Genomic DNA, 57671 nt, shown 5'->3' on the forward strand with positions numbered 1-57671 from the left:
TTTTGCGTCGACGAGGTTCATCATTTGGTCTCCGAATCAACCGCGGAGAACAAGCATTCGAAGTCCGCGATTCCCGATCTTGAGGCTCGTGGCTACCGCTTCGGGCGCGATGGCCCACCCACTCGACCTCTCTGGTGTAATTTATGTCTGCATCCTCGCCAGTCGCGATACGCGATATTCAATGTCCTATATTGGTATTTGGCTTTGAGCCACTTTTCAGGGCCGCTCACTACATCAACTAACTGAGAACAGGAGTGAAAATGCCTATCGCCAGACATATGATGGTCCTTCTCGCCGCAGCCTCGCTCGGGGTTGGCGCGGTTACGCCAACCCTCGCGCAGAACGACGCTTCGGGCGCAGGAAATGCCGCAGCGTTGCAGGGCGCGTCGTCTGCAAAGCCGACCAAGGCGGAGCGCAAGCAGGCCAGAAAGGAAGCGCGGGCAAAAAAGAACGCGGAATTGAAGAAGCTTGAGGATGCGGGCTATCAGCCCGGCCGCGCCAATGATCAGAACTATCCGCAGGATTTGCAGAACGCGCAAAAGAAGGCGGGTATTGGACAAGGTGCGAGTCAATAGTGATCGAACCTGGTTTTGCGCGTCGCAGCGACGTATCTGTGTGCGGTGTCGGCGTACTTGGCCGGGCTGGGGTGCCTGATATCGAGCGCCCGGTTTAACCCGCAACTAAGCAACGACCCTTGCGGGGCGCGACGCTCCGCAAGGGTGAAGGACTCCGCGTTCACACTTGCTGCGCCGCGTCGATCGGCAGGAATTATCGTGTTCCCATCATCCGGTCAGTTTCCTCGCGCACAGGCGCTGTCGCTGGACCGAAACGGGTCACTGCAAGCGCTGCAGCGGCATTGGCGCGTCGCGTTGCCTCCAGGGGAGCGCGACCTTCTGCTAGCGACGCCAGCAGAACACCCGTATGCGCATCGCCCGCGCCATGGCTGTCGACCGGCGTGACGGCGAAGCCGCCGACGCGATGTACGCCTGATCCTCGGCGAGCGGCGTGACGCCGCAACGGTTCTTGCTCCGCGACGCGCCGAATGCCCGAACCCGTGTGCGCCGTCGGCGCAGCGGCTGCGTTATGGCTTGATGAACCTGAGCGTCATGCGATCCGATTCGCCGATAGCGGCATAATGCGCGCGGTCCGCGTCGCCGCCCTCGTAGCTCGGCGGCAGCGACCAGACACCATGCGGATAATCCTTGGTGTCCTTCAGATTCGCGTTGATCTCGCTACGTGCGGCCAGCACGAAGCCGGCGCTCTGCGCATGCTCGATCACGTACGCTTCGGTTACATAGCCGGTATCGATCATTTGCTGCACGGTCGCGCCTCGCCGCGCGCGATGCTCCTCGACGCCAAGCACGCCGCCGGGTTTGAGCGCGGCATAGAACGCGCGCAGGTTGTCGTCGATCTGGCCATCCTTGATCCAGTTGTGGATGTTGCGGAACGTGAGCACCTGGTCGAACTGGCCGTGCGCGTCAAAGCCCTCGAATTCGCCTGCGTGCAAGGTGCCGACCTTGACGTTGCCATAAAGCGCCGGAGCCGCCGCGAGCTTGCGCAAAAAGGCGGCGTCGGTGTTGCGGTCTTCGGCGGCCAGTTCCGCTGACGTGCTGACGTACTGGGCCTCGTAAAGATGGCCGCGATCGTGCAGCCACGGCGCCAGGATATCCGTGTACCAGCCGCCGCCCGGTGCGATTTCGAGCACCGTTTGCGTGGGCTCGACGCCGAAGAACTCCAACGTCTCTTTCGGATGTCGATAGACGTCCCGCGCTTTGGCCCGCTCGTTACGCTGGGAACCGTCAATGGCGGCATCGAGTGAGGTGGTAGGCGCAGGTTGCGAGTGCGCGCTGAGCCCGGCCTGCTGTGTGGGCGTCGCGCATCCAGCCGCGAGGAGCGCGAGAGACGCCGTGACGATGGCGGCAGTACGTTTCAGTGCAAGACGCGCGAAGACTCGATGATGTTGGACCGGATTCATGGGCGAGGGGGCAGGTTCTGGATAGTCGACACGATACCCGGTTATGCGCTCTCGCGCTGGTGAGCCGGTGGAGCCGATCCAACGCTCGAGCACACGGGTCCGCTCGCGGGACGGAACTGCGCGTTGGGACACTGCTGGATTTACTCAGTAGTACGGAGAGAACCGAGGCGGTCGATGGCCCCGCGTCTTGACGTTTTACCCAGGCGGTCTTGATGCGGCCGCGTCCGCTGCGTCCCGGTCATTCCGCCTGCCGGGACGCGAGCGCCAGGTCGACGAACTGCGTGACGCGCGCGTTCGCATCGCCGTAGCGGTGCGCGATGTAGAGCGTCGTCGTCGTGTCGTCGTCATCGAGGGTGCGAAACACGACGCCGGGCACCGCGATGGCGCGCAGCGACGCCGGCACGAGCGCAATGCCGAGCCCCGTTGCGATCAGACCGACCAGCGTCGACGCTTGCTGGGCTTCCTGCACGACTTCCGGCTCGAAGCCGCGTTTGGCGCACAGGGCGAGCGTTTGCTCGTGGACGACGACACCTGCCGCGCGCGGGTAGGCGATGAACGGTTCGCCGTTCAGATCCGCCACGCGCACGGTGCGCGCCTTCGCGAGCCGATGCCGCGAGGGCACCGCGAGCAGCAGCGGCTCGGTGTAGAGCGGCGTGAGCACGAGGTTCGACGAGGCGCCGCCAAGCGGTGCGCGCAACAGGCCGACGTCGAGCTCGCGTTGCTCGATGGCTTCGAGCTGGCGCGTCGAAGAAAGCTCGATGAGCGACATGATGACTTTCGGCCGTCGCGTGCGGTAGGCGTGGATCAACCGCGGAAACACGGGCGAAAGCGAGCAGGCGTTCGTGAATCCCACCCGCAGGCGGCCGACCTCGCCGCTGACCGTCTCCCAGACCGACTCCTTCGCATGCTCGACGCGCGCGAGGATCGCACGCGCGTCTTCGAGCAGGGCAATGCCCGCCTCCGTCAGCGAGACTTCGCGCCGCGTGCGGTGAAACAGGCGCGCACCGAGGTCCGCCTCCAGCGCCTGGATCGCCAGACTCAACGGGGCCTGTGTCACGCCGAGCCGCTCGGCGCTGCGCCGGAAGTGCAGCTCCTCGGCGAGAACCACGAAGTATTCGAGATGGCGAAGATTCATTGATATAAAAAACAAATCAATAAGTTGGTTTCCGAGAATAAATGAAAACGTCTCCATCGGCCATACTTTGCTCGACCGAAATGGAAACATGGGAGACAACATGGACGGAGCGGAACTGCTCGAACGCCTGCGCGGCGGCCACAACGTCGTGGCGCTGGGCATTCGGGCCTCACGTACCCCCGAAATCGTGCGTTGGGCGAAAGCGGCGGGCTACGACACGATCTGGATCGACATGGAGCACAGCCCGCTGCCGGTCGACGCCGTCGCGCAGATGTGCCTGTGCGCGCAGGACCTCGGGCTGATGCCCTGGGTGCGCGTGCCCGAGCGCGACTATGGGACGATCAACCGCGTGCTCGACGGCGGCGCGCTCGGCATCATCGTCGCGCGCATCGAAAGCGCGGAAGAGGCGCGCCTCGCGGTCACGGCGACGCGCTTCGCACCGCTCGGCCAGCGCTCGCAAATCCTCACGCTGCCGCACGTGGGCTATGCCGCGTTGCCGGTGCGCGAAATGAATGCCCGCGTGAATGCGGCAAGCGCGCTGAAGGTGCTGATCGAAAGCCGCGCGGGCGTCGAAGCCGCCGACGCGATCGCCGCGGTCGATGGCGTGGATATCGTGGCGCTCGGCTGCAACGATCTCTCGGCCGATCTTGGACATGCGGGCGAACCCACGCATCCGGAGGTCGTCGAGGCCTGCCGGCAGGTGCTCGCGGCGGCACGCCGCCACGGCAAGGTGGCAATCGTCGGCGGGATGCCCGAAGGCGAAACGCTTGCCGCGCTGCGCCGCGAGGGCGCGAAGCCCTTCCTGTTCGCGGGCATCGACACCGATCTCTTTCTGGCCGCGCTGCGGCAACGGGCTGCCCAGGCCCGGGCAACCGTCTGATTCATCAAACTTCACCTACTCATGGCTACCACCACCGAAACTCCGCTTGTCTCCACGCCGATGCGCGATTGCGAAACGCTGGCGCGCCCCGCTTTTGTCGTGGCGGATCTCGCCTGCGATGCGCATATGCACGTATTCGGCCCGCTCGACCAGTATCCGTGCGTCGCGCGTCCGCACTACACGCTGCCCGACGGCAAGCTCGATCACTACCTGCGCCTCATGGAGGTCCTCGAACTCAAGCGCTTCGTGATCGTGCAGCCGAGCTTCTACGGCACCGACAATCGCTGCATGATCGATGCGCTCAAGGCCGCCGGCCCGATCGCGCGCGGTGTCGCGATGATCGAAGAGGACACCGACACAACCACGCTCGAGCGCTTCCACGAAGCCGGCGTGCGGGCAGTGCGTCTCGATCTGTTCGCGCGCTCGGGTCTGCCGACTGCCGAGATTCAGCAGTACATCACACGCATGGCGCGGCGCTGCGCGTCGCTCGGCTGGCATCTGCAGTTCTACGCACCGGGTTGGGTCGTGCGCAACCTGATTCCGTTCCTCGCCGATGTGCAAACCGATTTCGTGATCGATCACATGGGCTACATGCTCGAAGAAGACGGGCTCACGGAAGACGACTTCGCGCGTCTGCTCGGCCTGCTGCGCGAAGGGAACTGCTGGCTCAAGCTCAGCGCGCCGTACCGCATTGCGAAGCACCGCGGCTACGACGCCGTCGCGCCGATGGCGAAGGGCATTATCGCGGCGGCCCCGCACAAGGTGATCTGGGGCTCGGACTGGCCGCACATTCCCGACGGTTCCCGCGACACCGGCGAGCTGCTCAACCTGCTCGCCCAGTGGACCGGGGACGCGGACGTGCAACGCGCGATCCTCGCCGACAACCCGGCGCGTCTGTTCGACTTCTGATGCTGGCGAGGGAGGCAAACATGAGCTATCAGCCTGATCCCGCGTTCGCGGGGTTGTTTCGCGCTTTCACGTCGGACCCGCAGAGTATCGGCGCGCACCTGACCGGGCAGATGGCCGCGCTGGCTGCGAGCGATCCGCTCGTCGTTTCGACGGGCTCGGACATCGTGCTGTTTCCGGGCGAAGGCGGCGCGCCTCGCATCGAGAGCTTTCGCAAATCCACGCGCGGCTTTATCGAGTTGACCGCCGTCTCGCATCTGCCGCTTGCGCTCGCCTACCTTGCGCGCATGCGCGAGCTGGCGGGTGACGACAGCGAGGGTGCGCACTGGCGCGCCGACGCGCAACGCCTGCTGGGCCACGTGCGGGCAACGCGCGAGGCCAACTCGCTCGCGTTGTGGCGCGATTACGTGAACGTGGCGAGTTTCGCGGGCTACGAACAGAAGATCGTCGATCTCGTCGACTACACGTGCGGCGCGTCGGCGGGGATGCTGGAGCGCGTGTTGCGCGACCCCGCGCAGCTGAGCTTCGACGCACTCAACGCGCAGTTCTTCGCGCCGCGCGCGGGCATGGGCCAGGTTGTGGGAGTCGGCGTGCCGATGAACGACGTCATGTTCGCGACGTTTGGCCTGGCGTACCTCGACATCGTCTATCGCATCGGCAACTGGTTGCGCGAGCAACGGCTAGACTGGAACCGGGCGATGGCGCTGGTGAGCGGTCAGTCCGGACGGCCAACCGCGGGCGTGACGTGGGCCTCGAACAACATGTGCTACCTGCTGTGGCGCACGTCGGAGCGCGCATTGCAGCCCGAGCGCGTGCTCGTCGCGCCCCACGCACCATCGTTTTCGGTCGCGCAGTTGCCGGACGAGGCGGGATTGGCGAAGCTGGAGCGCGACTACCGGCTGCTTTGGCTCAACACGCGCGCGAGCATCGACGTGGCGCGCGCACTGTTTCCGAACCAGGCTGGCTACTGCTTCGAGCCGCAGACGGCCGACGCCATGCCCCCGATCACGAATCTGCACGACCGGACGGCTACGACGGCGCGGCTGCGCCGCATCATGGAAGATCCCGCGCAACTGCTTTCCAACTGCGTGGCCGACTATATCGTCGACCAGTTGCACGCGAACGGCAACGATCCCACGCGCGTGCCGATACCGGGTTTCACCGATGTCGAGTATCCGCAGGCGCCGCGGGCGTGAGCCGCGGGCACCGTTCGACTAGATAGTTATGCATAACGAAAAGGGCGGCGCCATGATCGCCGCCCGTCAGGAGACACTCATGACCGAACGTTCCACCGGGCGCGCGGCGCTCATCACGTTTGTCTGTTTTGCGGTATCGATGATCGACGGCTTCGATACGTTGATGCTGTCGTTCGTCGCACCGCTCATCTCGCAGGCGATCCATGCCGATCATGCGTCGCTCGGGCGCGTTTTCGGTGCGGGCTTCATCGGCACCGTGATCGGTTCGGTCGCGGTCGGACCCGCCGCAGACCGCTTCGGGCGCAAACCGATGCTGATCGGGGCGCTCGCGCTCACGGGCCTGCTCACGCTGGCCTGCGCACTTGCGACATCGGCGCCCCAGCTCGCGCTGCTGCGCTTTATCGGCGGCCTCGGCATGGGCGGTGCGATTCCGCCAGTGGCCGCGATTACCGCGGAATGCACGGCGCCGAGGCACCGCACGTCATCCGTCATTCTGATGTTTATCGGCTTCCCGCTCGGCGCCGTGGTTGGCGGAGCGATTTCGGCCGCGCTCATGACGCGCTTTGGCTGGCCCTTCGTGTTCCTGATGGGCGGCGCCTGCGCGCTCGCGATGCTCTTGCCGGTGGCGTGGCTGATTCCAGCGCAGACGAAGGCGGCGGTTCATGAGGGCGGCGGCCATGTCCGCATCGGCGCGATCCTCGCACAGGGGCGCAGCGCGCCCGCGTTCGCGCTCTGGTTGGGCGTGCTCGCGAGCATGATCGTCTCGGGTTTTCTCGTGAGCTTCATTCCGACCATCCTCAATCTCAACGGGGTGCCAGTGGCTCGCGCGGCACTGGGCGCGGTCGTGCTCAACGTCGGGGCCATCGCGGGTGCGCTGGCGCTGTCATGGATCGTGCGCCGGCGCGAGCCGTTCCGGCCGGTGGCCGTGTCGTTCGCGGCAGCCGCGCTGTTGACGAGCGTGCTGGGCCTGCTCATCGGCGTGGGGGATGCGCTCTTCGGCATGCTGTTTCTGGCGGGCGCGTGCCTCGTGGGCGCTCAACTAACGTTCCCCGCGATCGCAAGCCGACTGTTTCCGCCTGCGGTGCGCGCTTCCGGCGTGGGCTGGACGATGGCGATCGGGCGCCTCGGCTCGATCATCGGGCCCGTGATCGGGGGATCGTTGCTCCAGCAACATACGGCGCTCGACCGGTTGTTCGCGCTTGCTGGACTGCTCGCGCTGCTGGCGGGCGGAGCAGTGGCGCTGGCGGGCCTATGGAGCCGTCACGGGGGAATCGCTGGCGACGGCGAGCGGGAAACCGGCGCGCCGTTCGCCATTGCCGAAGGCAAACATTGAAGCCATCGCGCGCCGGCCAGGAATGAAGCAGGAAAAATGACCATGGAAAACGAATCAATGAGCGACCGCCTCCTTACCCCTGTTCAAACGCTGAAAACCACCGGCGCCCGTGCGCTCGCGACCTGGCGCATGGACGAGGTTCGCTGGCTAGCGGCGGCGCAACTCGCGCGCGACGTGCCTGGCGAGTCCGCGCACATGAACGGCGGTGACAGCGATATCGAAGCGCCGCTCTTTCGGATGGAAGGCGGCCGCTTCTTGCAGGACGGCGCGTTGCCGTTGGCCGGCGGCGAGGATGTCGAGTACTTCGAGATCGGCGGCCGGCGGTTCCTGGCCGCGGCAGGCATCCGCACCGGACGCGGCCCGTACGACCTGAATACGCAGGCCACACTGTACGAGTGGCGCGATGGCGCGTGGGCGCCGCATCAGCGCTTCGACGTGTTCGCGGCGAAGCAGTGGCGCGCGTTCTCGATCGGCGAAAGGCATTTCCTCGCGCTCGCGCAGGGCGTGACCGTGGAGGGCGTGAACGCGGTGCATCCACGAACCTCGCGGATTTTCGAGTGGAATGGCGAGTGCTTCGAAGCGTTTCAAGCGATCGACGGCATGTGGGGCTATGACTGGAACTACGCGTGCCGCGGCGATGCGCACTTTCTCGCCTACGCCGATCACGTGAGCGGATCGTCGGTGCTGCGCTGGGACGGCGCGCGCTTCGTCACGTTTCAGCGCTTTGAAGAGAAGGGCGGCCGCACGTTCCGCTTCTTCGAAGCGCAAGGCGCGTTCTGGATGGTCCACGTGAATCTGCTCGGTGCGACCACACTCTACCGTCTCGATGGTGAGCGCTTCGTCGAAGTACAGCATCTGGGCGGCGCTGGCGGCCGTGAGCTTTGTCTCGTCGAGGGCGCGCATGGCCGCTATCTCGTGCGCGTGTGTTTCATCACGGGCACCCCGCAGGCGCCCATCGTCGAAAGCGAATCGCAGGTGTTTCGCTGGATGGGCAGTGGGTTCGCGCTCGCCGAGACCTTCGAAACGAGCGGCGCGACGTCGGCTCTCAGCTTCATGGAGGGCGACACGCGCTACCTCGCCGTGACCAACAGCTTGAGCGCCGATCAGCGCTTTGGCGTGGCTTCGACGTTATACCGCTTCGACGTCTAGCGCGACACCACGCGTTTCCACCCAGGCCCGGCTGACTCCGGGCCTTCCCTTACCGGAAAACCCATCCCTCGCGCGAGGGAGGGACTCGTTTTGACTAAAAAAACTACAGGAGACAGACAATGAAGAAGATCGTAAAGAGGACGGCGCTGGCAGCACTGATCGGCGCCGGCGCGATGGGGTGCATGGGGAGCGCCCATGCGCAAAGCAGCGTGACGCTCTACGGCATCATCGACGCGGGCATTACCTACTTCAGCAATCTGAATGGGCATGCGACGTTCGTCGCGAACGACGGATCGATCCAGTCCAACCGCTGGGGCCTGCGCGGTGTGGAGGATCTGGGCGGCGGGACACGCGCCGTATTCGACCTCGAAAATGGCTTCAACCTGTACAGCGGCACGATGGTGCAGTCGGGCGTGCTGTTCAGCCGGCAGGCCTGGGTGGGGCTTGCGAACAACGCGGCCGGCACGCTGACGCTCGGCAAGCAATACGACTTCTTCTGGGACAACCTCACTCAGTTCGCCATGGGGCAACTCGCGGGTCAGTATTCATGGCATCCGGGCGACTTCGATCATCTCGCGGGCACGCTGCACATCAACAATGCCGTGAAGTACACATCGCCCACGTTCGCCGGCGTGACACTCGGCGGCCTGTATGCGTTTCCGTCGCAGTCGGTGAGCGCGGGGACGGGGCGCGTATATGCGTTCGGCGCGCGCTACGCAAATGGTCCGCTGAATCTGGGGATTGCCTATACGAACACGCACGACCTCGGCCTGAACGGGCCGACCCAGGCGGGTACGACGTTCTTCCCAGGCCTGCCGGCGGGGCCTGTACTGGCAAACAACGTCGCGTCGCTTGGAGTAGGCGGCAGCTATCGTTACGGCCGTAGCCTTACGCGACTACTTTTCACCGATACGCGCTTCAAGATTGGCAGCGACAGCGGGTCCATGCTGACTTACGAGGCGAACGAAGCCTTCTTCCTGACGCCCGCCACGACGCTGATGGCCGGTGCGTGGTACAGCAAGCTCGGCTCGCAGAAGTGGGTGAATATAACGGCCCTTTGCGACTACTGGCTTTCGAAGAGTGTCGACATTTATACGAGCGCGACATGGCTTCACGCGAGTGGCGGAGCGGCGCCCGTTTTTCTCGGTGGCGGGTCGGCGCCGGTCTTCGAGAATGGCGTGTACGTAGGGTCGGGCGCTACCTCGGTTGCGGTGCGGGTGGGCTTGCGTAAGTTGTTCTAAAGCATCGTGGCAAACGCGCCGTGGCGTCCCCGCTGTGGCGCGGTCTGCTTTCGGGTGACACGCTTGCTGGCGCAGGCTCGGGGTGACGGTACGCGAATGCGAGGAAGCCACTATTCGACTATTCGCGTCTCGCGTTACAAGTCGCGCGCGGAGCGAGTTCGATAAAGCGCGCGGCAAGCATGGCATAGAGGAACTGGCGCAGGCGCGCGGCGAAGTGCGGGACGGGTTGCATGGCGAGTCTCGTTGGGCGCATGGACAGGCGAGTGAGCGGGCAGTGGGAGCCGCATGCAAACGCAATTCATATGCCATCGGCCTTTCGCGCCTTCGGAGCGCTGCATGCGCATGCGCAGTGCCCCGTCACGGTGCCTGGCCCTGCAACATGGTGCACGCACTGCACTGTGATTGCGCGGGCGTGGCGGGTCACCGCGCGCGTCGCGCTCCCACCCGCGCCGCCAGTGCGCATCGAGGCGAGTTCCAACGCATTCAGACAGACCTGGCACAGAACTCGCTAATTAGCCTGGCGAGAGGTGCGAAGCAATTTGCATCATCTTAGGATCGCTAGGGTTCCGGTCGGCGTGGCACATCTGTTCATACCGCGTCCGATGTCTGGTCCGAGAGCAATCCGGTCTCGTCTCCCACCTTGCCTGCAAGGCGGCGATGAGGCTCCACGGAGGGATAAAAGCCCGGGAGGTCGCGATGTCGTTCGGTCGCCCTCTCACGCGCTATCCCTTCGCAAACTGGAGCCTCCATGCCGACCCGCTTCTCCTCTGCCTGCGCGCAGTCTGATCTGCCATCCGCCTTGCCACCCGTGGACGTGCTGTGGGAAACCGTGATTCCCGCCGGCACGCATTGGTCGGGCATCCTGCGTCGCGGCCTCGCGCTGCGCGTGATCGACCTCGAAGGCGGCGCGAATCTCGCCGCCGTGTTCCACCGCCAGGAAGATCCGCTGGAACGCTACAACATGGCCGACACGCTCAAGGCGCAGCACACGGCTCATCTCACGCGCGGCCACGCGCTTTATACCGATATGGGCCGCGTAATCGCATCGATTACCGCAGACACGCTCGGTTGGCACGACCCCCTCGGCGGGGTGGGCGACGCGACGCTATTCATGCGCAAGTATGGCGAGCAGCGCTACCAGGCACACCGCAACGACATGATCCGCAACGGCCGCGACAGTCTCGTGCTCGAACTCTCGAAATACGGCCTGGGTCCGCGCGATCTGGTGGCCAACGTCAACTTCTTCAGCAAGGTCGCCGTGGGCGAGGACGGTTCGCTCGAATTCTTGCCGCGCCACTCGCATGCGGGCGCGACGTTCGACCTGCGCTTCGAGATGAACACGCTCGCCGCGTTTTCGACGGCACCGCACCCGCTCGATCCGCACGGCGAGTACGCGCCGAAGCCGGTGAAACTCATTGCCTGGCGCGCCTACGCGGCCGACTCCGCCGCGAGCGCCGACGACCTGTGCCGCACGGCCTGCGCCGAGAACCAGCGCGGTTTCATCAACACCGACCGTCTGTTCGCCTGAGCGCAAGGGAGCTGTCATGCCGATTATCGAAAGCGCGCTCGACGAGCGCAATGCCGACACCGATTTCACCTTGCCCGCGGGCGAGCCGTGGATGCACGACATGAAGCGCGGCGAAACGCTGCGCATCGTCGACCTGGAGGGCAACCAGGCCGTGGACACACTGTTCTACAGCAGCGCCGATCCCACCGAACGCTACAGCGCGCAGGACACCATTCGCGCGCAGCGCAATCTCTATCTCAGCGCGGGCAGCGTGCTGATGTCGAACCGCGGCGCGCCGCTGCTCACCATCGTCGCCGATACGTGCGGGCGCCACGATACGCTTGGCGGCGCCTGCGCGGCCGAGAGCAACACGGTGCGCTACGCGCTCGAAAAGCGCCACATGCATAGCTGCCGCGACAGCTACCTCAACGCGCTCGCGCACTGCACCTGCGGCGTGGGGGCGCTGCTGGGCAAGCGCGATATCGTCAGCAACATCAACTTCTTCATGAACGTGCCCGTTACGCCGCTCGGCCAGCTCACGTTCGAAGACGGCATCTCCGCGCCCGGAAAATACGTGGAAGTGCGCGCGGAACAGGACGTGACGGTGCTGATCTCGAACTGCCCGCAGCTGAATAATCCGTGCAACGGCTATAACCCGACGCCCGTGCGTCTGCTCGTTTGGGGGGCGTGACGATGGCGTTCGACAAGGTTCTCATTGCCAACCGCGGCGAGATTGCGTGCCGCGTGATCCGCACGCTCAAGCGTCTGGGCATCGCGTCCGTCGCTGTGTATTCGGAGGCGGATCGCCACGCCATGCACGTCATGCTCGCGGACGAAGCCATCTGCATCGGGCCCGCGCCCGTCGCGCAGAGCTATCTGAACGCAGAGGCCATTCTCGCGGCGGCGCGGCGCACCGGCGCGCAGGCGGTGCATCCGGGCTATGGCTTTCTCTCCGAGAACGCCGCGTTCGCGGGCGCGTGCGAGCGCGCCGGCATCGCATTCATCGGCCCGCGCGCCGAACAGATGACGGCGTTCGGCCTCAAACACACCGCGCGCGAAATCGCGCGCGCCAACGAAGTCGCACTGCTGCCCGGCACGGGCTTGCTGCCCGACGTGGCGGCGGCGCTCGAAGCGGCGCTCGCGCTCGGCTACCCGGTGATGCTCAAGAGCACGGCGGGTGGCGGCGGTATTGGCATGTCGCTGTGCCGTGATGCCGCGCAACTCGAAGCCGCATTCGCCTCTGTTGTGCGGCTTGGCGAGAGCAATTTCGCAAACGCGGGCGTGTATCTGGAAAAGTTCGTCGAACACGCGCGCCATATCGAAGTGCAGGTGTTCGGCGACGGTATGGGTAACGTGATCTCGCTCGGCGAGCGCGACTGCTCGGTGCAGCGGCGCAATCAGAAGGTGATCGAGGAAACGCCCGCGCCGGGCTTGACCGACGACGAGCGCCGCGCATTGCACGCCACGGCCGTGCGCCTCGCGAAAGCGGTGAGCTATGCGAGCGCGGGCACGGTGGAGTTTGTGTTCGACACGCAAACCCGCGCGTTCTACTTCCTCGAAGTGAATACGCGGCTCCAGGTGGAGCACGGCGTGACGGAAGAGGTGTACGGCGTCGACCTCGTGGAATGGATGATCCGCCAGGCCGAAGGCACGCTCGCGCCGCTCGATACGCTCGCACCCGTCAATACGCTCGCGCCGCGCGCGGCGAGCATTCAGGTGCGCGTCTACGCCGAAGATCCGAACCGCCAGTTCCAGCCGAGTTCGGGGCTACTCACACATGTGGCGTTTCCCGCCGAAGCGCGCGTGGACACGTGGGTCGACGCGGGTACCGAAGTCAGCGCATTCTACGACCCGCTGCTTGCGAAGATCATCGCCACGGGCGAAACGCGCGAAGCGGCGCTCAGGAAACTCGGTGACGCGCTCGCGCGCACGCAGCTTTACGGCATCGAGACGAACCTCGATTACCTGCGCGCAATCGTTGGCTGCGCCACGTTCGTGGCCGGCGAGCAGACCACGGGCTTTCTCGGCCGCTTCCTGTTCGCGCCGCACACGATCGACGTACTCGACGGCGGCGTGCAGACCACCGTTCAGCAAACACCTGGCCGCCTCGGATACTGGGACGTGGGCGTGCCGCCCTCAGGCCCGATGGACGACCGCTCGTTCAATCTCGCCAACGAACTGCTCGGCAACGCACCCGATGCGGCGGGGCTCGAATTCACGATGGTGGGCGCGACGCTGCGCTTCAATACAGAAACGCTGTTCGTGCTGGGCGGCGCACCGCTTGCCGCAACGCTGGACCGCGAGCCGGTGCCGTACTGGCAGGTGGTGCGCGCGAGCGCGGGCATGGTGCTCAAGCTCGGGGGCGTGACGGGCGCGGGTGTGCGCGCGTGCCTCGCGGTGAAGGGCGGCCTGCAGGTGCCCGACTATCTAGGCAGCAAGGCGACCTTCACGCTCGGCCAGTTCGGCGGCCACGCGGGCCGCGCGCTGCGCAAGGGCGATGTGCTGCATCTCGCGCCACTTGCTGGCAAGGGCGCAGCGAGCGAAGTGGGCGCGCGGCTCGCGGCCGCTCGCGTGCCGGCGCTCACCCACGAGTGGGAGCTGGCGGTGTTCGACGGCCCGCACGGCGCGCCCGACTTCCTCACGCGCGCAGACATTGCGATGCTCTACGAAGCGCGCTGGACCGTGCACTACAACTCGAGCCGAACGGGCGTGCGCCTGATTGGCCCGAAGCCGCAATGGGCGCGAGCGGACGGCGGAGAGGCGGGCCTGCATCCCTCCAACATCCACGACAACGCCTACGCGATCGGCGCCGTGGACTTCACGGGCGACATGCCCGTGATTCTCGGCCCGGACGGCCCGAGCCTGGGCGGCTTCGTGTGCCCGGTCACGGTGATCGGCGAGGAGCTATGGAAGCTCGGTCAACTGCGCCCCGGCGACACGGTTCGGTTCGTGCCCGCGGCGCCTGCGGGTGGCGCCGCTGTGAACGGGAATGCGCGCGAATGCGTGCTTTATCGCGACGAACAGGCGGGCGAAGGCGTAGGCGTGGTCTATCGGCGCTCGGGCGACCGCAACCTGCTGATCGAATACGGCCCGTCCGTGCTCGACCTGAAGCTGCGCTTTCGCGTGCATGCGCTGATGAACTGGCTCGAAGCGCACCGCCTTCCCGGTATCGTGGATCTCACACCGGGCATCCGTTCGCTTCAGGTGCATTTCGATCCCGCGGTGCTCACGCTCGACAAGCTGATCGCACATCTGAAGGATGCCGAATTAATGCTGCCCGCCGTCGATGCGATGCGCGTGCCGAACCGCATTGTGCATCTCCCGCTTTCGTGGGACGACCCGTCCACACGCGTGGCCATCGAACGCTACATGCAGTCCGTGCGCCCCGACGCGCCGTGGTGTCCGAGCAATATCGAGTTCATTCGCCGCATCAACGGTCTTGCTGGCATCGACGACGTGAAGCGCATCGTGTTCGACGCGCGTTACCTCGTGCTCGGCCTCGGCGACGTCTATCTTGGCGCTCCTGTCGCGACGCCCGTCGATCCGCGCCACCGGCTTGTCACCACCAAGTACAACCCCGCGCGCACGTGGACGCCCGAGAACGCCGTGGGCATCGGCGGCGCGTACATGTGCGTGTACGGCATGGAAGGCCCCGGCGGCTATCAGTTCGTGGGCCGCACCGTGCAGATGTGGAACCGCTATCGCACGACGACCGAGTTCGCGCCGGGCAAGCCGTGGCTACTGCGCTTCTTCGACGAAATCCGCTTCTTTGAGGTGAGCGAGGCCGAACTCGCGGAGTGGCGCAGCGAATTCCTCGCGGGGCGCCGCAGCCTGCGCATCGAAGAGTCGGTGTTCGACCTCGGCGAATACGAGCGCTTCCTGCATGACGAGGCGGAGTCGATCGCCGCATTCAAGACGACTCAGCAAGCCGCGTTCGAAGCCGAACGCGAGCGCTGGCGCGAAGCGGGTCAGGCCGAGTACGTGGCCGAAGGCGCGGCGGACGAAGCCGCAAGCGCCGTGCGCGCCGCCGAATCTCTAGCCGACGACTGCCGCGCGATTGGCGCCGATGTATCGGGCAGCGTGTGGAAGCTGCTGGTTGCCGCGGGCGAGTGCGTCGAAGAGGGCCAGGACGTGGCGATTCTCGAGTCGATGAAGATGGAAGTGACCGTGACCGCGAGTGCGGCCGGCGTGATCGACGCGCTCGATTGCGCGGCCGGCGACGCTGTGGTGGCGGGCCAGCGCTTGATGGTGATCCGTGTGGTATCCGAAGCATCGGGCGATACCGCACAAGCCACTGCCGTGAGCGGCGAGGAGGCCGCATGCCAATGAATCCGCATAACGACGATCTGCCCATGAACATCGAGTCGCTACGCGCGCGCTATCTGCAAGGCAACCTCACGCCGGCGCAACTCGTCGAGCGCATTGCCGCGCGTACCGCTGGTGACGATCCGCATCGTGTCTGGATACGCGCGCTCACGCGCGACGAGATGATGCGTTACGCAGAGGCGCTGGCACAGCGCGATCCCGCCACGCTGCCGCTGTACGGCGTGCCGTTTGCGATCAAGGACAACATCGACCTCGCTGGCGTACCGACCACCGCGGGATGCCCAGCGTATGCGTATACGCCGGCGCGCAGCGCACCCGTGGTCGAGCGCCTGATCGCTGCGGGCGCGATTCCCGTGGGCAAGACCAACCTCGACCAGTTCGCGACGGGGCTCTCGGGCCAGCGCTCGCCCTATGGCGCGTGCCGCAATGCGCTGGACCCGGAGTACGCCTCGGGCGGTTCGAGCTCGGGCTCGGCCGTGGCCGTCGCGCTCGGCCTCGCCGCGTTCTCGCTGGGCACCGATACGGCGGGCTCGGGCCGCGTGCCGGCGGCGTTTCACGGTCTCGTGGGCCTCAAGCCGACCAAGGGCGTGCTGAGCACGCAGGGCGTGGTGCCCGCGTGCCGTTCGCTCGACTGCGTCTCGATCTTCGCGCATTCGGCGAACGACGCCCAGCGCGTGTTCGAGTGCGCGCGTGGCGTAACGCAAGGCGATCCGTATGCACGCGCCTGGCAGCCGAGCGGTCGCGAGCGCGCGACGCTTGGGGGCGTGCGCTTCGGCGTGCCGCGTGCGACGCAGTTGAACTTCTACGGTGACGCCTCGTATGCGGCGGCGTTCGACGTAGCGCTCGCGAAACTGCGCGCGGCCGGCGCCGAACTCGTGGAAATCGATTTCGAACCGTTCCTCGCCACGGCGCGCCTGCTCTACGAAGGCCCGTTCGTGGCCGAGCGTCTTGCCGCCATTCGACCGTTCTTCGAGGCGCAGCCCGAGGCGCTGCACGCCGTCACGCGCGAGATCCTGGGCGGCGCGGTGCGCTGGAGCGCGGCCGACGCCTTCGCGGCGCTCGACCGTCTCGCGTCGCTTCGTATGGAAAGCGAACGCGTGTGGCCGCAGATCGACGCGCTCGTCACGCCAACTTCGCCCACGACATCCACGATCGCCGAACTCGAAGCGGACCCCATCGGCGTGAATGCACGCTTCGGCTACTACACGAACTTCGTGAACCTCCTCGACCTGAGCGCGCTCGCCGTGCCAGCGGGCGAGTGCGCAGCGGGCCCGCACGCGGGCAAACCGTTCGGCATCACGTTCGTCGCTCGCTCACACGACGACGCGTACCTCCTCGACCTGGCCCGCGCGTGGCTGGGCGAGCGCGAGCGCCCGGTGTCGCCGCCCATGCAGGACGGCTCGCAGGCGACGGTGCAGGCCAGCTCGCAAAACGAAACCGGGAACGCCGAAGCATGAAACCCCACGCCATTACGTCAAGAAAACCGTTGCACCTTTACTCCTGGAGATTCGCCATGAAGACGACGCACGTTCCGTTTGCAATCGACGCAGGCGAGGCACGCCACGCAAAATCCGCCGCACCGCTGCGCCGTTGGGCGCTGGGCGCCGCCACCGCGCTCACACTGGCCACGGGCCTGTTCGCAGCCGGCGTACAGGCCGCGAATGCCGCGCCGCTACGCATCGGCTATAGCGACTGGCCGGGCTGGGTCGCGTGGCAGGTGGCAATCGACAAAGGCTGGTTCAAGGAAGCGGGCCTCGACGTGAAGTTCGACTGGTTCGACTACACGGCCTCGATGGATGCGTTTGCGGCCAACAAACTCGACGCCGTGCTCGTCACCAACGGCGATGCGCTCACGATGGGCGCGAACGGCGCGAAGAACGTGATGGCGCTCATCACCGATTATTCGAACGGCAACGACATGGTCATCGCCAAGCCGCCCGCACGCAAGATCCAGGACCTCAAGGGCAAGAAGATCGGCGTGGAATTTGGCGTGGTCGATCACCTGCTGTTGCTCGACGCGCTCCAGCGCGCAGGCATGAAGGAGGGCGACGTCACGCTCGTGAACGCGAAGACCAACGAAACGCCGCAGGTGCTGGCTTCTTCCGACGTCTCGGCCGTCGCCGCATGGCAACCGAACGCGGGCGAAGCGCAGCGCGCGGTGCCCGGCGCGCGGCCCGTATTCACCTCGGCCGACGAGCCGGGCCTCATCTACGACGTGCTCGCCGTGAACCCCGTGAGCCTTGCGGCGCACAAGGCCGACTACGAAAAGCTCGCGAAGGTCTGGTACCGCGTGGTGAAGTACATCGACGACCCGGCCACGCAGCCCGACGCCGTGAAGATCATGGCCGCGCGCGTAGGTCTCACGCCGGCGCAGTATTTGCCGCTGCTCAAGGGCACGAAGCTGCTCACGCTGCCCGAGGCGCAACAGGCCTACGTGAAGGCCGACGGATTTCGCTCGCTTTACGGTTCGAGTCATACCGCCGACGCGTTCAACGTGAAGTACCAGGTCTACAAGACCTCGCAGGACGTGAACGCCTATGTGGACCCTTCGCTCACCAGCGCACTGAAGTAAGGCGGCGTGCGCCGACCGTCGTCATACAGGGCCTGTTATTAGCGTGAACAGGCCCTGGCAGGGCAACGTCAAGGAGAACATCATGGCCGAAATCAGCCAGACCGGATGGTTTGCCGTACGCCGCGAGCTTTCGCCGCGCGGCAAGTGGATGTTGGGCATCGGCTCGTTTCTGTTGCCGGTGCTCGTGTGGTGCGTAGTGAGCTACGTGCCCTTCGTCTGGCATTCGCAGATGTTGATCAGCCAGCCGGGCAGCGTGGACTATTTCCAGCCCGGCATGCGTGTGGACAAAGCCGTGTTCGCCGACGAACTCGACCATGCGCGCGAAACCCACGCCGCGCTACCGGCGGGCGTGCCCGCGAACCCGGTGTATCTGCCCGCGCCGCACGAGGTGCTGCGCGCGTTCTACACCGCGTTCACGACACCGCCCGTCGCTCAGGACGGCGTATGGCTGCACCAGAGCCTCTGGCACAGCGTGCAGATCATCTTCTGGGGCTTCGTGGTCTCGTCGCTGATTGGCGTGCCGCTCGGCGTCGTGTGCGGAACCTATAGCGTGCTCGCGCGCCTGCAGGAGCCGTTTTTCGAGTTCTTTCGCTATTTGCCGGCACCCGCGTTCGGCGCGCTGATGGTGGCCGTGCTCGGCATTTACGACGCGCCGAAGATCGCGATTATCGTGATCGGTACGCTGTTCCAGCAGGTGCTCATCATTGCCAACACCACGCGCAAGCTCGAATATGGCCTGCTCGAAGCGGCGATGACGCTCGGCACCACGCGACTGAAGCTGCTCACGCATGTTGTCGTGCCCGGCATTCTGCCCGATCTCTATCGCGACCAGCGCATCCTGCTCGGCTGGGCGTGGACCTATCTGATCGTCGCGGAGCTCGTGGGCACGAGCTCGGGCATCACGTGGTACATCACGCAGCAGGCGCGTTATCAGCACTTCGATAACGTCTACGCCGCGATCATGATGATCGGCATCATTGGCTTGGGCACCGATCTTGTGCTGGCGTTCCTCGGTCGCAAGCTGTTTCCGTGGGATCGGACGCTTAAGGCCTGAGGCCTGGCGCAATCGCCTGCATTCGTTCGCAACGACACGCCTTTTGAAACGCATTCTGAGTCTTCAAGGACCGCATCATGTTCAATCCGCAAACCGTTCCCGACTATCTCCTGCAGTCCGATGCGGTGCGTGCGCGCTTCGAGCGGCTGAAAGCGCGCGAGCCGATCCTCGAAGTGCGCAATCTCACGAAGCGGTTCGTGACGCCCCAAGGCGAGCACACGGCGCTCGCCGATGTGAGCTTCACCACGCACCGGCGCGAGTTCGTGTGCGTGATCGGGCCTTCGGGCTGTGGCAAGTCCACGCTGATCCGCATTCTCGCGGGCCTCGAAGCGCAAACGTCGGGCGAGGTTCGCGTGAATGGCAAGACGGTGAGCGGCCCCGGCGCCGACCGCGGCATGGTGTTCCAGGGCTATACGCTCTTTCCGTGGCTCACGGTGAAGAAAAACGTGATGTTCGGACTGCGTATGAATGGCCAGGGAAAGTCGGAGGCCGAGCGCGAGGCGCTGCAATGGCTCGACCTCGTCGGCCTGGAGCCGTTCGCCAACGCATATCCGCACCAGCTTTCCGGTGGCATGAAGCAGCGCGTGGCGATCGCGCGCGCGCTCGCCAATCGGCCCGGCATCCTGTTGATGGACGAACCGTTCGGTGCACTCGATGCGCAGACGCGCTCCAAGATGCAGGCGCATCTGCTCGATATCTGGCGCAACGTCGACATTACGATCTTTTTCATCACGCACGACCTGGACGAGGCGATCTACCTGGCTGACCGCATCCTCGTGCTGAAGGCGCATCCGGGCCAGGTGCAGGAGTTGATCGAGGTGCCGGTGCCGCGTCCGCGCGGCTACGCACAGTTCAATACGCCCGAGTTCCTTGCCACGCGCGCGCGTCTCGACGCGCTTATTCATCCGCCAACGCAGGATGAACCGGAGGACGAGGCGCGCGTGCGCCCGCACATGATTCGCCTCACGGACGTGAACGACACGGTGGAATGAGCGTGAGGTGGGCATATGGCCCCACGCCGCTAGCCGCAGCCGTCATATCACGTAACGGGCCAGACGAGCGTGACTATCGGCGCGCGGCGTCATGGAGCCATAGGTCAGGCGGCAACAGGCGTGTGGTGTTCCCGCTTGCCGGCATGATGCTTGACGGTCTGCCGGTGCACGCCGGCCGTCGAACCTGTCCGGTACGATGCGAACTGCACCCTGACGCGATGCGACCGCGCCAGCACCGAATGGTGATGATGCAGCCGGGTGCTGGCGTAATAGTGCGGCTCGACGACGGGCGTCTCGTCGCCATTCAGCCATCGGCGTATTGTGACGAGATCGGTGGAGCGCCCCCACGATGTTTTCGAGCCGAGGAGCGCAATCATCACCTGGCCGTTCGGCATGTTCGCATCGACCACGATGCAGCGCCCCGCCTCGCGGATATAGCCGGTCTTTGCGACCAGAACGTCCCAATCGGCCGCGCGGACTATCGGGTCGGTATTGTGATAGAACCTCGTCCTGCTGCCGATCTCCTCTTCATAGCGGGGAAGTGTGGTGTATTCGCTGATCAACGGATAGTGCGCCGCCGCTTCCGCCATCTTCACGACGTCGCGTGCCGTCGAGAGATTGTCCGGCGAGAGTCCGGTTGGATCGTCGAAGTGCGTATTGGCCATATGCAGCGCGCGCGCCTTTTCATTCATCTTCTGGATGAACGCAGGCTGGCCGCCCGGGAACGCACGAGACAGCGCGGACGCCGCGCGGTTTTCGGACGACATGAGCGCTAGGCGCAGCATCTCTCCCCGTTCGAGCGAGGCACCGATCGGGATGCGGGACCCCGAGTGCTTGAGCCGATCGATGTCGTCATCGTCGACTGTCACCGTGTCTCCCAGCGGCTGGGCGCTGTCCAGCACGACCATTGCCGTCATCAGCTTGGTGAGGGATGCGATCGGCTGGAGGTCGTCGGCGTTCTTTTCCAGCAGGACCTCGCCGCGTCCGACGTCGTACACGATTGCGCTACGTGAATAAAGGAACGGCGCTTCGGCCCACGCGACGAACGGCGCAGTGGCGAGCAGTAGCGCGCTGAGGAAGTTCTTCATGGCGTTCACACCTTGGGACGGCAATCAGGTGATGGCGGGTCCGACGTGCTGGATTGTCCCCAACAACTAAACTGTAGTTGCTCATTGCAGGAATGAGTGTGTGGAAGAAGACGGAATTTTTTTCCCGGGATGACCATTCACACGCGAAGTGACAGCCGCGTGTCGATCCACAACCGCCTGACACGCCTTTCCGGCGAATGTCCGTCCTTCCGTTGATCCCCGACGGGAACCGGCGTTGACCGCTCCCCATATTTACGACGCTCGATGCGTCATATCCGGTCAGCCCAGGCTAGACAACCCACCTCACGCTCCCTTCGAAATCCATGGCCCATGCTCGATAGGCATGCCCCCCAGCCCAGCAAGTATTTTTCCCATCCGCGTCGGTCGCTTACATTGCCTTCCAGACGGCCCCGATACGCGAGCGCCATGACGGCAACATCGAATCGCGTGAGGGTCATTCTTGTTTCGAATAGCGGATGACGCGTCCGCATAAGGAGAACATCGATGAGCAACTTCAACCACCAAACAGCGCCGACGCAATATGTCGAAGCCAACGGCGTTCGCTTTGCCTATCGCCGTTTCGGAAAGCGAGGCACCGTGCCGGTTGTCTTCAATCAGCACTTCACCGGGACAATGGACTATTGGGACCCTGCGGTGACAAACGGCATCGCCATGACACGTGAAGTGATCCTGTTCAACAATGCGGGTATTTCGAGTAGCTCCGGCGAGGTCCCCACAACGATTCAGGAGATGGGCGCGAATGCGATTGCCTTCATCAAAGCGCTGGATCTCAGCAGGGTTGACGTTCTCGGCTTCTCGATCGGCGGCATGGTTGCGCAGGAAATCGCACTCCAGGCGCCGGCGCTCGTGCGTCGCCTTATTCTGGTCGGCACCGGCCCTCGCGGCGGGGAAGGCATTGCGCCGATGACTGAAGCCGCGGCGGCGATCTTCGCTGCGGCCTACGATCCGCCCGAGCACCTGTGGCTAGCGGTTCACTTCGCGCCGTCAAGGACGAGTCAGGCTGCTGGGCTGGCGTTCCTTCACCGAAAGCATTTGCGTCAGGAAAATCGCGACCCAGAAGTCAGCGACAAGGTGGCACCGGCGCAACTGGAAGCGCTTGGGAACTACGGCGTTCAATTCGAAGGAGTGCTCAACTACCTGAAGGAAATCAACCAGCCGACGCTTATCGTGCAGGGCAACAACGACGTCATCGCTCCGACTGTCAACTCGTACACGATGCAACAGACCATGCCGAACGCTCAATTGATCCTGTACGAAGACTCGAACCACGGGTCCTTCTATCAGTTTCCCGAGCGCTTCGTTAGTCAGGTGGAAGTATTCCTTTCGGAGCCGGACAGCCGCGTCTAACTTGCCGTATCCAGGTTGCGTGCGAGTTTTGTCGTCTGATCGTTGACGATTCAAGCGGTGCGCGCGCCTGAGCGGCGGGCATCGACTTTTCGAGCGCGCTGGCATAATCGAGCAGCGTGTAACGGACGGCGAGCAGGAAGCCGTCGGGTTCGGCGCGCTCGATCGCACGCTCGTGCAGGGTTATCGCGAGCGTTATCCGCAGGTCGAGCTGGAGTTGAACAGCAATGAGGGCATCATCGATCTGCTGGAGCGGCGCACTGATGTGGCGATCCGCATTGGCCGGCTCAAGGACTCCACGCTGCATAGCCGGTTGGTCGGCAATAGCCGCGTGCGGGTGCTCGCGAGCCCGCAGTATCTGGCAGCGCGTGGGCGGCCCGCGCGGGTGGCGGATCTGGGCAAGCACACGCTGCTAGGCTTTACCCAGCCCGAAGCGCTTAACGTATGGCCGCTCACGGGCGCCGATGGCGAGCCGCTGCGCATCGAGCCGGACGTGTGGTCGTCGAGCGGCGAGACCTTGCGGCAACTCGCGCTCGCGGGCGTGGGTATCGTGTGTCTTTCGGACTTCATGACGGCGCAGGACCGCGCGCACGGCAGCCTCGTGCAGGTGCTCCCGCGCCAGACTCAGGACGCGCGGCAGCCGATTCACGCCGTGTACTACCGCAACACGGCGATTTCGGCGCGCATTGTGTCGTTCGTCGATTATCTGGTCGAGGCCGTGCGCGCCACGGAGTTCGGCGGCCGGGCGCCGCGCCGGGGCGCCTGAGTGGAGGCTGGCGTTAGCGCGGCTTCAAAACCGTCGTCATATATTCCGTAGCGAATTCGATAAATGCTTGCACGCGCAACGGCAGCCGCCGTTGCACGGGATAGACGATTTGCGCGGCGAGCGGTTTCGCCTGCCATTTCGGCAATACCCGCACGAGGCGGCCCGACATCAGATCCTCCTCGACCAGCCATTCCGGCAACACGGCCAGCCCCAACCCCATGCGCGCGGCCTCGCGCATGCTCGTCACTCCTTCCGAAATCATCACGGGCTCGATCTGCAGCGTATGCGTCGCTGCCTCCGAATACAGCGTGACATCTCTCGAGCCGCCGAATTGCCGGCTCGAAAGCGCGATCCACGGTAAGGCCCGGAGATTTTCCGGCTTGCTGACGAACTTGTGATCCTTGAGGAAGGCGGGCGAGGCAACCGGATAGCGCCGGATCTCGCCCAGCGCGCGCGCAACGACGCGATCGTCAGTGAGCGCCCCTGCGACGATGCCGGCGTCGCAGCCCTCTTCGATCATATGCAGCGGACGGTTCGAATACGCCAGTTCCATTCTCACCGCCGGGTGCGCCTGGATAAAACTGCTGATCATCCGGCTGACCACGGACTGGCCAAAGTCGATCGTGGAAAACACGCGGATATTGCCGCTCAGCGCGCTCTGGTCGCGCCGCATGCGCTGCTCGGACTCCTCGGCTAGCGCGAGCAGCGCCTGCGCGTCGGCAAGGAACTGGTGGCCCATGTCGGTGAGGCTCATGCGGTGCGTGTCGCGCCGCAGCAGCGCCGTGCCGCATTGATCTTCGAGCGAGCGCAACTGGCGGCTCAGCGTGGGCTGACTTAGATTCAGCTTGCGCGCCGCAGCGGAGAGGCTGCCACTCTCCACAATGGCAACGAAGGCTTGCAGCAGACTGAGGTCGTTGAAGATGGTCATACGTGGAAAGCATAACCGATATTCTGGTTATGCGGCTACCGTTGAGCGTTGTCTGGAGGGAAGATGCACCCATCGCATCACGTTGCATCACCCGCCCAACCGAAACGGAGCATTACCATGAGCACGCAAGCCAACACCAGCAAAGTCGCGATCGTTACCGGCGCTTCCCGCGGCATCGGCGCATCGATCGCCCGACGCCTCGCAGGCGAAGGCATCGCAGTCGTCGTCAACTACGCTGGCCGCGCGGCGGACGCCAACGCGGTCGTGGAGGAAATCACGGCAGCCGGCGGCCGCGCCACGGCGATTCAGGCAGACGTGGCCGTGCCCGCTCAGGTGGCCGCGATGTTCGACCAGACCATTACGCTCTTTGGGGGCGTGGATATCCTGGTGAACAACGCGGGCGTCATGCAGCCGGGCCTCGTCAATCTGGTCGATACCGACGACGCGCTGTTCGACCGGCTCGTCGCGATCAACCTCAAGGGCACCTTCAATACGCTGCGCATTGCCGCGAAGAAGCTGCGCCAGGGCGGCCGCATCGTCAACTTTTCGAGCAGCATCCAGGCGCTCGCGCTGCCGGGCTACTCGGTGTACGCCGCCACCAAGGCCGCCGTGGAAACGATGACAAACATCTTCGCCAAGGAACTGCGCGGCCGCAATATCACGGTTAATGCGGTTGCCCCCGGACCTACCGCAACCGAACTGTTCCTCAAGGACAAGACGCCCGAGCAGATCGAGCGCCTTGCGAAGATGCCGCCGCTCGAGCGGCTCGGCCAGGCGGACGATATCGCGGAGGTGGTCGCGTTCCTCGTCGGCAGCGGCGCAAGCTGGATCGATGGTCAAACGATACGCGCGAACGGCGGCATTGTTTGATGTCCTGATCAAGCGTTTCATGACGCACGAGGAACCCATCATGAAGAAGGTTATTGTCGTTACCGGCGCATCCAGCGGTTTTGGCCGCCTTGCCGCCGAAGCACTCGCCAACGCCGGCCATACTGTCTACGCGTCCATGCGCGCGATAGCTGGGCGCAACGCCGCGGTCGTCGAGCAGATGGCGCAATTCTCGCGCGACGAGGGCGCGGATCTGCGCACCGTCGAACTCGACGTGCAGTCGCAGGCGTCCGTGGATGCGGGCATCGCCCGCGTGATCGCCGAAAGCGGGCGTATCGACGTCATCGTCCACAACGCGGGCCACATGGCCTTCGGGCCGGCCGAAGCGTTCAGCCCGGAACAGTATGCGCACCTCTACGATATCAACGTGCTGGGCACGCAGCGGGTGAACCGCGCGGTGCTGCCGCACATGCGCGAACGGCGGGAGGGGCTGGTGGTGTGGGTGTCGAGCAGCAGTTCCGCAGGCGGCACGCCGCCTTACCTCGCGCCGTATTTTGCGGCGAAGGCCGCGATGGATGCGATTGCGGTTCAGTATGCGCGAGAGCTTTCGCGCTGGGGCATCGAAACGTCGATCATCGTGCCGGGCGCCTTTACCTCGGGCACGAATCACTTTTCCCATGCGGGCAGTCCGGAAGACAACGGCGTGGTCGCGGCTTATGAAGCCGGCCCCTATGCCGGGTTCGGCGAGCAGATCCAGCAGGCGTTCGCCGCCATCGTGCCGCCGGAAGCTGACGTGGGCCTCGTGGCCGAGGCGATCGTCGAAGCGGTCGATGCGCCCTTTGGGAAGCGGCCGTTCCGGGTGCATATCGACCCGACCCAGGACGGCGCGGACGTCGGCTTTGCCGTACTGGACCGCGTGAGAGCGGAGATGTTGCACCGCGTGGGCTTGTCCGACCTGCTCGTGCCGCGCAAGCGTCACGCAACGTGAGACGAAAAGTGGCGTGGCGCGCCTACTCCGTGACGCACTCCGCGGCCTTGAGTCCGCGCAACGCGGCTTCGAACTCCTCGACAGGAATCGGTCGGCAGAAGAGATAGCCCTGATACGCGTAGCATCCCGCCGAGGCGAGGAAGGCGCGTTGCTCCTCGGTTTCCACGCCTTCGGCGATCACCCCGAGGCCCAGGCTGTGGGCAAGCGCCACGATGGTTCGCGCGATCACGGCGTCGTTCGGATCGACGAGGACATCGCGCACGAATGAGCGGTCGATTTTCAGTTGGTCGAGCGGCAGGCGCTTCAAATACGAAAGCGACGAATAGCCGGTGCCGAAATCGTCGAGCGCGAAGACGATGCCGTTCGCCTTCAACGCTTCCATCTTCTCGATGATTTCCTGCACGTTGTCGACCAGCACGCTTTCCGTCAACTCCAGCTTCAGCCGGTCCGCTCTCGCGCCGGTTTGTTCGAGCGTGGCCAGTACGCTTTCCACGAAGTCCGGTTGGTGAAGCTGCTGCACGCTGACGTTGACCGCAATCGTGAGATGCGCGGTGTCGGGTTGCGTGGCCCAGCGCGCGAGTTGGGTGCAGGCTGCACGCAGAACCCAACTGCCCAACCCGGCAATGAGCCCGGTTTCTTCGGCCACGAGAATGAAATCGGCCGGGTAGACGAGCCCGCGTGCGGGATGACGCCAGCGCACCAGCGCCTCGACGCCGGTTACGCGGTCGCGGTCGATCTGCATCTGGTAGTGCAGCACGAACTGTTCGTTTTCGATCGCTTCGCGCAGCGCCGCCTCGAGCGCGGCACGCTCCACCACGACGGTTTGCATGTCGGGGTCGAAGAGGCGCACCGCGTTGCGTCCGCGTTCCTTGGACTTGTACATGGCGAGATCGGCCTGCTTCATGAGGTCGTCCGTCGATGCCTGGAAGCCCTTGAATACCGTTGCGCCAATGCTGGCCGTGCTGCGGTAGTCGATATCGTCGAGTCGATAAGGATTCCCGAGCACGGCGAGAATCCGCTCTCCCAGGGCCTCGGTTTGGCGGGCCGCTTCACGGGGAACGGGATTCAGATTGCCCACCACCACGACGAACTCGTCGCCGCCCACGCGCGCCACGGTGTCGCCTGCGGGTATGCTCGCCGCCAGGCGTTTGGCCACCTCCTGCAGCAGCAGGTCGCCCTTGTCGTGGCCCAGCGTGTCGTTAAGCGTCTTGAAGTGGTCCAGATCGATGAACAGCAGCGCGCCGCTCGTGCCGTTCCTTGCGCTATCGGTAATCGCGTCCTTCAGGTTGTCGAGCAGCAGCGTGCGATTGGGCAGGCCGGTGAGCGCGTCGTAAAAGGCCAGCTCCTTGATGCGCTGGTCGGCGATCTTGCGCTCGGTGATGTCGCGTCCGCTCGTGCGAAAACCAATGAAATCGCCCTTGGTGTCGGTAATCGGCACCCACGACGCGGAAAGCCACATGAGCGAGCCATCCTTGCGCACGCAACGAAACTCCAGGTTGTCGCCCCGTGAGCCCAGTTGCGCGCCGCGGAATTCGGGCGCGACGTAGGAGGCGTCGCCCGGATAGATCACGGTGCAGGCGAAATCGCTCATGGTCATGCATTCTTCGACGGTATAACCGATGTACTGCTCCACCGCCGAGTTGATCCAGCGCGGCTTGCCTTCCGGCGACCACCAGATTTCCCAGTTGACGGTGCAGTCCGCAATGGCGCGGAATTTTTCCTCGTTTTCGCGCAGTTCCTTCGTCATCGAGGAGGCCAGCCGTATTGCGCGGCTGCGGCCCGTCATCATCAGCCGCGTGAGCAGCGCGAGTAGCAGGCTCAGACCCGTGCCGGTGATGGCGATGAGCGTGGCCGCGTCGCGGCCGAAGCGGGCCTTGAAGCCGTCGCGGGCCATCAGCCTGAGCATCCAGTCGTGTCCGCAAACAACGAGATACTCGGTTGCCGAGAGCTCGCCTGGCAGGTGATGGGAGGCGGCGCCCGACGTTCTGTAGAGCAGCGCATCCGGCGACGATTCCACACCGTCGTATATGGAAACCGAGAGGCCAGGCAGTTCCTCGCCGTAAAGACTGGCGATGACGTCGTGCATGCGAAAGGACGCATACACCCAGCCAACGAGCTGCGCCTGGCGTTCCGTGGCGTTTTCCGGCGTTTGGCCGCGTGCGTAGACGGGCATGTACATCACGAAGCCGGGGTCGGCGCCGGGGTCGGTGTCCACCGCGAGGCGCACCTTGCCCGAAATGGTCGCCATGCCGGTGTCGCGCGCTTGCTCCATGGCGCGCCGGCGCACCGGGTCGGCCCAGGCGTCGAAGCCGGGCGCCGCGCGATTGGCGCCGATATACGGCTCGCGCTGAATGATGGGCGCGTAGTTCGCGCGCGCGCCATCGGGCTCGATCGAGTAGCCCGGCAGGCCGCGCTGTTGCATGGCCGCGATATGCGCGGCCTTTTGCGTTTGCGGCACCCACGCGATGATGCCGATGGCCTGGATGCCGGAAAAGTTGGCGTCGAGATTGAGCGTGTCGACGTAAGCCCGGAATGCGTCGCGGTCGACCTCGCCGCTCGCGGCGAACAGGCTCTGCACGCCGCGCAGCAAAAGCTCGTACGTGCCCATGCGCTGTTCGATGCGGCTCACGACGTCGCCGAGCGAAAAGTCGAACTGCGTGAGCAGTTCGTGGCGGGCCGCTTCCCGCTCGTGATTCCACAGCGCCCATGTCACGCCGAGCGCGGTGGCGAGAACCAGTAGCGGGAGCAGAACGAGGCGCGTCCGGGTCATGGTGGCGTCTAGAAGGGGACCATCGAGTCGGCGAGGTCGGGCTTGAAGTACTTCGTGAAGATGCGCCGCACCGTGCCATCGGCGATCATTTCGTTGACGAGGGCGCGCCACTTGTCCCGCTCGTCGGGCGAGAGCGCCTTCTTCGACATGATGAGTCCATGCGGAATGGGTGGATCGTCGAACTCCACGATATTGGTCACGCTCCGAATTTTCGCTTCATCGATAGCGGGATAATCGAACGGCTCGATGATCATTCCCTGAATGCGCCCGAGAATCAGCGCCTGGTAAAGTGGCTCCAGGCCGCCGGCCTGACTTACGCGGTTTTGGGCGGAGAGCGAGTCGACCAGCCGGTTGGCCGACTGGCTGTAGCGGAAACTGCGAATCACACCGAGCTGAAACTTGTCGTTGTGCTCGAAATCGGCCAGTTGATGGATGCCCGAATCCTTGCGAACCAGCAGATAGTACTTGTTGCTGAAGTACCATGCAAAATCCGCGTATTGATTGCGCTCTTCGTTCGCAATTCCCGAAAGGCTGAAATCGAGCGCGCCCGACTCGATGAGTTTCCAGATGCGTGCGCGCGACATCAGGCTCACGCGGACCTGGCAGCCGCTGCGCCGCGCGAGTGCGTCGGCGAAGTCCTTGTCGATGCCCGTGTCCGTGTCGACCGAGTAAAGCAGCCCGTGATCGTGTAAGGCGAGCGTAAATGAGCGCGAGCAGTCAGGGCCCGCGGCAACGGCGGTGCCAAGACAGCTGAGCGCCAGCAACAGGCCCCCAAGGCAGTGTCGAATCACAGCGTCTCCATGGCTTGAAAGTGGCCCGATGATGGTGTATCGGGCGGAAAACAGTCTTCACGACTTATCGGCAGCGTGCTGAAATTCTTTAGACACTTCTCATTGTTTATTTTGCACGCTTTTTGTGCAAGGGCTGGGGTGTTCAGGCTGGCCAATTTCCCGTGCAGGCCGGACTGCGCAGGCCAAAAAAAAGCGCCGGCGCAAGGCCGACGCAATTTCTAAAAAGGGATCGTGTAAGGAAGGCCCAGCCAGAAGGTGGCCTTCGCAACGAATGTTTTAGCTGATTCGCATAACGCGCAGTGATTCCCTCAGTTTTCTTCCACCGGGTCCCGGTTCAGCATGCTTTTCGGAATCGACAGAATCAAAACGCAGCTCACGAGCAAACAGGCGCCCAGCGCATAGGTGCCGTTATTGATGTCGCCGGTCAGGTCCTTCGCCACACTGGTGATCATGGAGCCCGTGAAGCCGGACAGATTGCCGACCGAGTTGATGAGCGCAATACCGGCCGCCGCGGCCGTGCCCGAGAGAATCTGCCCCGGGAACGTCCAGTAGATCGGCATGAGCCCAAGGATCGCGCAGGTGGCGATAGTCAGGAATACGATGGAAAGCGGCACGTTGTGCGCGAACAGTGCGCTCAGAATCAGGCCGATGCCGCCAATACAGGCCGGAATGGCCGCATGCAGCCGGCGCTCGCCCGTCTTGCGAGAGTGCGATGCATTCCAGATCATGGCGACCACCGCGCTGAGATAGGGAATGGCGCTCAGCAAGCCGATATTGAACGTGCTCTTCACACCGGAAGCCTTGATGATGGAAGGCAGCCAGAACGCCAAACCATAGAAGCCGGTATTGAAGGTGAGAAGAATGAACGTCAACAGCCAGACGCGCGGGCTTTTCAGCGCCGCCACGGCACTATGCGTCTTCTTCCCGCTTTCCTGTTCGAGATTCTTTTGCAACACCGCTTTTTCGGCGGCGCTCAGCCATTTCGCCGACTGAATGCCGTCGCCCATGCGCAATAGCACCACGAAGGCGACGAGAATCGAAGGAATGCCTTCGAGCAACAGCATCCACTGCCAGCCGCCGAGGCCAAACAATCCGTGCGTGTTTTCCATGAGCCACCCCGAGATGATCCCGCCGAGCGTGAGGCTCACCGGAATGGCGATCAGGAACCCCGACATCGCGACGCTCTGGCGGCGCGCCGGAAACCAGTAGTTCAGGTAAAGAATGATGCCGGGGAAAAAGCCCGCTTCGCACACGCCGAGCAGAAACCGGAGGATGTAGAACATCGTCGAGGTTTGCACGTGGAAGAAGCTCGCGAGCGGCGCGATAAAGGCGAGGGACGAAGAAACGATGCCCCATGTCACCATGATGCGCGCGATCCAGAAACGCGCGCCATAGCGGTGAAGGAGCAGGTTGCTCGGCATCTCGAAGAGGAAATATCCCCAGAAGAAAATGCTCGCGCCCACGGCGTAGATGCTGTCGCTCAGGCCCAGCGAATCCAGCATCTGCAACTTGGCAAAGCCGACGTTCACGCGGTCGAGGTAGGCGACGACGTAGCACAGAAGCAAAAGCGGCAAGATGCGCTTCAATACCTTGCGGTACAAGAGGTCTTCGGCTTCATCGACGGCGGCCGGCGAGTCCGCAATCTGGGTCAGGATTGGCATGGGATGTGTCTCCTTTCACATATGCCTTTGATCGGTCCCGCGCAGGGGAGGCTATTTCCACGAAGTTCGTGGTGTGTTTGCTGGATCTCGGTGCCGTCGGTGAACAACACGCTGTCTTGTTATCGGTAACACTGCGGGCGCTAAATTAGCACGGCAGGGCGTGCCAGGGCAAGTCGGGGGACTTCGCCGGGGCCGATCGGTGTCTCGCCTTGACCGGGAAAACGCGTGGTCTCACCTGGTGCACAGCGCGCGCGCAAAGTGCTAATATCGAGAAATGTTACCGATAACAATTCGGCGCGGACGCAGATAGGCGCTCGCGACATCGTCGAGACAAGGAATACGGAGTGAGTGATATGACCCAGCCCAATGCACGGCGCCTGCGCAGCCAGGAATGGTTCGATGATCCGGCCCATGCGGACATGACCGCGCTCTATGTCGAGCGCTTCATGAACTACGGTCTGACCCGCGAAGAACTGCAATCGGGCCGCCCCATCATCGGCATCGCGCAAACGGGGAGCGATCTCGCCCCCTGCAATCGCCACCACATCGAACTCGCCGCTCGCACGAAGGCCGGCATTCGCGACGCGGGCGGCATCCCGATGGAATTTCCGGTGCATCCGCTCGCCGAACAGAGCCGCAGGCCCACGGCGGCGCTCGACCGCAACCTGGCCTATCTGGGCCTCGTCGAGATCCTTCACGGTTTCCCGCTCGACGGCGTCGTGCTGACCACGGGTTGCGACAAGACCACGCCCGCGTGCCTGATGGCCGCGGCAACGGTCGATATGCCCGCTATCGTGCTGTCCGGCGGCCCGATGCTCGACGGCTGGCACAACGGCCAGCGCGTCGGCTCGGGCACGGTCATCTGGCATGCGCGCAACTTGCTGGCGGCCGGTGAGATCGACTATGAGGGCTTCATGGAACTGACGACGGCTTCGTCGCCGTCCATCGGCCACTGCAACACCATGGGCACGGCGCTGTCGATGAACAGCCTTGCCGAAGCGCTGGGCATGTCGCTGCCGGGCTGCGCCAGCATTCCGGCGGCGTACCGCGAGCGCGGCCAGATGGCGTACGCAACGGGCAAGCGCATCGTCGACCTCGTGCGCTACGATATGCGGCCTTCGCGCATCATGACGAAAGAGGCGTTCGAGAACGCCATCGTCGTGGCCTCCGCGCTGGGTGCGTCCACCAATTGTCCGCCGCACCTCATCGCCATCGCGCGGCACATGGGCATCGAGCTGAGCCTCGCAGACTGGCAGCGCGTTGGCGAACAGGTGCCGCTCATCGTCAACTGCATGCCGGCGGGCGAGTTTCTGGGCGAGAGCTTCCACCGCGCGGGCGGCGTGCCCGGCGTGCTGCGCGAACTCGATCGCGCGGGCCTCGTGCATCGTGAATGCCTCACGGTATCGGGCCGAACCATTGGCGCCATTGCCGACAGCACGCCGGAGCCCGATCGCGAAGTCATCAGGACAACGGACGATCCGCTCAAGCATGGCGCGGGCTTCATGGTCCTTTCGGGCAACTTCTTTGACAGCGCGATCATGAAGATGTCCGTGGTCGGCGACGCCTTCCGGCAAACCTATTTGAGCGAGCCGGGCGCGGAGAATAGCTTCGAGGCGCGCGCGATCGTGTTCGACGGTCCCGAGGACTACCACGCGCGTATCAACGACCCGTCGCTCGAAATCGATCAGCACTGCATTCTCGTGATTCGCGGCACGGGCACGGTGGGCTATCCTGGCAGCGCCGAAGTGGTGAACATGGCGCCGCCGGCGGAACTAGTGCGCCAGGGCATCACGTCGCTGCCTACGCTCGGCGATGGCCGCCAGAGCGGCACGTCGGCAAGCCCGTCGATCCTGAACATGTCGCCCGAGGCGGCGGTGGGGGGCGGCCTCGCGCTGCTGCAAACGGGCGATCGCATTCGCGTGGACCTGAACGCGCGCAGCGTGAACGTCCTGGTCGACGAGGCCGAGCTTGCGCGGCGCCGCGAAACCGCGCACTTCGAGGTTCCGCCCGCGCAGACGCCCTGGCAGGAGCTTTACCGCAAGACGGTGGGGCAACTGTCCACGGGCGGATGCCTCGAACCCGCCACGCTTTATCTGAAAGTCATTGCCGAGCGCGGCAACCCGCGCCATTCACATTAAACACTCAACACCGGACACTAAACTGGAGGCACCATGACCTCGAACACCCCATCAAACTGGCTTCCCGGCGACGTCGGGCAGGCGTTGCTCGTTGGCCGCGTGTGGCGCAAGGCAGGTGAGCATGAAGGCCCCTGCGTCGTGCTCGTTCGCAGCGGCGAAGTCATCGACATCACGGCCAGCGCGCCGACCACCGCGGACCTTTTCGACCGCGAAGACGTGGCGCAATTTGCGCGTACCGTGAGCGGCGAATCGCTCGGCCCGGTGGAGAAGCTGATCGAAGCGAATCTGCCCGGCAACGCGGCGAGCGCACTGCGCCTGCTCGCGCCCAACGACGTGCAAGCCATCAAGGCATGCGGCGTGACGTTCGCGGTGAGCCTGATCGAGCGCGTGATCGAGGAGCAGGCCGGCGGCGACCCCGCGAAGGCGCAGGAAGTTCGCGAAACCATCGCGGCCACGATCGGCACCGATCTCTCGAAGATCAAGCCGGGCTCGGAAGAAGCGATGAAGCTCAAGGCGGAACTCGAGCGGCGTGGCGCGTGGTCCCAGTACATGGAAGTGGGCATTGGGCCCGACGCGGAAGTCTTTTCGAAGTCGCAGCCCATGTCGGCAGTGGGCTTTGGCGCGGATGTCGGCTTGCTGGCCGCTTCGGTCTGGAACAACCCCGAGCCGGAAATCGTTCTGGCCGTGAACAGCCGCGGCGAGATCGTCGGCGCGACGCTCGGCAACGATGTGAATCTGCGCGACATCGAAGGTCGCTCGGCGCTGCTGCTCGGCAAGTGCAAGGACAATAACGCGTCGTGCGCGATCGGCCCGTTCGTGCGTCTGTTCGACGAATCGTTCACCCTCGACACGGTGCGCAAGACGAGCGTCGCGCTGCGCGTGGAGGGCGCCGATGATGACTTCGTTCTGGATGGCGTCAGCCACATGAGCGAGATCAGCCGCGACCCAGCCGACCTCGTGGCGCAAACGTGGGGCCCTCATCATCAGTATCCCGATGGCTTCATGCTCTTTCTCGGCACCATGTTCTCGCCGATCAAGGACCGCGATACGGCAGGCGGCGGCTTTACGCATCATCTCGGCGACAAGGTCACCATCTCCGCGCCGGAACTCGGCGCGCTGATCAACACCGTGCAATTGAGCACGGCACTCGCGCCGTGGACTTTCGGCGTGCGCGCGCTTTATCGTAATCTGGCTTCGCGCGGATTGCTGTGAGCCACTGAATCAGGAAACGCCATGAACCAGTTCGACAATTACATCGGCGGCCAATGGGTGCGCGGCGCCACGGCCTCCACCAACGTCAATCCGTCCAATCTCGACGACGCGATCGGCGAGTTCGCACAGGCAGACGACGCGCAGACGCGCGACGCCATTGCCGCCGCGCGCAAAGCCTTTGCGCAGTGGTCGCTTTCGACGCCGCAGCAACGCTTCGATCTGCTCGACCAGGTGGGCAGCGTCATTCTCGCGCGCAAGGCCGAGTTGGGCCGCCTGCTCGCGCGCGAAGAGGGCAAAACGCTGCCCGAGGCCATCGGCGAAGTTGGCCGCGCCGCGCAGATCTTCAAGTACTTTGCCGGCGAGGCGCTGCGCCTTGGTGGCGAGATCGTGCCTTCGGTGCGCCCGGGCATGACCGTCGAGGTGACGCGCGAGCCGATCGGCGTGATCGGGCTCATTACGCCCTGGAATTTTCCGATCGCCATTCCCGCCTGGAAGATCGCGCCCGCGCTGGCCTATGGCAATACTGTCGTCATCAAACCCGCCGATCTCGTGCCTGCGAGCACGTGGGAACTCGTAAAGATCATTGCGGAAGCGGGGGCGCCTGCCGGCGTCATCAACCTCGTGATGGGGCGCGGCTCGGTGGTGGGCGAGGCGATCGTCAGCTCTCCTGATGTCGACGCCGTGAGTTTCACCGGCTCGGTCGCGACGGGCCGCGCGATTGGCGCGAAGTGCTTTGCAACGGGCAAGAAGTTCCAGTTGGAGATGGGCGGCAAGAATCCCATGGTCGTGCTCGACGACGCCAATCTCGACGTGGCCGTGGAAGCCTGTATCAACGGCGCATTCTTCTCCACGGGGCAGCGTTGCACGGCGTCGAGCCGGCTCATCGTGACCGAAGGCATTCACGACCGTTTCATTGAAGCGATGAAGGCCCGCATGAAGACGCTTAAGACGGGCGACGCGCTGGCGGATGGCACGCATATCGGGCCCGTTGTCGATGATAAGCAGCTTCAGCAGGACGAGCGTTATATCGCGATTGCGCGCGAAGAGGGTGGCGAAGTGTACGGCGGCGAGCGTGTTGAAGGCGCCACCCGCGGCTATTTCCTCGCCCCCGCGCTCGTCACCGGCACGACTTCGGGAATGCGCATCAACCGCGAAGAGGTGTTCGGCCCTGTTGCCTCGGTCATCAAGGTAAAGGACTATCACGAGGCGCTGGCTGTGGCGAACGACACGGAGTTTGGTTTGTCGGCGGGCATCTGCACGACGTCGCTCAGTTATGCCAATCATTTCCGCCGCCATGTGCAGGCCGGCATGGTCATGGTGAATACCGCAACGGCGGGCGTGGACTATCACGTTCCGTTTGGCGGCCGCAAGGGCTCGAGCTACGGCCCGCGCGAGCAAGGCAGCTATGCGCGCGAGTTCTACACCACGGTGAAGACGGCGTACGTCAACCCGGGCGCAGTGTGATGCCGCGCGGGCGGTGCGCAGCAGGCACCGCCCGCGCATTAATCGGGTAGCAGTGACCCAGTGCGCCGCGGCGTGGCGCCGGCAACCCACGCCACTTCCATCCCCGCAGTGGCGAAGCGCGTGCGTTGACGCGCGTACAGCATCCCGGTCACAGAACTCGCGATCGTGATGACGCGATCGGTCAGCGGATCGACTACATCGGCAATCGGCTGGCCAGCTTCGACCCTTACGCCAACCGGCGTGCGGAACACGAGCACGCCCGAGGCCGGCGCGATGAGCGATTCGACGCCCGCGAACGGCGTGGCCGCGCATTCGAGCGGGGGCAGTGGCGCGGGCGTGCCCTCGATCACACCGCGATGCGTGAGGTAGTCGATGATGGCGTTCGCGTCGTGCTCGGCGAAGTCGTAGCTCACGTCCGCCTGGCCGCGCAGTTCGATCGTCACGGAAACCGCCCCGTTGGGAATCGGATGGCGGTCGCCATAGTGCTCGCGCAGCGCGGACCAGCAGAAGCTGTGGATCTCGTCGAAGGGATTGCCGTTCGAATTGAGCGCAAAGAGCGATGCTTTCGCTTCGAGATAGCACGCGAGCGGCTCGACATCGGCCCACAGGTCCGGGTTCGTGTAGAGATGCATCGCGCCTTCGAAGTCGCAATGCAGGTCGAGCACGACATCGGCGTCGTATGAAAGGCGCTGGAGCGCGAGACGTTGCGAGCCGAGTTCGGTGGTGGGCGCCTGTTCGTCAAGCGCTTCTCGCATCGCAGCGCGCGCGGCGAGCAGATTCTGCTGCGCGTCGTCGCCCAGTCGAGGGCCGACACGCGGGAGCACGAGTTCGGCGAGATCGTGGAAGTGGCGGTTGAAGTTGGCCGCGGTGCCGCTTTCGAAACGGCCGAGCAACTGGCCGAGCAGGCGCTGATTCAGACCGATCGGGTTGGGCACGGGCACGACGACGACCTCGCCGCGCAGCTTTCCCGCGGCTTCGAGCGAAGCCAGGCGTTTGCGCAGCGCCCAGGCGACCAGCATGCCGGGCAGTTCGTCGGCATGCAAGGAAGACTGAATGTAGATCTTCTGTGCGCCGCTTGGGCCGTAGTGGAAGCTCGTGAGATGCCGCGCAGTGCCGAGCGCCGGCGAAATTAGCGGATGGGTTTGAGTTTGCATGATGGCGTGAGCGCGAGGTGAGTTTCCAGCGGCTGAAGAAGGACAAAAGGCGCGGGAGTGTCCCGCGCCTTCGTCATTTGTGTAGTGCTCGCGCTTACGAACCGTACACGTCGAATGCGAAGTAGTGCGATTCGATCTTCTTGTACGTGCCGTCCTTGATCATGTCCGCCAGCGCTTTATCGATCTTGACCTTCAGATCGGCGTCGTCCTTGCGCAGGCCGATGGCGGCGCCATTGCCGAGTATGCCGTTCGGGTCGCTCAGTTCTCCGCTCGTGAGCGCGAAGCCTGCGCCGCGCGGGGTATTCAGGAAGCTCAGGTTGGCCTGCACGGCGTCTTGCAGCGCGGCGTCGAGGCGGCCGGAAAGCAGGTCCGCATAGACCTGGTCCTGATCCTGGTAAGGCACGATCTTCACGCCGTTGGGCGCCCAACTGGCTTTGGCATAGGCTTCCTGAGTCGTTCCCTGCTCGACGCCAACCGTCTTGCCCTTCAACGAATCCGCCGTGGGCTGGAGGGTCGAGCCTTTCTTCGCGACGAGACGGGTAGGCGTGTGGAAGACCTTTGACGAGAACGCAATTTGCGCTTCACGCTGCGGCGTCATCGACATCGAGGAGAGCACGGCGTCGAACTTCTTCGCCTTGAGCGCCGGAATCATGCCGTCGAATTCACTTTCCACCCAGACGCACTTCGCGTTGATGCGCTTGCAGATTTCATTGCCGACGTCGATGTCGAAGCCGACCAGCTTGCCGTCCGTGCTTTTCGATTCGAACGGGGGATAACTTGCATCCACGCCGAAGCGGACGGTGGTCCAGTCCTTCGCGCAGACGGAGGTTGCGACGGCGAGCATCGCAATGCACAGGGCAAACTTCTTCATTGACGTGGAGTCTCCAGTATGTCTTTCAACGCCGCCATGACGGATGCGGCATGGTCAACAGCGTGCTGTCACGTCAGCCGTGTTGTATAGACAAGATAATGAATCTCACATCATGAGACAACTAGGGTTTTTGCTGGCGGAAGGTGTAAACGCGCTGACATATAGGCGTTGCATGCCGGGGTGAAGGCAGGGAGCGCGTTGTAAGCGCCTATTGACTAGTCAACTTGAAGGGCCAGACAAAAAGAACTGCTGTCGCGAAGAGGGCACCCGGGAGTTGCACGAGCGCAGGGGCATACGCACGCGTTATGTTGCGCACACAACTATCTGGGTAACGGACGCGGGTCAATCGTCGTCGTCGCCGTGATGATGTTCCCAGCCGCGATGGTGGCCGTGGTCATGCCAGTGGCGTTCGTCTTCGTCGTGGTCGTAGCGGTAGTAGCCGTAAGCCGGGGCCGCTTCGTAGACCGCGGCGGGCGGCGCTGCATAAACGACGGGCGGCGGCGCCTCGTACACCGGCTGGGGAGCGGCATAAACCGGACCGGGAACGCCGAGATAGACACCGATATCGGCATGGGCGGATGCCGCGCTGCTGACACACGTCCCTGCGAGCCCCGCGAGTAGATAAAACGTCAGGCGATTCATGATGATCTCTATTCCATTGAACGGACGCGGTTGCGATGGAAGCGGATTCTAGTCGCTGAGCTTACGAAAGGAATGCGCAGATTTGTCAATCGTGTAACCGGTGGTAAAGCCGCGGGAAAAATAGCTGGCTTAAGGTTCCCATAAGCAAATCAGGTAGAGCGTCATTGAGGGTCGCTTGGGTGTGCTGCTTTAGGGTCATTACACGCTTGTGCACCGTGCGGGTTGAATGTGTGTGTCAGTTGCCATTACCCTGTGAAGGCTGTTTGCGCCCAGGACAGGTTTCCCATGCGTGCCGACGATCGAACTTCTACGCAAGCTTGCGTGCCCGAATTCCGGAAGGAGGGCGACGTCTGCTCGTTCGGCAACGATGCAATTGCATTGCGCTGGGCACTCGCGGATGAACACCTCACCGGCTTCTCGCTGGTCGATTGCGTAGGGGAACGCGCGCTGCCCATCGTCACGCCGTTCGCGCTGACCTTCGCGGACGGCACCACACTCGGCCCGACCGGAATGCGCGTGCTTGCACCGGTACGGGAAGACGCGCTCGCCGCCAACCCTCAGGCTGCGCGATTGGCCGAACGCGTCGCGGGCCGCCGCGTGAGTTTCACGCTGGAAGACGCCCAGGGACGCCTGCGGGCGCAATGGAGCGTAGAGCAGCGCGCAGGCGCGCGATATCTGCGTATGAGGCTGGATCTGACTGCCCTGCGCCAGGACGAAGCCATCGCCGTCGTTTCGTTGCTACAGGCGCGGGCTGCCGGTGCGCAGGCTAGCAGCGAACGCAAGGGCACGCCGGTCGTAGCGGGCAACTTCTATCTGGGCTTCGAGCTGCCGCTTGCAACCAGCCACGTGGAAGGGGAAAGCGTCGGCTTTACGCTGCAACGCGCGCTGCCGCTCGAAAAGAACCGGTCGCTGACTTATTCCGCGGTGGCCGGCGTGGCTCGCGAAGGTCAATTGCGGCGCGATTTCGCCGCATGCCTCGAACAGGAGCGCGGCCGCCCATATCGTCCGTTTCTGCACTACAACAGCTGGTGGGATATCGGTTACCTCACACCTTATACGCAGGACCAGGCGCTGGAGCGTATCGAAACGATGGGTCGCGAGTTGCATACCGCGCGCGGCGTGCAGATCGATTCGTTTCTTTTCGACGATGGCTGGGACGACCTCGGCGGCGGCTGGCATTTTAGTCGGGCATTTCCACATGGTTTCGTGCCGCTGCGCGACGCCGCAGCACGCTATGGCGGCGCGCCGGGTGTATGGCTGTCTCCCTGGGGCGGCTATTGCGCACCGAAGGACGAACGCGTAACGCGCGGCCGCGCCGCCGGCTATGAAATCATCGACAACGGCTTTGCGTTATCGGGGCCGCGGTATTACGAGCGCTTTCATGAAGTCGTGATGAACCTGCTCGCGAGAGACGGCGTGAACCATTTCAAGTTCGACGGGACGGGCAACGCGGACAGCGTGTTTCCAGGCAGCCTTTTCGATAGCGACTGGGACGCGGCGATCCAGCTCATCGGCGACATTCGCGCAGCCAAACCCGAAACCTTCATCAATCTCTCGACAGGTACGCGCCCTTCGCCGTTCTGGCTGCGCTACGTCGATGCGATCTGGCGCGGCGGCAACGACGACGGTCAAGCGGGCAGCGGCACGAACCGCGAGCGCTGGATCACCTACCGCGATGCGCAGACGTATCACAACGTCGTGCAGCGCAGCCTGTTCTTTCCGCTCAATTCGCTCATGCTGCACGGTATTGTCTTTGCACAGTGCAATCCACGTCTGAATGCTTCGGCTGGCGACGAATTTGCGCACGAAGTACGGTCGTTCTTCGCAAGCGGTACGCAATTGCAGGAGCTATACGTCACGCCTTCGCTGCTGGGCGAGGACGAGTGGAACGTGCTCGCGCAAGCCGCCCGATGGGCGCGCGCGAACGGCGACGTATTGCGCGACAGCCATTGGATTGGCGGCGCGCCCGACGAAGCAGCCATCTACGGCTGGGCCGCGTGGGCGCCGTACAAGGCAATCGTGACGCTGCGCAATCCGCACAACCACGCGCGGCGCTTCGCGCTGGCGCTGCGGCATCAACTGCAACTGCCGGTTGCGGCGGCAGGGCGATTCCACGCGCGCAGAGTCTGGCCTACAAGCATGACCAGCATTCCAGCAGTGCTGGACGCGGACGTGCCGCTCGAAATTCAGCTCGCCCCATTCGAAGTGCTCACGCTGGAACTCGTGCCAGGCGGTGGGTGCTAATACAACGAATTGGCCAGTGGCACCGGCTTCGACTCGGTCTGGTGCAGGTCGAAGATCAGCACTTCGTTCTCGCCCTGCGTGAGCCACGGCGCGGGGCAATACAGGCGCCTTTGCGGGCCGATACTCCAGTAGCGCCCGAGATTGCGCCCATTGACCCAGACCACGCCCTTGGTCCAGTGGCTCATATCGAGCCAGGTGTCACCGACCTCCTTCAAATCCAGACGCGCCTTGAAAAAGAGCCCGGGTTTAAGCGGATTCGTGCGGCGCTCCTTCAACCCGGCGATGAACGTTTCATCCATTGGCAGCAAAAAGGCTTCCCAGTCCTTGAGTGACGAGATGGACCCATCGGCGTATTGCAACGTTACGGGCTCGAGCAGCCCTTTGCGGTCGACTATCGCCGCCCCGAAGTTGACGCGTCCCATGCCTTCTACCAGGATTTCCAGCGCTCCCGGCGCGCCAGTCGAAGTGGCGGGAAGCGCGAGCGGTGCGCGATGCGTCACGCGCAACGCCTGTGCATAGTCGCGCGGAATCTGTGCGCGCGAGACGCCACCCGCATATTGCTCGCCGACGAAAACGGCCGCATAGTCATGAACGCCGCTGATATCCAGCGCACTAGCGGGTTGCGTCTGCAACGTTTTGCGATACAGCATGAAACCGAAAGTCTGGCCGTAGTGTTCGAAGGAATGCGGATCGACGCTTAATTCGCGTGGCAGGGGCGCGGGCAGATTGTCCCAGATCGACGCGTAGAGGGTTGGCGCGAGGGCCGGGACCGAGAGTGTGGCGATGGCATCGGGAATGTCCGGTAGAGGCTCGCTCAGGTAGCGGGCGATGATGTCGCGATACTTGATGTATTTCGCCGTGGCCGCCCCTTGCTCGTTGATCGGTGCGCCATAGTCGTAGCTGGTGATATCGGGTTGATAGTTGCCCGACTCGTCCACGTTTGCACCGGCATAAAAATCAAAGCTCGTGCCACCATGAATGACATAGAGATTAAACGACAATTGCGACTGCATGAATTCCGTCAAGATGGCCGAAAGATCGTAATTGAGTCCAGCGAATATCGGCTCGCCCCAATGCGTGAGCCAGCCCGGGTAGACCTCGCCGGCCATCGCGGGCACGGCGGGAAAGGCGCGCCGCACCGCTGCGATTTGCTGCGCATTGCCGTTGCTCAACGCAATCGCACCGCCCTTCACTGTGCTGCGATTGCGTTCGAGTTGCCCGAGGCCGTCTTCGGTATAGAACGGCCCCGTTATGCCGCCTCGTAGCCAAAGCTGCCTGAGTTCTTCCAGATAAGCGGGATTGCTTGCGTACGATCCGAACTCATTCTCGATCTGGATCATCAGGATCGGGCCGCCTTCTTCGAGCATCAACGGCTTGATGCGCGGAACCAGCTCGCCGATGTAGCGCGCCACCGCCGCCATGTAACGGGCATCCGTGGCCGAGTCGGTGCGCAGCTCAATGTCCGGTTCGCTCAGCAAGTAAGCGGGGAGGCCTCCCAGGTCCCACTCGGCGCAAACATAAGGTCCCGGCCGCAACAGTACCCACAGCGCTTCTTCCTGACACAGGCGGATGAACGCTTCGATATCGCGGTTGCCGTTCTCGAAGTCGAACACACCACTGCGCGACTCGTGATAATTCCACATGATGTACAACGCGATGCAATTCATGCCCATCGCTTTGGCCATGCGAATGCGATGCAACCAGTACTCGCGTGGAATGCGCGCGGGATGCATTTCGCCGCTGCGAATCTGGAGCGGCTCACCGTCGAGCAGGAAGTGCTCGCCGTCGGGGCTGAACGAGAAGGTATGGCTGCGTTCGAGGTTCACAGTGCAATCGCGCCCTTGTATTTGCAGACTCACGCACTATACTTCCACGGCTGATCGTAGAACGCTTAATTCCGCTTAGGCCTATAATTCGGCAAGAATACGCGCAAGTCAGATATGCCGAGCTATGTAACCGTATTGACGCAGTTACATTCGAATATGAAAAAGCGTGCTATTTTTCCGATTGCCAGCTCAACGCTTCTCGTCGCGGCGGGAATTTTCTGCATCGTCTTGTCACTCACGACAAGGTCAATGATTGGAACGCTTTTCATCGCAAGGATGCTGCTGTTCTGCGGCTTCGTGCATGCCTTGAGTCTCTTCACGACGAAAGACTGGACACTCGCCGTCAGGCGCATTCCACCAGTCGTTGTGCCCGTCCTGGTCGGCATTCTCATTCTGGTCAACGACAGCGCACGGGCGCGTGGTCTTACCGTGATGCTGATGATCTTCTTCGTGCTGGACGGCTTCTTCAAGATCATTGCGTCGGTCGGGCAGGACGTGAAGATCAACAATATCGGCATTGTCAGCGCGGCGCTGTCTTTCCTGCTCGCCATTTTTCTGGCCGCCAATTTCCCGAGCGTGCCGTTACCCTTGCTCGGACTGTTCCTTGGGCTGGATCTCATTTCCATGGCCGTGGTGCCGTTTGCCGGCCGGGAGCGCAGGCGCGGCCTGATCTGACCTGACGAAAGCAAAATTGGCGGCCGCGTCACGTTCGTGCATCACGATTCGCGCGAGCACGGTGTAGCCCTCGATACCCGTCTCAGCGCACAGTTGCCTTTTCCACACGCAAAACCGACGGAGGCGATTCATGATCTTCGCAAATGGCTTTACGTTTTCGAACTTTATTATCGATGCGTTTTCGATATTCATGTTCATTCTGTGGTTCTGGCTGTTCATCACGATCACGAGTGACCTGTTTCGTCGAACCGATATATCGGGATTCATGAAGATCATATGGGTGATATTTCTGATTGTTTTGCCCTATATCGGCATATTCGCCTATGTCCTTACGCAAGGCAGAGACATGGCGCATCGCAACCAGGAGCGGGCGCAGAAGGCGCGCGAAGAACTGCGCCACATCGTGGGCTACAGTGTCGCGGACGAAATCGAGAAGCTGGACAAGCTGAGAACGACAGGATCGATTTCAGACGACGAGTACAAGCGCCTTCGCTCGCGGCTCGTCGATTGAGGAGGGCGGCAGGCATGCCAACCGCCCATGCATGAATCATGCAGCAATGGAACGGGCTACGCTTACGTAGCCCGTCTCGTCACCCCACTCATTCAGTACCCGGAACAATCTTCGAGATCTTCCAGTTGCTTCTCGTCACCAGCACGTAGTCGCCGTTCACACCCAGCCATTGCTGGCCGCGCCCAGGTGCGTCCAGGTTATGCGACTTCCAGTCTTTCATCTGGTAGTTGTAATGCCGGTACTTCGAGGGAACCTGCTGGCCTTCGTGCCAGTCGCGATGCGGCATGGTCGGCATGACCTGCTGGCGCCCTGTCCCCTGGCTTTGATCGCCACCGGAGCCTTGTGCAATTGCGGGCGAGGAGACACCGACGAGGAGCGCAGCGATGACTGAGAGGACGAGTTGGCTTTTCATGATTCGATCTCCTGAGGCAAGAAGATGATTGACGTCGCCATGGCCTATGGCTTCTTCGGTTATAGAGCATCCTGAAAGCCGTGATATCCGACTGTGCGAACGTGCCCTTAAAGACGTATGGGCAATGGCTGGAAAACGGAAGAATCCAGCGGTTTGAATAGGGGTGTGAAGCGTCTATCCATAGTAGTAAAGGGAATTCCGACTTCAAGAAATTTACGACTGATTGATTTTGTGGCGGTTTTGCGTAAATCGCGTGAATGCGTGAAAGCGATATCTGTTAGATAACGATCGAAATGCGGTGTGCTTTTCGCGCGTTTGTGCGCTTGCGGACTGCGCACATCGAGGGCCGCAAATCGCAGTTTGAGAGAACATCGCAGTGAGCCGTTCGAAAACATGCGCAACGAGCCGTTCAGGCGCGCGTGTACCGACTCTATTTTTCGGTGGAGCCTCGCGTGTCAAACTGCGAACCCAGACGCTGTCGACCGTTGCTGATCGTCGTTGCGGCAATGTTGCTGCTGGCGGGCTTCGGATGCCGCGACCGGCAAACCCAGGGCGGCGCAGCGCCGCCGCCGAGCGTGCTGGTCGAAACGGTTGCGGCGCAATCCATTCCCCGCGTGATCGAACTGCCAGGGCGCATCGAAGCGATCCGCTCAGCGGAGGTGCGGGCCCGCGTAGACGGTATCGTCGAGCGGCGTCTCTTCGAGGAGGGCACCGACGTGCGCGCCGGCGCGCCGCTCTTTCTCATCGATTCGCGCGACTACCAGGCCGCATTGCAGCAGGCCCAGGCGGCGCTCAACCGGGCCCTGGCCGTGCAGGGCAATGCGGCCTCGGAAGTTGCGCGCTTCAAGCCGCTGGTGGCGCGCCAGGTCGTGAGCGCCCAGGAATTCGAGGCCGCGACAGCCGCACTGCAGCAGGCCGACGCGAATGTTGCGGACGCACGCGCCGCCGTGACGCTCGCGCAGCTCAGGCTCGATCGATGCACGGTTCGCGCGCCCATTGCGGGCCGTGTCGGCCGCGCGCTCGTGACCGAAGGCGCGCTCGTCAGCGCGGCCGGCGCGACCTTGCTCACGCAGGTCAACCAGCTCTCGCCCGTGAACGCCGTGTTCACGCAATCGAATATTTCGCTGCTGGAAGTACGCAAACAGATCGCGTCGGGTGCGCTCGCGGCGCCCGACGCAGACCGCGCGCAGGTACGGCTCACGCTCGCGACCGGCGACGACTACAGCGAGCCGGGCGTGCTCGACTTTACCGATCTCGTCGTCGATCCTTCCACCGGCACGCAGGTTCTCCGCGCGCGCTTCAACAATGCGTCGCGCATCTTGTTGCCGGGGCAGTTCGTGCGCGGGCGCATCGTGATCGGCACGATACCGAACGGCCTGGTTGTCCCCGCGCGCGCCGTGCAGTTCGACAACAACGGGGCGAGCCTCTCGCTCGTCGCCGACGACGGCACTGTCGTGCGGCGCAATGTCGTTCTCGGCCCGCAGGAAGCGGGGCAATGGGTCGTGAAGGATGGGCTGGAGGCGGGTGAGCGTGTCATCGTCGACGGTTGGCAGAGGGTGCAGCCCGGGCAGCGCGTGGAGGCCCAGCCCTTCACCGCTCCAGGCCACTCCTGAGCGGCGCGCGCCATGAACCGATTCTTCGTCTACCGGCCGGTCTTCGCGTGGGTGGTTGCGCTCTTCATCGCGCTCTTTGGCGGCCTCGCGCTCATGCTGCTGCCGGTCGAGCAATATCCCGACGTCGCGCCGCCCTCGCTCACGATATCGGCGGTCTTTAGCGGCGCGGACGCGAATACGCTGGACCGTACGGTCACGTCGATCATCGAAGACGAAATGAACGGCGTCGAAAACTTCCTCTACATGTCGTCGCAAAGCCGCTCGAACGGCACGGCGCAGATCACCGTCACGCTCAGACCCGGCACGAATCTCGACGTCGCGCTTTCGCAGGTCCAGGACCGCTTGAGCCGTGTCGAGCCGCGCTTGCCGCTGGAGGTTAGGCAGGTGGGCGTGACCGTCACGAAGGCATCGTCGGGCTTTCTGATGCTCGTTGCGCTGCAATCCGCCGATGGGTCGATACCGGCTGTGGAACTGGGCAACTTCGCCGCCAATAATATCGTCAACGAATTGCGCCGCATTCCCGGCGTGGGCGATGCGCAGCTGTTCGGTTCGTCGTATGCCATGCGGATCTGGATCGATCCGGAAAAACTCAGCAGCTTCGGTCTTTCGGCCAACGAAGTGATGACGGCCATCCAGGAACAGAATAGTCAGACCGCGGGCGGGAGCCTCGGCGACCAGCCCCTCGCGCCAGGCGCCGAACTCAATGCGCAGATCGTCATGCGCGGCCGCTTTTCGACGCCCGAGCAGTTCCGCGAGGTCATCGTGCGCTCGAACCCGGATGGCTCGACGGTGCGCGTGGGCGACGTCGCGCGCGTGGAGTTGGGGAACGACAGCTATGGGTTTGGCTTTCGTGTGAACGGCAAGGAGTCGGCCGGGATCGCCATCCAGCTCGCGAGCGGCGCGAACGCGCTGGCCGTGGCGAGCGCCGTGCGGCAGCGTCTCACGCAGCTGCAGCCCACTTTCCCGAAGGGCGTGGCATGGGTCGTGCCGTTCGACACGACGCCGTTCATCACGACTTCGCTAAGCGGCGTGCTGCGTACGATGGTCGAGGCGTTGCTGCTCGTGACGGTCATCGTGTTCCTGTTCCTCCAGAAATGGCGCGCGACGCTTATTCCCACGCTGGTCGTACCGATCGCGCTGGTCGGAACGTGCGTGGGGATTTATTTGTTCGGACTATCCATTAATCTGCTTTCGTTGTTCGCCATGGTGGTGGCGATCGGCGTTCTCAACGACGACGCGATCGTCGTGGTGGAAAGCGTCGAGCGCGTGATCCAGGAAGAGGGGCTCAGTGCGCCGCGGGCGACCGTCAAGGCCATCGGGCAGATTGCGGGTGCCGCCATCGCGAGCACGCTCGTGCTCATTGCGGTGTTCGTTCCCATGGCATTCTTTCCGGGCTCGACGGGCGCGATCTATCGCCAGTTCTCGGTCACGCTCACCGTCTCGATCTTTCTGTCTACCTTGCTCGCCCTCACGCTGGGCGTGGCCATGTCGGCGGCGCTGCTGGGCAGCAAGACGACGACCGATGACGGCACAGGCAAACGCGCTGCCACACGTTGGCCAGCCCGCATCCAGCAGCGCATTTTCGACGCATTCAACCGCGGCATGGAAACCGCCACCGAGCGTTACGTGCTGGCCGTGCAGGCGATGCTGCGCAAGCCGGTGCGTTGGCTCGTCGTATTCGTCGTGGTCTGCGTGGCGACGGGGTTCCTCTTTACCCAATTGCCGCGCGGCTTTATTCCGGGCGAGGACCAGGGGCACATTTTCGTCGCGTATACGGCGGCGCCGGGCGCGACGGCGCAGCGCACGCAACAGGTCGTCGATCAGGTCGAGGCCTTTCTCAGGCAGCAGCCCCAGGTGCGCAATATCGCGTCGGTCACGGGATTCAGCTTCTTCGGCCAGGGGCAGTCGGCGGCCATGTCGTTCGTCGACCTGAAGCCGTGGGCAGACCGGCCGGGCGCGGCGAATTCGGCGGGGGCGCTCGTTGGGCGCGCGAACGCGGCATTCCGCAATATCCCGCAAGCGCTCGTCTTCGCGCTCGATCCGCCGGCCATCCCCTCGCTCGGCAACGCGAGCGGCTTCACGATGAAGATCCTGGACCGCAGCGGCGTGGGCGGCGCGGCGTTGCAGCAGGCGAGCGCTCGCATGCTGGCCGAGGCCGCGCGCAGCCCGTTGCTGGTGGGCGTGCGGCCAGATGGCTTGCCGCCCGCGCCGCAACTCTATGTCGATATCGACCGCGTGAAGGCGCGTGCGCTGGGGCTGCAGATCGGCCAGGTGAACAGCGCGCTTGCGCTCGCGTTCGGCTCGAACTACGTGAACGACTTCGTCTACGAGGGGAACGTGCTGCGCGTGCTCATGCAGGCCGACGCCGACCAGCGCATGCGGCCCGAGGACGTCGGCGCGCTGCGCTTGCGCAACAACGTGGGCGAGATGGTGCCGTTTTCGGCGTTCACAAGCGTGCACTGGACTGCGGGCCCACAACAGGTCGAACGCTATAACGGCTTTCCTTCGGCCACGATCTCGGGGCAGGCGGCGCCGGGCCGCTCCAGCGGCGCGGCGCTCGCAGAGATGGAGCGCATTGCGGACCACGTTCTTTCCGGCAGCCTGTCCTACGAATGGACCGGCACGGCCTTCGAGGAACAGCAGGCGGCCGGGCAGATCGGTGCGCTGCTGCTGCTTTCTCTCGTTGTCGTGTTTCTGCTGCTCGCCGCGCTGTACGAGAGTTGGGCGATTCCCGTTGCCGTGCTGCTCATCATTCCCCTGGGGGTGCTGGGCGCGGTTCTTCTCACCATGGCCCGGCGCTTTTCCGCCGATATCTACTTCAACATCGGCCTCGTGACGATCATCGGCCTCGCGGCCAAGAACGCCATTCTGATCGTGGAGTTCGCCATCAAGGAGGAGGCCGCGGGCAGCGATACCGTGACTGCCGCGGTCAACGGCGCGCGCCAGCGCTTGCGTCCGATTCTGATGACGAGCGTGACCTTCGTGCTCGGCATGCTGCCGCTCGTGCTCGCCACGGGCGCGGGCGCGGCGGGGCGGCAGGCGGTGGGCACGGGCATCCTGGGCAGCATGTTCACGGCGACGCTCTTTGGCATCTTTTTTACGCCCGTGTTCTATGTAGTGGCACGCAGATGGTTGAGCCGCAAGCGCACGCAGGACGATGACGAAGAAGACGTGCGGCCCGCGGGAGCGAGCGATGTTTAAGACTGCCAGGTGGATGCCGATTGCTGCATGCCTCGCGCTCGCGTCGTGCAATTTTGCCCCGCGCTACCAGCAGCCGGCGTTGCCAGTCGCCAGCACCTACGAGAGCGCGGACATAGCTGCGCCCGGCGGCGAGCGTCTCGCTTCGGAACTGACGTGGGAGACGTTTTTCCGCGATCCGGCGCTCAAACAGCTCATTGCCATGGCGCTCGAGCATAACCGCGATCTGGCGGCCTCGGTTGCGCGCATCGAGCAGGCGCAGGCGCTCTACCGCGTGCAACGCTCCGCGCAGTTTCCGCAAGTGGCCGTGGGCGCGGATGCCACCCGCACCAAAACGCCGCTGAACACCATCGAGCCCGAGCTTCCCAACAACAACACCTCGATTCACTTCAACCAGTACAGCGTGCAGGTGGCCGTCACGTCGTTCGAACTCGACTTCTGGGGGCGCGTGGCGAACCAGAGCGAGTCCGCGCGCCGCAACTATCTGGCGACGGTGGAGGCCAATGAAGCGTTTCGTCTCTCGCTCATCAGCAACGTGGCGGCGACTTACTACGCCATTCTCTCGGGCAACGAGGGCATCGACCTGGCGCAGCACACGCTCGAAACGCGCCAATACGCGCTGGAAGTCGCGCGCCTGCGCCTTGAAGCGGGCGCGACATCGCTCGTGGATTACGAGCAGGCGCGCATTCTCGTCACGCAGGCGCAGACGCAGCTTGCCGAGCTGCAAAGGACGACGGGCCAGCAGCGCAATCAGTTGGCTGTCCTGATCGGTGGTCCGCTGCCCGACACCGCGGACATGACGCAGCGCCATGTGCTCGCCGACGCCGACCAGTTCGGCACGCTCGATGCGGGCATGCCTTCTTCGCTGCTCGCGCTGCGCCCCGATATTCGCGCGGCCGAGCAGTCGTTGCGAGCCGCCGACGCCGACATCGGCGCCGCGCGCGCGGACTACTTCCCGCGCATTTCGCTCACGGGCAATTTCGGCTATGTGTCGCCAGAGTTGAGCGATCTGTTCGTGCCCGGCAAGCAGGCATGGCTCATCTCCGGATTCGTCACGCTGCCCATCTTCGACGCGGGTCGCCGCAGCGCGCAGGTGCGCCTGTCCGAAGCGCGTCAAACGGAACTTGTGGCGAGCTACCAGAAAACCGTTCAGGTGGCGTTCCGCGAAGTCTCCGACGCGCTGATCGCGCGCCAGCGCCTGCAGGAGCAGATCGCGGCGCAGGAGCGCGCGGTGGCCTCCGAGGCTCGCCTGGCTGAAGCCGCCGATCTGCGCTACCAGAACGGCATTTCCATCTATCTGGAAGTGGTCGATGCGAAGCGCAGCCTGTTCGCGGCCCAACAGCAATTGATCCAGCTACGCGCGGCGGCGCTGCAAAACGGCGCTTCGCTATACGTGGCGCTAGGGGGTGGGCAGGATGCGCCCCCGCCGGCGCATGCGGACGCGGCTAGCAACGTTGCCAACCCCTAGCCGCGCGGGTCAGGCGACACACATGGCGACGCGGTTGCGACCGCGCGCCTTGGCGTCGTACAGCGCCTGATCGGCCGCCTTGATGATTTGCGTGACGTCGACATCGTGCTCGGGTGACCAGCTTGCGGAGCCGATGCTCGCCGTCACGCGTCCATACTCGCTGTCCGAATGCTCGATGGCGAGTTCGCTGATCGCATGGCGGATTTTCTCGGCAATCGCACAAGCGCCTTCCAGCAGCGTATCGGGCAGCACGACGATGAACTCTTCCCCACCGTAACGGGCGGCAGTGTCAGCGGGCCGGCGGATGTTTTCGCCAATGCAGCGCGCCACGGCGGCGAGCGCGTCGTCGCCGGCCTGGTGGCCGTACTTGTCGTTATAGGCCTTGAACCGGTCGATATCGACGAACAGCAGCGAGAACACGCTGCGCGCGCGCCTGGCGCGCCGCCATTCCTGTTCGAGGATTTCGCCGAGCGTGCGGCGATTGTTCAGTCCCGTGAGGCTGTCGGTGCGCGCGAGCAACTGCAGTTCGGACTCGGCGCGCATTCTGCGCCGCAACTGCGTGGCGAGCACGAACGAGAGCGCGACGAAGCCGATGGCGAAGGTGCCCATGAGCGTGCCGATGGTCAGCGCGCGCCGCCGCCACGCGGCGTAGATATCGGGCTCGGCTTCCGCCACCATGATGATGAGTGGCTGGCGCGGGAAATTGCGGAAAAAGTACAAGCGGCGTACGCCATCGATCGACGACGTGTCCGAGAAACTGCCTTCCTTCGCGGCCAGAAAGTGGCGGAACGTACTGGCGTTGCGGATGTTGCGTCCCACCACGGATGCGTCGTAGGGCTGGCGCATGATCATGGTGCCGTCTTGCGCGATCAGCGAAATCGCCCCGTGCGGGCCGAGCGAGAGCCCGGCGAACAGCTGGTGAAAATACTCCAGGTTAATCGCGATCATGACGATCCCGGCGAACGACCCGTCGGGATGCGACAGTCTGCGGCTCAGCGCGATGCTCGGCGCGCCGTTGCGCAAGCGCGAACGGTACGGCGCGCTGATGTAGAGGCCGGCGTAGGGATTGTCGCGCTGAACCGTGAAGTAGTCGCGGTCGGCGAAATTGGCCTTCAGCGGCGCGTCGGTGGCCGAGTTCATGACGACGTTGCCCGCTTCGTCGAGCACGAGCATCGAGCCTAGATATTCCGCGGTAATGGCGTGGTCGAACAGCAACTGGCTGCGCAGATGCGCGGGCAACGCCATGACGTCGGCCCGGCCGATGCCGTCGACCACGGCTTGCAGCGAGAGCGAGTAGAGCTCGAAATTGCGCTCGATGTCGCGTTCGGCAACGAGCGCGACGTTTCGCGAGTTCTCCCGGGCGCGCTCCAGGGCGTCGTGGCGGCTCTCGTAGAGCACCGTCGCGCAGAGCGACGCCATGATGAAGGCGACCGCGAGGCTGCCATAGAAAACGGCGCGCGGCCCCGTGAGCCATCTGAGCAGGTTACCGCTGTTGAACGCTGGCCGCATGGCTCGCTTCCAGATAGGACTGCGCGCTCGCCGCATCCACGGGGCGTGCGAACCAGTAGCCCTGCGCCTCCTTGCAGCCGTTCTCGATCAGGAATTCCAGTTGCCGCAGCGTTTCCACGCCCTCGGCCACCACGCGCATGCCGAGCGTATGGCCGAGGGCGAGCACCGCTTTCACGATGACCTCGTCCGCGCGCGAATGGCCGATACCGCTCACGAACGACATGTCGAGTTTGAGACGATCGGGCATGAAGCTGCGAATGTACCCGAGGCTCGAATAGCCCGAGCCGAAGTCGTCGATAGCGACCGAGAGCCCCATCTCGCGAAGGGCGCGCAGCGTGGCGAGCGAACGGGGCGCCATGAGGACGCCCTCTGTGATTTCCAGTTCGATGTTGCGCGGGTTCACGCCGCTGCGCGCGAGCGCATCCGCCATCATGGCGGGCAAATCCGCGCGCATGAACTGGACCGGCGATACGTTCACCGAAACGACGATGTCCGGGTACTGGCGCGCCCATTCACGGGCCTGGCGGCACGCCTCGTCGAATACAAACTCGCCGATCTGCACGATCAGGCCGTTTTCCTCGGCGAGCGGGATGAACAGCGCCGGGCTGACCTGGCCGCGCTCCGGTTCGTGCCAGCGAACGAGCGCCTCGAAGCCCATCGTCTCGCCCGTCGTCGGGTTGACTCTCGCCTGCCAGGCAACGGCAAACGCGCGCGACGCCACAGCCAGCCGCAACGCCTGCGCGAGGCTCGCCCGCTCCAGGTGCTGCCTGGCGATGGCCATGTCGAACACCTGCATGCTGCCAGGGCCTACCGACTTGGCGCGGTACATGGCGGAGTCGGCGTACTTGAGCAGGGAGTCCGGGTCGCTCGAATGATCGGGGAACACGGCGAGGCCGACACAGGCCAGCGGTACGATCACCTTGTTGCCGACCAGCAGGCCATGTGTCAAGGACTCCTGCATGCCTGCCGCGGCGGCGACGAAGTTGTCGACGTTGCCTCGCCCGTACAGCACGGCGACGAACTCGTCGCCCGCGTATCGGGAAACGATTTCGCCCTGCGCGATGTTGGCGGAAAGGCGGCGCGCCACTTCGCACAGCACTTCGTCGCCCGCGGTATGGCCAAGGGAGTCGTTGACCTCCTTGAAGTTGTCGAGGTCGATGAACACCAGCGCGAACTTCTGCTGCTCGTGGAGCGCTGTCCTGACCAGTTCGCGCAAGCGCGCTTTGAGGCCGAGCCGGTTCGGCAGATGCGTGAGCGAGTCCTCGTTGGCTTGCAGGCGCAACTGCTCCTGATAGCGGATGCGCTCGGAAACGTCGTTGAACACGGTCACGCAATGGGTGGGGCGGTTGCGCTCGTCGAGCACGGGCGCGACATGCAGCTCGATCCAGTAGGGCGCGCCGTCGGGCCTGTAGCACTTGAGCAGGCCCTCGCCTTCGCGCTCGGATTGCATGGCACTCCGAATGGCATCGGCATCGGCGGACGATACGTCGCAATCGAGCATGCCCCAATGCTCGGCGTTATTCGCCCTTGCCACCGTGCGGCCGGTGATGCGCTCGAACGCAGCGTTGGCGTACGTGATGATGCTCTCGCCATCGACCTTTTGCGAAATGATCACGGCGTTTCTCGAAGCCTCCAGCGCCCGGCTGCGAATGCGCAAATGCTCTCGCGCCTGCTCGTGCGCCGTGACGTCGTGCGCCGTGATGAAACACGCATCGTGGCCTGCATAGTCCAGCAGATGCCACGCGATATCGACGTGGATCACGTCTCCGCTAATGCGCACATGCCGGCGCACGCCGCCCGCGCCGCTTTGGGCGCCAGAGTTGACGTAGCCGTGCAGGTCGCGACGGAACGCGTCGGTTTCGGCCGGCGGGCGAAGCTGCTCGATCGACATGTCCTTGAGCTGCTGTAGGCTCGCGCCGTATTGGCGCTGGGCCGCGGCGTTCGCGGTGAGGATCGAACAGGAGCGGACGTCGAAAATGAGCATCGCGACCGGATGCTGTTCGAAGTACTCGCGAAAACGCCGTTCGGCTTCGAACGCAACGATCTTTGCCGCGCTGCGGGAAAGCGCCGCGCGGTGGCTCGTGAAAAGCGTGAAGAGCAGCAGCAGCGCGCCGGCTGTCGCGGTGCCGATCAGCGAGATTTTTTGCCGCGCGAGCTGCGCCTGCGCGCCGAACTGCACGACCTTGATTTGCTCGCGCTGCTCGGAGCGCAGCTCGGTGAGGAGCGACATGATGGAGCTGAGCGTTTCGTTCGCGCGCTGCATCAGGGCGGGCTCGAGCTTCGCACCCGCGTCGGCGAGCGCGATATTGCGCGCGGCCGCGTCGAGCTGCTCGGGCCAGATGGAGCTCAACTGCCGCAACTGGCGGATCGTGCGCGCATTGCGCGCGCCGGCAAAGTCGTGCTCGAGCCGGTCGTAAATGCCCGCCACGACTGCAGCCCGCTTGATCGGCCACCCGCGCGACGTGTAGCCCGCCGTGCCCACGCCTTTGAGGAAGTCGGTATTCGCCGCGATATGCAGCGTGAGCAGGGCTTCGAGTTCCGACGTGATGTTCAGTTCCTGGCGAAGCCGCGAGTCAGCCGTTCCACGCGAAAGGTTCGCGCTCAGCATCGCGCCGACTGCCACGCATACGATCAGCGCAACGGCAAGCGCGACGGCGACGCCTTTGCCGGGCGTGCGAGGCGGTGCCTGTGGTATGGATGCGGATAGTTCAGCTACGTTCATCGCCACGCAACGCGATTCGGCACATCGCCACTCGCGCCGCGTTGCCCGGCGGGAGTGGGCAGGTTACTGGTGAAGGCACCGGCATCAGCGCGGAAGGCGGGCAGAGGGGCCATGTGTTCCAGGCATGCAGACGGCGAAGGCACGGGCAAGTCCGTGATCGGACGCTACTGTTTGAATAACGGGTGTTCGGCGTGCCGCTTTGATGGGTGTTTTTACCTAGGCGCCTGGATCTGTTCCGGGGAGTCTCGCGCTGCGAGCGGGGCACGAATCCGGAGCGCATTTTGATGCTCGTGCTTCAATACGCCCGTGGCGTAAATGGACCGCGTGCGGTCCGCTGTTTCTGCCCCTGTTACTCTTTCGAGGGACTCAGATGAAAAAGCTCGTCAACGATCCGTCGTTTGTCGTGCGCGAAATGCTCGAAGGCATTGCGCGCACCGCGCCGCATGTCGCCGTGCTCGGCGACGAAAACGTCCTCATTCGCAATCCGCTACCCAGCGCACCTGCGCGTAGCGTCGCCGTGATCTCGGGCGGCGGCAGCGGCCACGAGCCTGCGCATGGCGGCTACGTGGGGCAAGGCATGCTGAGCGCCGCGGTGTGCGGCGAAGTCTTCACGTCGCCTTCGACGGACGCCGTGCTCGCCGCGATCCGCGCGAGCGCGGGCCCGAACGGCGCGCTGCTCATCGTGAAGAACTACACGGGTGACCGGCTCAATTTCGGTCTGGCGGCAGAGCTCGCGCGGGCCGGGGGCATTCCGGTCGAAATCGTCATCGTGGCGGACGATGTGTCGTTGCGCGGGCATACGGAGCGCAATCAGCGCCGCGGCATCGCGGGGACTGTGCTAGTGCACAAGATTGCGGGCGCGGCGGCCGCGCGCGGCGACGCGCTGGGCCTCGTGGCCGCGATTGCGCGCAGCGCGGCCGAGAATCTCGGCACGATGGGCGTGGCGCTCGACGGCTGCACGTTGCCCGGTGTGGAGAAAGCCGGCTTTCGCCTGGCTGACGACGAGATCGAACTCGGCATGGGCATCCACGGCGAGAAGGGCGTGGAACGCACGGCGCCGATGGCGGCGGGCGTATTGACGGAAACGCTGCTCGCCAACATCGTCGAAGACCTCGCGTTGAAAAGCGGCGAGCGCGTGGCGCTGCTCGTGAACGGGCTCGGCGCAACCCCCCAGATGGAACTGGCGATCATCATGCGCGATGCATTCGAGAGCCTGAGTCGCCGTCAGGTGGTGGTCGAGCGGGCGTGGACCGGCACGTTTCTTTCGGCGCTCAACATGCCGGGCTGCTCGATCTCCGTGCTCCGGCTCGACGACGCCAAACTCGCGTTGCTCGACGCCGACACCGAAGCGCACGCGTGGCCCGGCATCGGCACGGTCAATCGGCAGATTCGTATTGAGCCTGCATTTTCGGCAGCGGATACGCGTGCAGAGGCGGGCGCAACGCCTGCGGATGCGGCCAGCGAACACTGGATGCGGCTTCTCAAGCCGGCGCTCGATGCCGTTGCGCACGCATTGATCGAGAACGAAGCGCTGTTCACGGACCTCGATTCCCGAGCCGGTGACGGCGATCTGGGCGCGAGCATGCATCGCGCCGCGCAGGCCATTATCGCTGTGCCGCAAAGCGCGCTTGGTTCGCCGGGCAGCGCGCTCGGCGCGCTCAGTACGGCATTGCGCCGCGCGATAGCGGGCAGTTCCGGGCCGTTCTATGCAACGGCGCTGCTGCGCGCCTCGCGCACGCTTGGCGAGACAGCGCAGCCCGGCGCGCTGGATTGGGCGGCCGCCATGCGCGGCGCGGCTGAGGCGATCAGCGAACTGGGCGGCGCGAAGCCGGGCGACCGCACGATGCTCGATGCGCTCGTACCCGCCGTCGAGGCGCTGGAAAACGCCGTGAAGTCGGCGTGCCCCGTGGGTGAAGCGTGGGCGCAGGCGGTGAGCGCGGCGGAGTCGGGCGCGAGAACTACGGCGCAAATGACGCCGCGCGCGGGCCGGGCAAGCTATCTGGGCGCGCGCGCGATCGGGACGCCCGATGGCGGGGCGGTGGTGGTGGCGTGCTGGCTCAAGGCGCTGCAGCCGCATATCGACGCGGTGTGAATCGGGGTTGCGGCGAAGCGCGTGGCTTAGAGCACCTCGAAAACGCTATAGACCGGACCGCCCGGAAAGCGGTGGCCCGTGCCGACGGCAATGACGCGGTTGAGCCACTCGTACTCGCCCGCGGGCGCTTCGAAGACGGGATTGGTCCGAAAGTAGTAGCTGGCGGGGTCGACGGCTTCGCCACGGTCCAGCCGCTTCAAGACTTCCGGCTCGCCATGGCGCACGCCGCGATACGACATCAACAGGTTCGTGCCGTCGTCGGTGCGCAGGAGCAGCCGCACGTCGAGCGTCGTGCTGCCGTCGCCGCGCACGGTCTGCCAGTCGCTGCCGCCTTCGAGCACGACGCCCGAGAGGCGTTCACCCGCGAACGTACCGGACGGCACGATGCCGACACGGCGCAGCGCGCTCCCGGTCTGGCCGACGATCTCGATCGGCTTGACGTCGAGCCGCATCACGAAGAGCGGACGGG

General features: G+C 64.1%; 43 protein-coding genes, 2 pseudogenes and 1 riboswitch (1 of these 46 cut by a window edge). Of the genes and pseudogenes, 28 read left to right on the forward strand and 17 right to left on the reverse strand.

Annotation, left to right across the window (positions count from 1 at the left end):
- Positions 1-260: 260 nt before the first annotated feature.
- Positions 261-575 (forward strand): DUF4148 domain-containing protein, encoded by a 315-nt coding sequence (locus tag JMY28_RS06260; RefSeq protein ID WP_201695013.1) that lies wholly within the window; start codon positions 261-263, stop codon positions 573-575.
- A 193-nt stretch (positions 576-768) separates the two neighbouring features.
- Here JMY28_RS06260 and JMY28_RS06265 read toward each other — a convergent pair whose 3' ends face one another.
- The 3 genes from JMY28_RS06265 to JMY28_RS06275 all read right to left on the reverse strand — a co-directional run bounded on the left by JMY28_RS06265 (position 769) and on the right by JMY28_RS06275 (position 3110).
- Positions 769-1017 carry a PfkB family carbohydrate kinase gene (locus tag JMY28_RS06265; RefSeq protein WP_236596723.1) on the reverse strand — a complete coding sequence of 83 codons (249 nt, stop codon included), beginning with the start codon at positions 1015-1017 and terminating at the stop codon, positions 769-771.
- Positions 1018-1081: 64 nt separating this feature from the next.
- On the reverse strand, positions 1082-1975 hold the full coding sequence (locus tag JMY28_RS06270; RefSeq protein WP_201695014.1) for a class I SAM-dependent methyltransferase: 894 nt from the start codon (positions 1973-1975) through the stop codon (positions 1082-1084).
- 238 nt (positions 1976-2213) lie between these two features.
- Positions 2214-3110, reverse strand: coding sequence for a LysR family transcriptional regulator (locus JMY28_RS06275; protein ID WP_201695015.1), 897 nt, complete (start codon positions 3108-3110; stop codon positions 2214-2216).
- A gap of 100 nt (positions 3111-3210) precedes the next feature.
- On the opposite strand from JMY28_RS06275, the gene JMY28_RS06280 reads away from it, so the two are divergent.
- From JMY28_RS06280 to JMY28_RS06340, 13 genes are all read left to right on the forward strand, one after another.
- Positions 3211-3990, forward strand: a complete 780-nt coding sequence (locus JMY28_RS06280; RefSeq protein ID WP_201695016.1) for an HpcH/HpaI aldolase family protein — start codon at positions 3211-3213, stop codon at positions 3988-3990.
- A gap of 21 nt (positions 3991-4011) precedes the next feature.
- Positions 4012-4899, forward strand: a complete 888-nt coding sequence (locus tag JMY28_RS06285; RefSeq protein WP_201695017.1) for an amidohydrolase family protein — start codon at positions 4012-4014, stop codon at positions 4897-4899.
- A gap of 20 nt (positions 4900-4919) precedes the next feature.
- A complete protein-coding gene (locus JMY28_RS06290; RefSeq protein ID WP_201695018.1) occupies positions 4920-6092 on the forward strand; it encodes a DUF5624 domain-containing protein in 1173 nt (390 codons plus the stop codon).
- A 79-nt stretch (positions 6093-6171) separates the two neighbouring features.
- Positions 6172-7425: an MFS transporter gene (locus JMY28_RS06295; protein WP_201695019.1), complete on the forward strand. Its 1254-nt coding sequence runs from the start codon at positions 6172-6174 to the stop codon at positions 7423-7425.
- 42 nt (positions 7426-7467) lie between these two features.
- Positions 7468-8574 (forward strand): hypothetical protein, encoded by a 1107-nt coding sequence (locus tag JMY28_RS06300; protein ID WP_201695020.1) that lies wholly within the window; start codon positions 7468-7470, stop codon positions 8572-8574.
- 119 nt (positions 8575-8693) lie between these two features.
- Positions 8694-9815: a porin gene (locus JMY28_RS06305; protein WP_201695021.1), complete on the forward strand. Its 1122-nt coding sequence runs from the start codon at positions 8694-8696 to the stop codon at positions 9813-9815.
- Between the two features lie 547 nt (positions 9816-10362).
- Positions 10363-10507, forward strand: a riboswitch (guanidine-I (ykkC/yxkD leader).
- A 56-nt stretch (positions 10508-10563) separates the two neighbouring features.
- A complete protein-coding gene (locus JMY28_RS06310; protein ID WP_201695022.1) occupies positions 10564-11343 on the forward strand; it encodes an urea amidolyase associated protein UAAP1 in 780 nt (259 codons plus the stop codon).
- Positions 11344-11359: 16 nt separating this feature from the next.
- Positions 11360-12013, forward strand: coding sequence for an urea amidolyase associated protein UAAP2 (locus tag JMY28_RS06315; RefSeq protein WP_201695023.1), 654 nt, complete (start codon positions 11360-11362; stop codon positions 12011-12013).
- A 2-nt stretch (positions 12014-12015) separates the two neighbouring features.
- Positions 12016-15651 carry an urea carboxylase gene (gene uca / locus JMY28_RS06320; protein WP_201695024.1) on the forward strand — a complete coding sequence of 1212 codons (3636 nt, stop codon included), beginning with the start codon at positions 12016-12018 and terminating at the stop codon, positions 15649-15651.
- Positions 15642-17105 (forward strand): allophanate hydrolase, encoded by a 1464-nt coding sequence (gene atzF, locus JMY28_RS06325; protein WP_201695025.1) that lies wholly within the window; start codon positions 15642-15644, stop codon positions 17103-17105. The genes uca and atzF overlap by 10 nt, the downstream gene beginning before the upstream one ends.
- A 56-nt stretch (positions 17106-17161) precedes the next feature.
- Positions 17162-18220, forward strand: a complete 1059-nt coding sequence (locus JMY28_RS06330; protein ID WP_201695026.1) for an ABC transporter substrate-binding protein — start codon at positions 17162-17164, stop codon at positions 18218-18220.
- Positions 18221-18302: 82 nt separating this feature from the next.
- Positions 18303-19274, forward strand: coding sequence for an ABC transporter permease (locus tag JMY28_RS06335; protein ID WP_201695027.1), 972 nt, complete (start codon positions 18303-18305; stop codon positions 19272-19274).
- A 77-nt stretch (positions 19275-19351) separates the two neighbouring features.
- Positions 19352-20266: an ABC transporter ATP-binding protein gene (locus JMY28_RS06340; protein ID WP_201695028.1), complete on the forward strand. Its 915-nt coding sequence runs from the start codon at positions 19352-19354 to the stop codon at positions 20264-20266.
- 104 nt (positions 20267-20370) lie between these two features.
- Here the strand turns inward: JMY28_RS06340 and JMY28_RS06345 are convergent, their stop codons facing one another.
- Positions 20371-21354: a D-alanyl-D-alanine carboxypeptidase family protein gene (locus JMY28_RS06345; protein WP_201695029.1), complete on the reverse strand. Its 984-nt coding sequence runs from the start codon at positions 21352-21354 to the stop codon at positions 20371-20373.
- Positions 21355-21858: 504 nt separating this feature from the next.
- Between JMY28_RS06345 and JMY28_RS06350 the strand changes: the two genes are divergently transcribed.
- Positions 21859-22722: an alpha/beta fold hydrolase gene (locus JMY28_RS06350; RefSeq protein WP_201695030.1), complete on the forward strand. Its 864-nt coding sequence runs from the start codon at positions 21859-21861 to the stop codon at positions 22720-22722.
- A gap of 61 nt (positions 22723-22783) precedes the next feature.
- On the opposite strand, the pseudogene JMY28_RS38865 reads toward JMY28_RS06350, so the two are convergent.
- Positions 22784-22894 (reverse strand): annotated as a pseudogene (locus JMY28_RS38865) (aldo/keto reductase); the annotation flags it as partial.
- Here JMY28_RS38865 and JMY28_RS06355 point away from each other — a divergent pair.
- Positions 22892-23485, forward strand: a pseudogene (locus tag JMY28_RS06355) (LysR substrate-binding domain-containing protein); the annotation flags it as partial. The pseudogenes JMY28_RS38865 and JMY28_RS06355 sit on opposite strands and share 3 nt — an antisense overlap.
- A 13-nt stretch (positions 23486-23498) precedes the next feature.
- On the opposite strand, the gene JMY28_RS06360 reads toward JMY28_RS06355, so the two are convergent.
- Positions 23499-24413 (reverse strand): LysR family transcriptional regulator, encoded by a 915-nt coding sequence (locus JMY28_RS06360; protein WP_201695031.1) that lies wholly within the window; start codon positions 24411-24413, stop codon positions 23499-23501.
- 117 nt (positions 24414-24530) lie between these two features.
- On the opposite strand from JMY28_RS06360, the gene JMY28_RS06365 reads away from it, so the two are divergent.
- Entirely contained in the window at positions 24531-25283 is a 753-nt protein-coding gene (locus JMY28_RS06365) for an SDR family oxidoreductase (protein ID WP_201695032.1), read from the forward strand.
- A gap of 40 nt (positions 25284-25323) precedes the next feature.
- Positions 25324-26229 carry an SDR family oxidoreductase gene (locus JMY28_RS06370; protein ID WP_201695033.1) on the forward strand — a complete coding sequence of 302 codons (906 nt, stop codon included), beginning with the start codon at positions 25324-25326 and terminating at the stop codon, positions 26227-26229.
- 22 nt (positions 26230-26251) lie between these two features.
- Here the strand turns inward: JMY28_RS06370 and JMY28_RS06375 are convergent, their stop codons facing one another.
- The 3 genes from JMY28_RS06375 to JMY28_RS06385 all read right to left on the reverse strand — a co-directional run bounded on the left by JMY28_RS06375 (position 26252) and on the right by JMY28_RS06385 (position 31451).
- Positions 26252-28999 (reverse strand): bifunctional diguanylate cyclase/phosphodiesterase, encoded by a 2748-nt coding sequence (locus tag JMY28_RS06375; RefSeq protein WP_201695034.1) that lies wholly within the window; start codon positions 28997-28999, stop codon positions 26252-26254.
- An 8-nt stretch (positions 29000-29007) separates the two neighbouring features.
- Positions 29008-29790 carry a substrate-binding periplasmic protein gene (locus JMY28_RS06380; protein ID WP_201695035.1) on the reverse strand — a complete coding sequence of 261 codons (783 nt, stop codon included), beginning with the start codon at positions 29788-29790 and terminating at the stop codon, positions 29008-29010.
- Between the two features lie 308 nt (positions 29791-30098).
- On the reverse strand, positions 30099-31451 hold the full coding sequence (locus tag JMY28_RS06385) for an MFS transporter (RefSeq protein WP_201695036.1): 1353 nt from the start codon (positions 31449-31451) through the stop codon (positions 30099-30101).
- Positions 31452-31804: 353 nt separating this feature from the next.
- On the opposite strand from JMY28_RS06385, the gene JMY28_RS06390 reads away from it, so the two are divergent.
- The 3 genes from JMY28_RS06390 to JMY28_RS06400 are packed head-to-tail and all read left to right on the forward strand — an operon-like array spanning position 31805 to position 36265.
- On the forward strand, positions 31805-33589 hold the full coding sequence (locus JMY28_RS06390) for an IlvD/Edd family dehydratase (RefSeq protein WP_201695210.1): 1785 nt from the start codon (positions 31805-31807) through the stop codon (positions 33587-33589).
- 33 nt (positions 33590-33622) lie between these two features.
- Complete coding sequence (locus JMY28_RS06395) at positions 33623-34801, forward strand: fumarylacetoacetate hydrolase family protein (protein WP_201695037.1); 1179 nt, start codon at positions 33623-33625, stop codon at positions 34799-34801.
- Positions 34802-34822: 21 nt separating this feature from the next.
- Complete coding sequence (locus JMY28_RS06400; RefSeq protein ID WP_201695038.1) at positions 34823-36265, forward strand: aldehyde dehydrogenase family protein; 1443 nt, start codon at positions 34823-34825, stop codon at positions 36263-36265.
- A 38-nt stretch (positions 36266-36303) separates the two neighbouring features.
- Here JMY28_RS06400 and JMY28_RS06405 read toward each other — a convergent pair whose 3' ends face one another.
- The 3 genes from JMY28_RS06405 to JMY28_RS06415 all read right to left on the reverse strand — a co-directional run bounded on the left by JMY28_RS06405 (position 36304) and on the right by JMY28_RS06415 (position 38932).
- Positions 36304-37419, reverse strand: coding sequence for a succinylglutamate desuccinylase/aspartoacylase family protein (locus JMY28_RS06405; RefSeq protein ID WP_201695039.1), 1116 nt, complete (start codon positions 37417-37419; stop codon positions 36304-36306).
- Between the two features lie 94 nt (positions 37420-37513).
- Entirely contained in the window at positions 37514-38290 is a 777-nt protein-coding gene (locus JMY28_RS06410) for an ABC transporter substrate-binding protein (protein WP_201695040.1), read from the reverse strand.
- 342 nt (positions 38291-38632) lie between these two features.
- Positions 38633-38932: a hypothetical protein gene (locus JMY28_RS06415; RefSeq protein ID WP_201695041.1), complete on the reverse strand. Its 300-nt coding sequence runs from the start codon at positions 38930-38932 to the stop codon at positions 38633-38635.
- Positions 38933-39253: 321 nt separating this feature from the next.
- On the opposite strand from JMY28_RS06415, the gene JMY28_RS06420 reads away from it, so the two are divergent.
- Positions 39254-41176, forward strand: a complete 1923-nt coding sequence (locus tag JMY28_RS06420) for an enterotoxin (protein WP_407945470.1) — start codon at positions 39254-39256, stop codon at positions 41174-41176.
- On the opposite strand, the gene JMY28_RS06425 is transcribed toward JMY28_RS06420, so the two are convergent.
- Positions 41173-43002, reverse strand: a complete 1830-nt coding sequence (locus tag JMY28_RS06425; protein ID WP_201695043.1) for a beta-galactosidase — start codon at positions 43000-43002, stop codon at positions 41173-41175. The two genes, JMY28_RS06420 and JMY28_RS06425, sit on opposite strands and share 4 nt — an antisense overlap.
- A gap of 156 nt (positions 43003-43158) precedes the next feature.
- On the opposite strand from JMY28_RS06425, the gene JMY28_RS06430 reads away from it, so the two are divergent.
- A complete protein-coding gene (locus JMY28_RS06430; RefSeq protein WP_201695044.1) occupies positions 43159-43677 on the forward strand; it encodes a DUF308 domain-containing protein in 519 nt (172 codons plus the stop codon).
- A 130-nt stretch (positions 43678-43807) separates the two neighbouring features.
- On the forward strand, positions 43808-44188 hold the full coding sequence (locus tag JMY28_RS06435) for a PLDc N-terminal domain-containing protein (RefSeq protein WP_201695045.1): 381 nt from the start codon (positions 43808-43810) through the stop codon (positions 44186-44188).
- An 88-nt stretch (positions 44189-44276) separates the two neighbouring features.
- Here JMY28_RS06435 and JMY28_RS06440 read toward each other — a convergent pair whose 3' ends face one another.
- Positions 44277-44600, reverse strand: a complete 324-nt coding sequence (locus JMY28_RS06440) for an RcnB family protein (protein WP_201695046.1) — start codon at positions 44598-44600, stop codon at positions 44277-44279.
- Positions 44601-45052: 452 nt separating this feature from the next.
- Here JMY28_RS06440 and JMY28_RS06445 point away from each other — a divergent pair, with 452 nt between their 5' ends.
- Genes JMY28_RS06445 through JMY28_RS06455 form a run of 3 tightly spaced genes read left to right on the forward strand, consistent with a single transcriptional unit; the run spans position 45053 to position 50879 of the window.
- The gene (locus tag JMY28_RS06445; RefSeq protein ID WP_236596724.1) at positions 45053-46213 is read left to right on the forward strand and encodes an efflux RND transporter periplasmic adaptor subunit; all 1161 of its coding nucleotides are present in this window, start codon (positions 45053-45055) and stop codon (positions 46211-46213) included.
- Between the two features lie 12 nt (positions 46214-46225).
- Positions 46226-49414 carry a multidrug efflux RND transporter permease subunit gene (locus JMY28_RS06450; RefSeq protein WP_201695047.1) on the forward strand — a complete coding sequence of 1063 codons (3189 nt, stop codon included), beginning with the start codon at positions 46226-46228 and terminating at the stop codon, positions 49412-49414.
- Positions 49407-50879, forward strand: coding sequence for an efflux transporter outer membrane subunit (locus tag JMY28_RS06455; RefSeq protein ID WP_236596725.1), 1473 nt, complete (start codon positions 49407-49409; stop codon positions 50877-50879). The genes JMY28_RS06450 and JMY28_RS06455 overlap by 8 nt, the downstream gene beginning before the upstream one ends.
- 9 nt (positions 50880-50888) lie before the next feature.
- Here the strand turns inward: JMY28_RS06455 and JMY28_RS06460 are convergent, their stop codons facing one another.
- Positions 50889-52388 carry a sensor domain-containing diguanylate cyclase gene (locus JMY28_RS06460; protein WP_236596726.1) on the reverse strand — a complete coding sequence of 500 codons (1500 nt, stop codon included), beginning with the start codon at positions 52386-52388 and terminating at the stop codon, positions 50889-50891.
- On the reverse strand, positions 52363-55110 hold the full coding sequence (locus JMY28_RS06465; RefSeq protein ID WP_201695049.1) for a putative bifunctional diguanylate cyclase/phosphodiesterase: 2748 nt from the start codon (positions 55108-55110) through the stop codon (positions 52363-52365). The genes JMY28_RS06460 and JMY28_RS06465 overlap by 26 nt, the downstream gene beginning before the upstream one ends.
- A gap of 370 nt (positions 55111-55480) precedes the next feature.
- Between JMY28_RS06465 and JMY28_RS06470 the strand changes: the two genes are divergently transcribed.
- Positions 55481-57202 (forward strand): dihydroxyacetone kinase family protein, encoded by a 1722-nt coding sequence (locus JMY28_RS06470; RefSeq protein ID WP_201695050.1) that lies wholly within the window; start codon positions 55481-55483, stop codon positions 57200-57202.
- A gap of 26 nt (positions 57203-57228) precedes the next feature.
- Here JMY28_RS06470 and JMY28_RS06475 read toward each other — a convergent pair whose 3' ends face one another.
- A protein-coding gene (locus JMY28_RS06475) for a DUF3237 domain-containing protein (protein WP_201695051.1) crosses the window boundary here: on the reverse strand, positions 57229-57671 show its 3' portion. 52 nt of this gene lie beyond the right edge of the window; the window shows 443 of its 495 coding nt (coding positions 53-495); the start codon falls outside the window, past its right edge — the gene reads right to left on this strand; the stop codon is at positions 57229-57231.

Origin of the sequence: Paraburkholderia hiiakae, assembly GCF_904848665.1 — a bacterium.
Lineage (GTDB): Bacteria > Pseudomonadota > Gammaproteobacteria > Burkholderiales > Burkholderiaceae > Paraburkholderia > Paraburkholderia hiiakae.

What these genes read in the sequence shown, in the direction of transcription:
- JMY28_RS06260 (WP_201695013.1), top strand. Translation starts at nt 261, where the DNA reads ATGCCTATCGCCAGACATATGATGGTCCTTCTCGCCGCAGCCTCGCTC.
- JMY28_RS06270 (WP_201695014.1), bottom strand. Translation starts at nt 1,975, where the DNA reads ATGAATCCGGTCCAACATCATCGAGTCTTCGCGCGTCTTGCACTGAAA.
- JMY28_RS06275 (WP_201695015.1), bottom strand. Translation starts at nt 3,110, where the DNA reads ATGAATCTTCGCCATCTCGAATACTTCGTGGTTCTCGCCGAGGAGCTG.
- JMY28_RS06280 (WP_201695016.1), top strand. Translation starts at nt 3,211, where the DNA reads ATGGACGGAGCGGAACTGCTCGAACGCCTGCGCGGCGGCCACAACGTC.
- JMY28_RS06285 (WP_201695017.1), top strand. Translation starts at nt 4,012, where the DNA reads ATGGCTACCACCACCGAAACTCCGCTTGTCTCCACGCCGATGCGCGAT.
- JMY28_RS06290 (WP_201695018.1), top strand. Translation starts at nt 4,920, where the DNA reads ATGAGCTATCAGCCTGATCCCGCGTTCGCGGGGTTGTTTCGCGCTTTC.
- JMY28_RS06295 (WP_201695019.1), top strand. Translation starts at nt 6,172, where the DNA reads ATGACCGAACGTTCCACCGGGCGCGCGGCGCTCATCACGTTTGTCTGT.
- JMY28_RS06300 (WP_201695020.1), top strand. Translation starts at nt 7,468, where the DNA reads ATGGAAAACGAATCAATGAGCGACCGCCTCCTTACCCCTGTTCAAACG.
- JMY28_RS06305 (WP_201695021.1), top strand. Translation starts at nt 8,694, where the DNA reads ATGAAGAAGATCGTAAAGAGGACGGCGCTGGCAGCACTGATCGGCGCC.
- JMY28_RS06310 (WP_201695022.1), top strand. Translation starts at nt 10,564, where the DNA reads ATGCCGACCCGCTTCTCCTCTGCCTGCGCGCAGTCTGATCTGCCATCC.
- JMY28_RS06315 (WP_201695023.1), top strand. Translation starts at nt 11,360, where the DNA reads ATGCCGATTATCGAAAGCGCGCTCGACGAGCGCAATGCCGACACCGAT.
- uca (WP_201695024.1), top strand. Translation starts at nt 12,016, where the DNA reads ATGGCGTTCGACAAGGTTCTCATTGCCAACCGCGGCGAGATTGCGTGC.
- atzF (WP_201695025.1), top strand. Translation starts at nt 15,642, where the DNA reads ATGCCAATGAATCCGCATAACGACGATCTGCCCATGAACATCGAGTCG.
- JMY28_RS06330 (WP_201695026.1), top strand. Translation starts at nt 17,162, where the DNA reads ATGAAGACGACGCACGTTCCGTTTGCAATCGACGCAGGCGAGGCACGC.
- JMY28_RS06335 (WP_201695027.1), top strand. Translation starts at nt 18,303, where the DNA reads ATGGCCGAAATCAGCCAGACCGGATGGTTTGCCGTACGCCGCGAGCTT.
- JMY28_RS06340 (WP_201695028.1), top strand. Translation starts at nt 19,352, where the DNA reads ATGTTCAATCCGCAAACCGTTCCCGACTATCTCCTGCAGTCCGATGCG.
- JMY28_RS06345 (WP_201695029.1), bottom strand. Translation starts at nt 21,354, where the DNA reads ATGAAGAACTTCCTCAGCGCGCTACTGCTCGCCACTGCGCCGTTCGTC.
- JMY28_RS06350 (WP_201695030.1), top strand. Translation starts at nt 21,859, where the DNA reads ATGAGCAACTTCAACCACCAAACAGCGCCGACGCAATATGTCGAAGCC.
- JMY28_RS06360 (WP_201695031.1), bottom strand. Translation starts at nt 24,413, where the DNA reads ATGACCATCTTCAACGACCTCAGTCTGCTGCAAGCCTTCGTTGCCATT.
- JMY28_RS06365 (WP_201695032.1), top strand. Translation starts at nt 24,531, where the DNA reads ATGAGCACGCAAGCCAACACCAGCAAAGTCGCGATCGTTACCGGCGCT.
- JMY28_RS06370 (WP_201695033.1), top strand. Translation starts at nt 25,324, where the DNA reads ATGAAGAAGGTTATTGTCGTTACCGGCGCATCCAGCGGTTTTGGCCGC.
- JMY28_RS06375 (WP_201695034.1), bottom strand. Translation starts at nt 28,999, where the DNA reads ATGACCCGGACGCGCCTCGTTCTGCTCCCGCTACTGGTTCTCGCCACC.
- JMY28_RS06385 (WP_201695036.1), bottom strand. Translation starts at nt 31,451, where the DNA reads ATGCCAATCCTGACCCAGATTGCGGACTCGCCGGCCGCCGTCGATGAA.
- JMY28_RS06390 (WP_201695210.1), top strand. Translation starts at nt 31,805, where the DNA reads ATGACCCAGCCCAATGCACGGCGCCTGCGCAGCCAGGAATGGTTCGAT.
- JMY28_RS06395 (WP_201695037.1), top strand. Translation starts at nt 33,623, where the DNA reads ATGACCTCGAACACCCCATCAAACTGGCTTCCCGGCGACGTCGGGCAG.
- JMY28_RS06400 (WP_201695038.1), top strand. Translation starts at nt 34,823, where the DNA reads ATGAACCAGTTCGACAATTACATCGGCGGCCAATGGGTGCGCGGCGCC.
- JMY28_RS06405 (WP_201695039.1), bottom strand. Translation starts at nt 37,419, where the DNA reads ATGCAAACTCAAACCCATCCGCTAATTTCGCCGGCGCTCGGCACTGCG.
- JMY28_RS06410 (WP_201695040.1), bottom strand. Translation starts at nt 38,290, where the DNA reads ATGAAGAAGTTTGCCCTGTGCATTGCGATGCTCGCCGTCGCAACCTCC.
- JMY28_RS06415 (WP_201695041.1), bottom strand. Translation starts at nt 38,932, where the DNA reads ATGAATCGCCTGACGTTTTATCTACTCGCGGGGCTCGCAGGGACGTGT.
- JMY28_RS06430 (WP_201695044.1), top strand. Translation starts at nt 43,159, where the DNA reads ATGAAAAAGCGTGCTATTTTTCCGATTGCCAGCTCAACGCTTCTCGTC.
- JMY28_RS06435 (WP_201695045.1), top strand. Translation starts at nt 43,808, where the DNA reads ATGATCTTCGCAAATGGCTTTACGTTTTCGAACTTTATTATCGATGCG.
- JMY28_RS06440 (WP_201695046.1), bottom strand. Translation starts at nt 44,600, where the DNA reads ATGAAAAGCCAACTCGTCCTCTCAGTCATCGCTGCGCTCCTCGTCGGT.
- JMY28_RS06450 (WP_201695047.1), top strand. Translation starts at nt 46,226, where the DNA reads ATGAACCGATTCTTCGTCTACCGGCCGGTCTTCGCGTGGGTGGTTGCG.
- JMY28_RS06455 (WP_236596725.1), top strand. Translation starts at nt 49,407, where the DNA reads ATGTTTAAGACTGCCAGGTGGATGCCGATTGCTGCATGCCTCGCGCTC.
- JMY28_RS06460 (WP_236596726.1), bottom strand. Translation starts at nt 52,388, where the DNA reads ATGCGGCCAGCGTTCAACAGCGGTAACCTGCTCAGATGGCTCACGGGG.
- JMY28_RS06465 (WP_201695049.1), bottom strand. Translation starts at nt 55,110, where the DNA reads ATGAACGTAGCTGAACTATCCGCATCCATACCACAGGCACCGCCTCGC.
- JMY28_RS06470 (WP_201695050.1), top strand. Translation starts at nt 55,481, where the DNA reads ATGAAAAAGCTCGTCAACGATCCGTCGTTTGTCGTGCGCGAAATGCTC.